The organism is Rhizobium sp. 01T437 (genome assembly GCF_056398505.1).
In genome coordinates this window covers 106,853-160,363 of sequence record NZ_JBFTPM010000011.1, presented here as the reverse complement: position 1 = coordinate 160,363, position 53,511 = coordinate 106,853, and the positions used below count along the sequence as shown (strand labels likewise).

Here is a 53,511-nt window from a genome sequence, read left to right as displayed (position 1 = left end):
GTTTTCAGGCGTGGCGGGTGAGCGCGCATTTGGGCTGCGGTATATCTGGGGGCCGCGCAAAATACGGGCCACCGTGCGATTGTGCATCAAATATTGAGTGCGGCAAACCGCCTACAGTTTTCTTTCCAAGTAGCGTGGCACGATTTCGCTCATTGGCGTTTTCCAGATCGTGGACGAACCGTCCGTTCCCGGCACTTCGTCGGCAAGCTCGAGCCGATCGCATAGAAGCGTTGCCGCCCTAGCTTTTTTTCATTGTGAACGGTCGAAAGACTTCAGGTTTAGCCGCAAGCTCCTCAACGACGGTATCCACAAATGCGCGGACCTTCGGCAGAAGCTGTCGGTTGGAGGGCCAGAGGAGGGAGAGGGAGCCGAATTGTGCCATGTATGAGGTGAGAACGGGAACCAGGCTGCCGTCTTCGATCCGAGGTCGTGCCACATAGACCGGCAAGTGAACCAATCCCATATCATCCAGAGCTGCCCGCAGTGCGGCATCCGAATTGTTGATTGTCAGGCCCCGCGGTAACATGAAACGGTCGTGAGCGGGCGCGAAGGCCCACGGTGCGATCCGGCCGCTGGATGGGTATTTGAAGTGGATGCATGCGTGTCGCGCGAGGTCGCTTGGCGTTTCGGGCTGTCCATGACGACCAAGATATCTGGGGCTTCCACAAATCACGAAATGCTGCTCGCCCAAAGGCCGTGCGATCAGCCCTGAATCAGCCAGGTCGCCGCTGCGGATAGCGATATCAATTCCTTCTGTGACCAGATCGACGACGTGGTCCTCAAAATCGATATCCAACTCGATTTCCGGAAATTTCGCCGCGAAAGCCGGCAGAATGGGCATTAGAAGATGATGGCCCACAATGTGGGGAACGCTGACCCGGAGGCGGCCTCTCGGGCGTTCCCGGCTTTGAATGATGGTCGCTTCGGCATCGTTCAAGTCGTTGATGATGTGCTTGCAGCGTTCGTAAAAAAGAGCGCCTTCCTCCGTCAGACTGACGCTGCGTGTCGTGCGATTGAACAGACGTACGCCCAGATGGCCCTCCAGGCGCACGATCGCCTTTGCAATCGCGGATGGCGAAATGCCGATAATGCGGGCCGCAGCCACGTAGTTTTGTTGTTCAGCAGCGTAAATGAAAGCTGCAATGCTCGTGAGGCTTTTCATCTGTACCTGCATTGAGGAAATTTTGTCCGTTGAGAAATGAAATGCTCCCCAATTGATCGATATTCAAGAAAAAATATCATGCACGTCAACGACGTACCAACCAAGTGATGGTCTTGCGGGAACGCAACAGCAATACGGAAACTCAAATGAGTGTGGCAACAGTTGAACTCGGAAAAGCCGGATCGTGGTCCTCCCTTGCAGTTCTTTTGACGGGATGTTTTCTGACTATTCTCGACCTTTTCATCGTCAATGTGGCATTGCCTGACATTCAGCGCGAGCTTCACGCTTCAAACGCGGAGCTACAGCTCATAATGGTGGCTTATGATGTTCCGTTTGGCGCAATGCTCCTGAATGGTGCGCGTTTGGGGGATCTCTTCGGACGTCGTCGCCTGTTTCTTTTTGGCATGGCGACCTTCGCACTCGGTTCCCTGTTGTGTGCCCTTGCACCATCTCCATTGCTGCTTATCGGTTCACGTGCGATCCAAGGCATCGGAGCGGCGCTTATGATGCCGCAGATCTATGCATCGGTGCGGCTCCTTTTCGAGGGCGATGCTCGCCGGCGAGCCTTCGCGATCATGGGAGCCGTGCAAGGCGTGGCAGGCGCGGCATCGCAGGTTATCGGAGGATATCTGATAGCAATCGACGTCGGCGATCTTGGCTGGCGCCTTGTCTTCCTGGTCAATCTGCCGGTGGCGCTCTATGCGCTGGTCGCGGGACGGTGGATGATCGTTGAAACGAAAGAAGCCTTGTCGAGCAGGTTGGATATCGGAGGTGCTGCTCTGGGAGCTTCGGCACTCAGTCTGTTCCTGTTCCCGTTGATGGTCGGGCGTGAACATCACTGGCCCTGGTGGGCGATTGTCGGACCTTTCATGTCGCTTCCTCTGTTCGTTTATTTCGCCTGGTATGAGATCCAGCTGGCCAGAAAAGGCGGCGTCCCGGTCATTGATATTTCGCTCTTCACAAGGAATGGATTTACATTAGGAATTATCACGACCTTCCTGTTTTTCTCCACGATCAGCTCCTTCTCGCTGTCCTTGACGATATTTTTGCAGGTCGGTCTCGGACGAAGCGCCCTTGAGGCTGGCGCAATTTTCGTTCCGTCAACGGTCGCCTTCTTTGCCGGTTCCCTTTTGTCGGAGCCTGTCGCGAAGAGATTGGGCCATTGGGCCGTGTTTCTTGGCATGCTCGTCTACGCGATTGGTTTGCTCTTCTCGGTCACTGTCGGTTTTGACGGCGGAAACGACACCTTCATGTTGAGCATTTCGCTGATCCTCAACGGGTTGGGCCAAGGCATCGTGATCCCGCTTTTCCTCAATTTGATCCTTTCGACCGTGCCGAACGGCGAGGCCGGCATGGCATCAGGGGCCTATAGCACCATGCAAACAGCCGGCGCGGCCTTTGGAATAGCTATCGTCGGAAACATCTTTTTCAGTGTTCTGGACAGCGTTGGCCCGAAGCCTGGTTCGGCCCTCACGTCTCCCGAGCAGTTCGGATACGCCTTTGCGGTCGCGACGATCTACAACCTGATCGCCGTGATCCTCAGTCTTGTTCTTTTCGCGTGGCTTCAAAGCACATTGTCTCGTCAGGCATCCCCTCTGCATCCGAGCAGGTAACCGGCCATTGGAACTCCTCGCACCACGCTGCCGTCGTGAGTGAAGCGGCGGCGACCGGTTGCCGCCGCCTGTAAGGTTTAGCGCGTTGCCTTCAGCTGGAGGCGGGAGACGCCTGCGGCCAGATTCACGCCGGTTCCGGTTTCGCCGCTGAGCGGCTGCAATGCGAAATTCTTCGAATTTCCCCCCACCAGGGCATTTGCCCCGAGGCCGACACCAACGGACGCGCTGGCAGATGCGCCGACATAGGTGCCGGCGAGAGCGCCATCGCCGACGCGCGTGGGCGCGGTGTTGACGACGATCCAGCTGAGATAGGATTTGCCGGTGACACCGACATCGAGACCGAGCTTGCCGATCGTGCCTGTATAGTGTTCGACCTTGCCGGTATTCTGCTTGAAGCTGCAGTCGATCGCCTTGCTCGAGCCGACGATCATGCCGACCCCGCCGGCGACTTCGCAGGAAAGGGTGCCGAGACGTTGCCGCGGTTCATTTGCGACCTGCTGGGCGGCATGTTTCGGTTGCTTGTGCTGGCTTGCGGCCTCGGCCACGGGCACGAAACCGAGGGAGGCGGCAGCTACTGTTATGATGAGATTCTTCACGAGCGTTTCCTTCCGTACTCTTCTGGGGGACCGTGATAAACGCGTTCAACCCAACTTCGTTCAAACGTCGAAAGGAAACGGAGCGGGCTGCAAGCCCGATCCTTCGGCAGATGTTTGCTCTACTGCTCCAGATCCACTCCGGCCGAGCACTTCAGCTGGGAAGCGTTAGCAGGCTGAGGTTGAGTGAGTGCCGCCTTGCGTTCCTTCTCGGAGCTGCACACCGGAATATTTCCCAGCATAGTGTAGCCTTTCGAAGCCATGCAGCGCGCCATATAGCGGTCCCTGAGGCCACGATTCTGATCATAAGAAATTGCGGTTGCCGGAAGGTCTACTTCACCCACGCGATTACAGGTTGTGTAGTTGCCCACGGTCGAGCAGCTCAGCGTTCCCGGGTTATAATAGCCAGGGCTTATACTTGTCGCCATGCTCTGAGGTATTTCTTGAAGCGAGGCGATCTTGCATTGGTCAGCGGCAAGCTGCCGATCACTCTGCACGGTTCCTGCTTTGTAGGCTACGTAACGCGGACCAACTTGGCAGCCGGCCAGGACAGCCAGCGTAATGCCGACAACGGCTCGTATTCTCATATGATTCCCCCAGCAATCCCACGGTCATCGCGTGTTCCATTTGAGTTTGCAATAAGGAAATTCTACAACTGCCTACCTAACGCACCGGCCTCATCAGTCTCAGGCGCTGACGGCTTCCGTCGAGCCGGAAAAATCGACCGCGGCAAAGGCTGCGGCGATCACTTCCGGGCCGGCATTCGGTTTTGCAGCGTCGGTCGACAGGATCTGGCGGTAGCGACGGGCGCCCGGCAGGCCGGTGAAGAGGCCGACCATGTGGCGGGCGATATGCTGCAGGCGACCGCCCGAGGCGATATGGCGCTCGGCATAGGCCATCATGCGGTCGCGCAACTCGTTCCAGTCGGGCTCACTTGCCGGTGCGCCGTAGAAGCGCTGGTCGATCTCGGAAAGGATCGCGGCATTCTGATAGGCGGCGCGGCCGAGCATGACGCCGTCGACATGGGCGAGATGGGCCTCAGCCTCATCCAGCGTGTGGATGCCGCCGTTGATGCCGATGAAGACATCGGGGAAGCGGGACTTCATGCGGTAGACGATCTCGTAATCGAGCGGCGGGATCTCGCGGTTTTCCTTGGGGCTCAGGCCCTTCAGCCAGGCCTTGCGGGCATGGATCCAGATCGCGTCGGCGCCGGCATCGAGCACGCGGGTCATCAGCGTGGGCAAGGCCTCTTCCGGCTCCTGCTCGTCGACGCCGATGCGGCATTTGACGGTGACCGGGACCTTCGCGACCTTCTTCATGGCGGCGACGCATTCGGCAACCGTCTCGGGCGTCAGCATCAGGCAGGCGCCGAAGGTGCCGGACTGCACGCGGTCGGACGGGCAGCCGACGTTGAGATTGATCTCGTCATAACCATAGGGCTCGGCAATGCGCACGGCCTCAGTGAGCTTGGCCGGATCGGAACCACCGAGCTGCAGGGCGACCGGATGTTCGGTGCCATCGAAGGAGAGCAGGCGCTCGCGCGGGCCATGGATGATGGCATCGGCGACGACCATTTCCGTATAGAGCAGGGCGTTGCGGCTGATCTGGCGGTGGAAATAGCGGCAGTGGCGGTCCGTCCAGTCGATCATGGGCGCAACCGCGAAGACCGGCGCCTTGAAATAGCGCTGGTTTGCTTCTGAAACAGCCGTCTTTGCCGTGGTCATGATCTCAAGTCTTCTTTCGTCCGGTCGTGTGTCCCGTGGCCTCATGTCGTGGCAGAGGCCCGATGCTGCAAGCCCTCGTTGGCGAAAGGCCGGGGCGGGGGCGGCAATGGGACGAGGGCTTATACATGAGGCATGGCGATAAAGCGAGATGGGGTGTTTGAGGGTGCCGGCTGTCATCTGCCTCGAGGCTGTTTCCCGCACTTGACCCAGATGCCGTTTTCCGGGAAGGCAACGGAGGACGATGCTGATTTTCTGATGTCAGGATCGGGCAAAGCCAGAAGGCCGCCAGGCGCATCCATCAGCCGACCTTGCAAAGCGGATCGATGGTCGCCACGCAGCCGCAGCGAAGGAGTGGATCAGCTTCATGGCCGATCATAGCGAAGGGATCAAGGCATTGCTTGCAATGCCCAGGCGAGACAACAGCGCCTATCTGGAAACGCTTCGCCTGGTGCGGGAGGCGTTCGCTGAGGCCGAGGCGGAATTTGGCGGCAAGGTTATTGCGATGACGGACAGCGCCCGAGACGAAGCCGGGAATATCGTCATCATGACCGTGATCAGGCCGGCATAGACAGGCATTGGCGGAATCAAGAGAGGCCCGAGCTGGAATGCTGCGGGCCTTTTTTATTGGAAAGTCTGAGAGAGAAAGGGAAGCGAAACGAGAACAGGGGCGAGAAGATCGCCTGAAATAGAGAGGCAATTGAACCAAAACCCTTCTGCCGCGTTTTGCCATATACAGGAGGATTTCGATGGACAACCTGCTTCTGATCGCCACCCTTTGCGGCCTCATGTCTTTCGCCATGGTCTGGCTCCAGACGAGAGAATAGTTTTCTGCGTCAAAGACTTGGCGCTTTCCCGTCTTCCCACCGGCACCGCTCTTCCCGCGCCGGAATCCGATCTTTTGTACTGCCCTGAAACGATAGTCTTGACTTCTCCGAAAATGAGAACAAAATAAGAACAAATAAACGTTCTCATCTATGTTCTGATGGAGAGTTCGATGGCAGCAAGCCCGAGTTATTCAGGAGCAGCAGACAAGGCCATGGCCTTTGCCGCGCAGTTGCGCGCGGACCGCGAGCGCCACGAAGCGCGCAGGCGGGAAGAACAACGCCGCATCGAGGCGATGCGGCCGATCAACAAACATGTGCTGAAGGTGTTTGGCGGGCAGCAGCTGGCGCTGAAGCTGAATAGCTGAATTGTGGGCCATCCTTGTGAGTGCCCGAACGGGCGGCTGGAATCTGCCGTTCGATATCATAGGTGGGTGACTGACGCGGTGGGATGTGCAAGGCGCCGCCGTCGAGGCATCGCGCGCATTCCCCTGATATTTTTACCATTTTCCGAGTGGGCCGTGGACGGTCTGGAATTTCAGACATAGAAGAATTGCAACTATTTGGGGTGAGTTTCGTGAAAAAGATTTTGTCGGCGCTGTTCGTAAGCTTTCTCGTCGTGATGTTCGGACGGGTGGTTGGAAAACTTGATATCAGCGCGCTCTTGCCGGGAGCGCAGACGCTTGGGGAGGAGATGTCAGATCTTGCCGACAGCAGTCCTTTCGTGCACGCCGTTCTTTCTGATCACATGGATGAAACCCGGCAGATCTACAGCAAGCTGGATACAGCTGGCGAGGATGGAACAAAAAACGCGATCGCAAGCGTGCTCATTAAATATGGTTTTTCGGCACTCGCGCGAACCAGCGATGCTCATGCGATCGACGTGATGAACAAGGGAGGCGTGGCCCTCGATGTCCTTGCCAAGCGCTATCCCAAGGGCTGTCGATATTTCCTTAGGGATGAGATGCCGCCCGGAACGCAGTCCATGCCGGACGTTACAGCGAGTTTCCGGAGTTATCAGGAAGCCCGGCGGGTCGCCTATGAGGATGGCAAATCCCATGAGCCGATCGCGGTGTTGTCGCCGGCGGACGTGTTCGGTGTGGCGATGAAGAAATTGGACGTAAGCTTGGCCGAAATAGGCCTGCTGCTGGATCCCGACAAGATTCCGGAAGTGCAACTCTGCTCGATCCTGAAGAGATTGGTGAATGTGCAGGCCTTGCCGGAGGCGGAGAGGGCTGCCTGGGCGAGGGGTTATATCTCAATGGGAGCAGAGGGATAAGCTCATCTGTCCGGCTGACGATGAAACGGCTTTTAGAAATATAACGATTGCAACTATTTGGGGTGGGGTTTCATGAAGAGATTATTGTCGCTGGTGGCTGCGATGGCGCTGCTTGGTTCGGGCGCAATCGCGCAAGATGCCAAGGAAGATCCTGTGGATATGGTGATCCGATTGACCGGACGGATAAATCCTTATCTACAGGCCATTTATCGGGATCACAGGGATATCGTACTGAAAGTCTACGCGGAGACGGGCCGTCAGAAATGGGTTGAACAGAAGAAAACCCTTGCGACGGTCATCGACAGGTATGGCACTCCGGCCCTCTCGCGCGCAGGCGACAGTGCCGTGATTGCAGTCATGGACAAGACGGCCGCGCTTGCCGATATCGTGGCCGCCAAATATCCCGAAGGCTGCGAGTATTTCTTCACCGGCAATATGCCTGACTGGTATTCCGTTGTGGAAGTCAGAAACGGTCGGATGGATGATCTGCGAGCGAAAACCTATGCTTATGAGGATGGGAAACTCCGCGCTCCGGTTGCCTTGATGTCCGGCAAGGAGCTGTACCGGATCATGACGCGGTACCTGGGAATGACCGGGAGCGAGATAGACAAGGTGCTGAAAGCTCCTGCCGGGGTGAGCGACCAAGACATGTGCTCGATCGCAAAGAAACTCTATAACGTACGCGCTTTGCCAAAAGAGCTGCAGGGCGATTGGGGCAGGGCATTGCTCTCGCTGGGTCCGTCCCCGGAGAAGCAAAAGCCTGCCGCAGATGCGAAGCCCGCATCGGACTCGGCTGCGCAGGAAACGAAGGCTGGCTCCTTCGAAAAGGAGATGCAGGTTCTCGCCGGTATCAATCCTTTCGTTCACGCGGTCTTCATGGATCACGAAGCTGAAACGCGGCAGCTGTTTGCCAAGGCCGAAGCCTCGGGGGGCAATATCGATCCGCGAGCGCAAGCAGCTGCCATGGTGGCCAAATACGGCAATCCTGCGCTGTCGCGGGCAAGCGATGCCATTGCGATCGATGTCTTGAAGAAGACAGCTGCGCTCAACGAGGCTCTTGCGCGATACTATCCGCAGGGCTGCAAGGACCTTATGAGTATGCGGGTGTCTCAGGCCGCACAGGCTGTTCCCCAGATCAAGGAGAGCTATTGGCAAGTTATGGAAGCCAAGCGCCTGGCCTATGAGGACGGCAAGACGCGCCCGCCCGCGGCGGTGAAGCTGACCGCGCAGGAAATCCTGCAAATGATCACACAGCATCTGGGTGTGACAGCAGAGGAAGCTGGCAAGCTGACGAAACTTGCCGAACTCAGCGACGAAGAGGCTTGCTCGATAACGATGAGGCTTAACGCAATAGATCCCGTGCCGGAGGCGCAGCGCGGCATCTGGGCGAGAACTGCAATGTCGTGGAGCGGCTGAGCGGTGCCGCTGGGAGCCGTTTCACCGCCCAATATCGGCGGAATTTGCGAGCGGGTACGCCAAATCACGCTCGCAGGCCCGGTTAAGCCAGCGAGCGTGAACGGCAGTTGCGACAGACGACCGGTCTTGCGCCTCAACGCCGCTGGAAGATCTTGACGAGCTTCGGGGTATAGCGACGATTGCTGAGGTCGAGCGTGTCCTGATAGGTGGCGCGACCGGAGACGAGGGCCTTCAGATACCGGCTGCAGGCAACGCGCGGGGCGTCCTTCTCCGCTACGTTCATGACGACAGCTGCGTTGCGATGCCAGGCGGCATCGGTTGCACTCATACGCTTGGTGCACATGTTCAGAACTTCGGTCCGTGCCCGCGGGCTGCCCTGCAGCATCGTCACCGTTGCATCGTATTCCTGCTCGGTCGGCGCGCAGCCGGCGAGAAGTCCTGTGGCAAGCAATATCATTGCAATGTAAGCGCGCATGATTATCCCTCAATATAATGCGGCAGCATTTGTGCTGTGATGGCGGGGCTTCTTTATTTTGATTCTCGCCTCGCGGGAATTATACGCGTGGGATTTTTTGATTTATTCTAAATATAGTTGAAAATTGCGGACGTGGATGACGCGCGCGTGGCAGCGGTGCTGTCAATCGACCCCGAGGTGCAGATGCCGGTTATTTGCGCGCAGCGCTTTCTCCCGCCGCATCAATGATGATGCTGGCTCCTGCCTCATCGATGATGATGCTGGACGGCGGCAGGCCCTGGATGGCGAAACGGCTTTCAAGTTCGGTATTCCCGGTTTTCCGCAGGATCTGCTGCCTGTCCTGCATGATCCTTATCGCCGTCAGCAATGCGTCTTCGCGGCGCATGCCGCGTCTGAAGAGGGCAAGTGCCTTGCTGGCGGCCTGTGCGAACAGTTCCGGCGCTGCGGCCTGGTCATATCCGGCGCTTTTGAGCACGCGTGAAAGCAGGTTGATATCGTCGCCGTCGAGAAAGGCCTGATGGATGGAGGAAGACATCGCGTCCTCCTTTCGGTCGGGGCCAGGGTGTGGATGCCCTTAACCAACAGCGCCCGTAAAGATGGCTGCCGGCCAGGCAACATGCGCCTGTTTTACCAGCGCGGCAACGGCGGATAACTAAATAAAAATAAATGTAACCTTGTTATGAACACAAACATAGCTTATCTTTCGAAAATCGAATTTGCTTCGTTAGCTTCGTTTTTGCGCAAAGGCGCATTGGCTAATCTTCCCTCTCAAGCTCGACCATTTACTGCACGCATCCAGCGGGCGCGGTAATTCTATGCGATTGAAAGGAAAATCGTTATGAATACAGGTATTGTAAAGTTTTTTAACACGGCAAAGGGCTTCGGCTTCATCTCGCCTAAGGATGGCTCGCCTGACGTGTTCGTTCATATTTCCGCTGTCGAACAGTCCGGCATGTCCTTCCTGCGTGAAGGCCAGTCTGTGAGCTTCGATCTGGTGCAGGACCCCCGCAGCGGCAAGAACGCCGCGCAGAACCTCGCCTCTGAATAAACAATCGGCTCGCACCCCCGCTTTGACCACGGATGTACTGGCACTGCGGACTTGCGAACCCTGGAAAGGTCGGGCCAGCCCCGGCCTTTTTATTTTTCAGCAATTTTTTCCGGGAGAAAACCATGAGCAAGACAGACGCGGCACAGCTCCTTCGACGTGCCGAGCGCCAGCTGGCCAATACCAGCGGCGGCGGGCATCTTGGAGGCACGAATTTCGGTCAGGCGCTGGACGCCAAAACATCGTCGGCCAAAGACAAGAACGATAAAAGCCGCAAGCCGCAGCGCGGAAGATAAGGCCCGGCGGGCCACCCCGTCAGGTAAAAAAAGCGCTCAGCCATACGAGGTGGCTGAGCGCTTTTTTATTGCCGCCGCACTGGGTCTACAGCTTCTCATAAGAAATCCGCGACCGCGCCTCAATATCCAAAAATTCGGACCATCAAAAATTAAGGGAGACCGGCTTTGCAGCCGGCCGACCGGCGCGGTAACCGTTGGCCACCCCGTCGACAGCAGCGGCTCAATGCTTGCTGTCGCTGATAGCCGGATGGGCCATCTGGAAATCGCCAAGGAGGGTGATCGCCTCCATGACGACAGCGTTGGTCGTCGGTGAAGGGTCCTGCGCCAGGATTTGCGCATCGGCGCGCAGGCGCTCGGCCAGACAATCCATGGCCTTATGTGCCTTATCGCCCTGCTGGCGGGCAATCACGGCTGAGAATTGCAGCGCGTCGCTCAGAAGCTTGAGGGTCTCCAGGCGCTCTTCGAGCGACATATCGTTTATCGGAGGCTGAGTGGTCATGGGCGTAAAAGCCGCGCTTGCGGGGTCAGGGGAGATGACACCGGCTTACTGGTACCGCGAGCGGCGGACGGCAGGCTTGGGTTTGGGTTTTGCTGCCACGGGCTCGCGCACCTCCTCGGGGCTGCTTGCCTCACGCTCCAGCCGCAAAGCGCGCAGCTTCGCCGTCTTTGCATCGCGCTGGCGCGCCTCGGCCGCCATGATCGCATAGGCCGCGTGAGGCGGCTCATCGGCCTTGCGGGCGGGCGGGCGGCCCGGTTGTTTGAAAAAGCGCTCTTTGGTGGCTGCCATGGTGTTTCCTAGCGCCGGGGGACAGGCCCGCAACGGGCTTGTCGAGAGAGGGGATTTGGCTCGGCGCCGACGCGCGCTAGGACAAACTTTATCCTATCCAAACTAGGCTTTTGGCGGGCTTTTACAAGGGCCGTCGCGCCCTTCCGGATGCAGCTCGGCGCATCCCTCGGGTCGACCTCCGGGGGATCGCAAGGGGCGACCCTGGGGGATCGCAAGCGACCTCGGGGATCGGCTCGACCCTGGAGGATCGCAAGCGACCTCGGGGTTAATGCAATGTCGACTTGTTGCTCGAATGGCTCAGCTCGAAGCGCCCGAGCAGGTTCATGGCCTCGGCAATGACATCAATGGCGACCTCGGAGCGATCGGTCGATATTGCAGCGCCATCGCGCAGCAGCCTGTCGGCCAGTTCCTCCAGCGGCTTGCAGAGCATGTCGCCTGCCTGCCTGGCGACGATCGCCGAAAAATGCAGCGTCTGGCTCAGCCGCCGCAGCGTATCGGCGCGCTCCTCTGTACTCATCTCTTCAATACGCTTCGGTTTTTTCATGCGCGCTCCTTCGAAAGGTGGCGCATCCAGATGGCGACGCGGTCGCCGAACAGGCCATTAGGGGTAATCTAGAGCATTTCCGTTTTTATTCGAATCATGAAGATGCTCTATCTCTTTGTTTCACGCAGTTCCTGACGCAAAATCGCTGCGCAGTTTTGCCGGAAATACTGCTGCCGGCGATCACGCCCGCTTTGTCGTCAGAATAGCGGGCGTGGCGGGGTAGGGGTGACAGACGGTCAGGCTATCGGCCCTGGAAAATCTTGATCAGCTTCGGGGTATAGCGGCGGTTCTGGATGTCGAGCATGTCCTGATAGGTTACGCTGCCGGAAACGATCGCTTTCGTGTATCGGCTGCAGGCAATTTTCGGAGCGTCCTTCTCTGCCACGTTCATCACGACAGCGGCGTTGTGGCGAGCCTTCTTGTCGGAAAAGCCGAGGCGCCTTATGCACTCATCCAAAAGCCCGTTTCTCTCACGCTCGCTGCCTCGCAACACTCTGACGGCTGCGTCATATTGCTTCTCGGTCGGCACGCAGCCGGTGAGCAATCCGGTGGCGATCAGTGTCATTGCAATATAGGCGCGCATTATTATCCCTCAATATAGTGCGATAAGCGTCGTATCCTTATTTTGATTCTCGCCAAGCGGGAAATATACTTTGCTTGCTTCCGTGTTTTTTCTATCACTGGTTTGAAGTTGGTCGGGCTGTCCGCGAGGCGGCCGGCAGTTTTTCAGCAGTTCATTGCGCCTCGGCCGTCTGCTGATAGGCCCTCGCACGCTCCTTCGCCCGCACCGCTTTCACCACAAGCACACCCGCCACGACCAGCCCTGCCAGCATCACCCCACCAAGCATCAGCAAATTCGGCTCCACCGGCAGCGACGCGCCCGTGCCCGCGCCACCCGACGCCGAGATTGCAATCGCAGCGCCCGCCTTCTGCAGCGTCACGGCAGCCTTCCCCGCCCTGCTTGCCTCGTCCGCCAGCGCCGCCTTCACATCCACGCCCGGCTGCCCACGGAGATACATCGCAACGGCCTTCGCCTCGATCTTCGCCACCCGCGCCGACCAGCCCTTGCCGTAGGTTTTCCAGATCGCCAGGCTTTGCATGAAGCTCAGGCGGCGGGCGCAGAGGGCTTTGATTTCCCTGGTGCCGGCGGTTGCGGCCTTGGCGCGGGTGAGGGGGCCGGGTTTGCCGTCGGCGGGGGCGCCGATGACGGTCTGGGCGTCGCGCAGGGCGCGGACGGGGCCGGAGTTGACGGCGTAGTCGAAAGTGGCGAGGTCGAAGCCTGGGGGCAGGGTGTCGCCGCCGATTTCATCCCAGTATTTCGCCCTGTAGATGAGTTTGATGTCGTCGAGCGTCAGGTTGCGGATGTCGAGATTGGGGAAGGCGGCGGCCGAGATGCCGTATTTGGTGCCTTTCAGCGTGCCCCTGCCGATCTTGCCGCCGGTCCAGTTGCCGGGGTCAGTGCGTTCCAGGGAGAGGCCGCCTTCGGATTGCAGGGTGATCGAGAGGCATTCGGGGAAATTCGCGCTGGTCATGCCGCGTTCCTTTTTTAGTGGATCGCGACAAGTTTCTGATGGCAACGGTTGTGCCTGTTGCATGACGATCTCTGGCGGGACACCTGGCAATCAGGCTCGCGCGCTCACCCTCTCTCCGGGGCGATTGAGGAGGGCTCCCATCGCTCTCTGAGAATGGGTGGCAGGCGGGTTTACCCGAAGCGTTGCCGGGATTTTCTGCAGGCGCGTTTCGGATCGAAACGTTCGGCGAGTGCTCTCATTTCGGGTGGGAAGAGTGACCGCCGCCTCCGTTACAGGAGAACAGAGTGGGGCGCGGCGGCCGGCTTTTGAGGGCCTGTATCAGAACCACGAGCCGGAGAGATCGTTCCGCAAAAAAGCCTAATCAAATAGGGCTATGGGATGGTTCGCAGGGGCCTTACGGCTCCTGCAATTCGCCTCTTTCACGAAGCTTCAGGATGCCGAGCTGGATGACCTTTATGAGATCGGCCTGCAGGGGGCCGCGACTCTCCTGATATTCTTCCAGGGTCGGTTTGGTGACGGTCACATAGGCGAGCGCCGATACGTGATCATCCTTCACCGCCTGGGCGCCGAGATCCCAGATGCGGTCAAACAATATGCGGTCGAGATCCTGGCGTGACATGCTACTTCTTTTCCATTCCATATCTTCTTATTGGCCATATCTTCTTGTCGGCCTTGACGCTGACGTCGCGGCAAGAGCGGACCGCAGGCGATCAGCCAAAAAACAGCGGCCGAGGCTCAGCAAGCGCGACATTGACGGCAAAAGCCCACCACATGATGTGGTTCTCGGTTGGGTACCGGGCGCTCGCAGTTCGGAACGAGCCTGCCGCAACGTTTGGGCCGGCTTCAAAAAGCACAGCTTCACGGGCTGGATAGAAGAGCCGACCAGCTATGCACATGGTCACATCTCCCAGCGGAAGGCGAGTCAATTTTTACGCGAGACTGTTATGGCCGTTGATCGAAAACCCGGCCGCTCCGCGTCTCAGAAGACGTCGGCGTAACTGGCTGATCCCATCAGCGTGCTTTCCTTCAGCAGCACCCCTTGCGCCACCGTGCCGGTCGCAAATCGCACCAGGCGCACATCGGGCATGGATTTCAGGCGCTGGGAGAAGGTGTTGACGGGCGGCAGGAAGCTTTCGCGGTAGCCCTGGTCGATCGCCCATTTACGGAAATCCTCGAAGAGTTTTGCGGTGCGCAGCCAGCCGCCGGCGGGTTCGCTCAATGCCGGCTCGACGCGGATATCGAACCATTCGTTGAGCGGGTCGAGCAGCAGCCAGGCGTTCAGTGCCTCCTTCGAGCTTTCGGGCATGGTGTAGCCCCCGTTGCGCTTCAGCCGCTGGGCGCCTGACACGGCAAAGCCAAGCAGCAGTTCCAGCTCTTCCCTTGCGATGCGCTCGGCAATATCGGGGATGACCTCATGCTCGGGAATGCTGCGGTTGAACTGGATGACGACGAGGCGGCGGCGGAGCCCCCGGTCGATACCGCCATTGAAGCGCGGCAGGGTGTTGGTGGTGAAGCAATGCAGCGCCCGGGGAATGAAGCTCTGGACATCCTTGTAGAGGCTGCGACCTTCGATAGGGTTGCCGGTCACGGCCGCCTTGAATTCCTCGCCTGATATGGCCGCGGCACTCAGCTCATCGGCGACGTTCGCCGCCTTGCCGGCGAGATTGATGATGCGTTTCTCATCATTGAAGAAGGCGGGCGAGATGGAGGAGACGGCGCCTTCAGGCAGCAGCGCGCGGAAGAGCGCGGCGATGGTGGATTTGCCGTTGCTGGCGGTTTCGCCGAGCAGGATGAAGGCCTTCGGCTGGCGGATGCGGGTGGCAAGGCCGAAGGCAGCAGCACCCAGCATTTCGGCCACGAGATTGATCTTGTCGGCAGCATCAGGGTCACCCTGAAAGGCGCCGTGGAGCAGCTTGTGCAGCAGCGATCCCTCGGGCGGATGGCTTTCCGTGTGGCTGAGATAATCGGCCGATATGGTGAAGCGGAAGCGATCGTCAGGGTCATGAGGGCGGCGGATCAACTTGCCGGTCTCATCCAGCGTGATGGTGCAGTTCAGCGCGTTGACGCCGATGGCGGGATTGCCGAAGAAGCCGGCTTCGGCAGTGCGCGTACCGAACTCGTTGACGATGCCGTCGATCATGTGCCTGCCGAGCTTCAGCGGCTTTTCCTTCGGGCCGACGCCAATAGCATCGAAGGCATGCATGGCCAGGCGGATCTTCTGTTCGGGAATGGGGCGCCAGGCGGAGGGGCCATAGGCCCAGAATTTGCCATCGGCGCGGACGATCCGCCCGCCGCAGGCTTTCGCCAGATGCTCGTTGAAGATGCGCGCCAGCCAGACTTCGGAGCCGAAAGGCTGGCTCGGAAACCATTCCGGCATGCTGTCTATGCCATCGGCGCCCGGTGGCAGCGCCTCCGGTGCGTGCTGGTCCTGCTCTTCTGCTGATGGCGGCGCCTCGACCGGGGCGGGCGCATGGCGGCGGATGGTGGCGCGCATGAAAGCATCGAGCTCAAAGCGCGTCCAGCCGGCATCGACGGCATCGGCACTATCCCAACTGCGGCAGGGAAGGCGGCCCGCCTGCCAGTCGGAATAGGTGAAATACTTGAGATCAGAGGCGGCTCCAGTATCGGTAAAACCTGTCAGCCGGACGCGTGCCCCGAGGGCGGAGAGAATGGCGGCGATCTCGTCTGCCGTCGAAAGGCCGGGCGCATCGAAATCCGGCCAGATCACCACATCGCGGCCTGATAGCGGCGACCAGTCTGTGTGTTTGACGCCCTGCGTGCCGCCGGCCCAGGAGAGCACGGTGCGGCCGGATTTCTGCGCCAGCCTATCGCGGCATTTCTCGCCCTCGACGACGATCACCTGCTTCGCCTTGCCGAGAGCTTCGAGGCCATAGAGCGGGCGCGGCTTGGGAAAGGGGTAGCGGCACCAGGTCTCCTTGCCGTCGGGCAGACGGGCGAACATGACCATCGGCGTTTCCTTGCCGCCATCGGAGAGATCATGGCGCAGCACATAGCCGATCAGCGCGCCATCGGCCTGCCGATAGGGAAAAACCATGGAGGGAGCAAAGGAGCCCCATTCGGAGCGGTCGCCCTTGCGCTTGGGATTAAAGAGGCGGATGCGGGCGCCTGATCTGACCGGCTCGGATGGAGGGGGCAGCGGCGCGATGCCCTCGTAGGGGTCGCGCAGCTGCGGCGCGCGCGGCGTGCTGTTCGGCCTGATATGGCTGCCATCGAGATGGCTGACGCCATCGAGAATGCGGATGGCTTCCGCGAGATCGACGCCCTTGATCTGTCGCACGAAATCCAGCACATCGCCGCCGGCGCCGCAGCCGAAACAATGGAAGCGCTCGATGCCATCCTGCCCCCTGAAGATGGTGAAGGAGGGCGTCTCCTCGGCATGGAAGGGGCAGCAGGCGACATGCTCATGCCCGTTTCTCTGCAGCCTGCAGCCATAGTGCGCCGCTGTCTCGGACAGCGACACATCGCGGCGAAGCCGTTCGAGATCTGCAGGCATGTTGCGGCTCTTGCAATGGATGTTGTCAATATCGCAACATGGCCGGCGCAAAACGGGCGGCGGCCATGGTCATTTCGTGCGTTTTCGGGGATTAACGGGAGGCAGTGCTCGGAAACTTGCCTTCCAGCACCAGCCGGTAGCCGCGGCGATAGCCGACATTGGCAATACCGATGCCGGAGCCTTCGAGCTTCTGGCGCAGGTGGCAAAGGGCGACCTTGAAGGCGAGATACATCCTGTCCGGCGAGGGGCCGCCATCGGGATCGTCGATATACATGGCGGTGAAGATGCGCTCGGTGATGACGGGCAGGCCCTTGCCCTTCCAGACCGCCTCGAAAATACGGCCTTGCATCGGTGTCAGGCCATAGTGATCGATGACGATCTCCGGCTGGGGCGTGGTAACCGGCTGCTTGCAGCAGGGGCAGAGCAGGGGCTTGGTGATGGCGAGCGGGGCGGGCGCGGGCGCGGTGGTCGAGCGTGTCGTGATCGTCTGCATGTAGGTCCTCACTGGATCTGGAACTCTTGTGACAATGCGAATTGGTTCGCCGGTGCGGCCGGTGCCTATGACGGGGCCATCACCATCGCGCGGATGCGGTCTTCGAAGAGGGCGAGGCGGCGCAGCCGGTTGGCGAGATGCACGAGGTCGTCGACATCATCGCCATCGATGAGCAGCAGAGCCTCGCCGGCGGCCGCTCCACCATGCATGACGCAGCGCCCGACCAGCGCATCGATCAGCTCCGATTGCGCCAGCATGGACAGCGGCTCCTTACGCATCCTCCTCCTCCTCCGGCATCAGGTCGGAGAGGGTCAGCGAAACGCCAAGGCGTCTTGCCGCCAGCAGAAGCATCAGCTGGTCGCGGCCGTTGATGAGGCCACGCTTATCGCGCAATGCCCGCGAAATCTTGGAGCGATGGCGCTTGAGCTCGGCTGCGAGCTCGCTTGGCGTCAGCGCCAGTTTGGCGGCGACTTTCTGCCAGGGCGTCGGGGCCTTTGCCATGCTGATCTTCCCTCCTGCCATGTGGCTCTTGTTGTTGGAGTTGAGATTATGTTGTCGAAATCGCAACGTCAATCGTAAATAGGAAAAAATACCTATCTTTTGCGTTTCAGTACAGGAGGGCACATTTTCGGCGGAAAGGCGGGTCGTGTTGCAACTTGAACAGATCAACCATGTCAAAGGTTGACGGCAAAAAGCCCGGTGCGGTTGCTTGCGCCTCGTTGCGTTTTTTGCAACAAATAAGCAACGCTGCATATGTGCATGGGGACACTGATGGGGAAACTCGATGGCTGAGATCGACGGCAACTGGTTTCACAACCAGCTTGATGAAAGGGGGCAATCGCTGCGCGCGCTCGCCCGCCATCTCGGCAAGGATGCCTCCGCCGTCTCCCGCACCTTCTCCGGCAAGCGCCGCATGACGATGGAGGAGGCGGCCGAGATCGCGTCCTTCCTCGGCGTATCCGTGACCGAGGTCATGCATCATGCGGGGATCACGCGTGAAGGCGAGGGGCTGGGGCCGAAGATCCTGCTCTCGGCCGTGATCGGCGAGGATGGCGAAGTCCGCTCGCTTCCCGAGCCGCAGCCCTTGCCGCAGGCCGTGCTCGACAAGGCGCAGCTCTCGATCGGCGCCGGCCGCAACCGGCGGATCATCGCCGCCCAGGTGCGGGCCTCCTCCGGCGCGCTGTCGATCTGGGACGATGCCGTGCTGCTCTTTGCGCCCACCGATGGCATCGAGCCCGGCGCAATCGGCGCGCTTTCGATCTGCGGCCTTTCCGGCGGCAAGCAGATCCTCGCCAAGCTCGACCGCGCCCGCAAGACCGGCGAGGCGAGGGTGGTAACGCCTGCGGGGAAGATCGAGGAGGCGGTGCTCACGACGGCGACGCCGGTGCTGGTGTTGATACCTTAGGGGCGGACAGCGGCGCGTTGCAGCTGGGACAATGACGCCGCCGTCTCGACTGGCGGCGTTGAAAGAAGACCCCGCCCCAAACCCCTCCCCACAAGGGGGAGGGGCTTAATCCGCTGCACCCGCTTTCCAAAATCCTCGATGTTTCGGGAGAGGTAAGGCGGTGCCGCGAGGAGTCCCTCCCCCTTGTGGGGAGGGGTTGGGGAGTGGTTTTCAATGTTGAATAACCGGGCTGAAGGTCGTTTTGCGCCGCGGCCTGGGCGGCGCGAAGCGTCGGAAGACGACGCCGCGATCGATCAGGCCGACATCGAGGCTGCAGAAGTGCACGACATAGTCGCCGTGTCCCAGTTCGGCTGACCCGATAAGTTCGCCGCTCAGGTCTTCCCTTCTGCTCGGTCTCGCCACTGTCTCGCTGACGGCAATGTCGTTCCAGGCAAGCTTCCCCTGAGCTGCCGCCAACGCAATCCACCCCCAACCTCCCTTGGAAATAATCCGCCCAGCGCTAATTCATGGTGCAGGAATGGCCGTTCATCAGGCCCGGGCGATCAGCTGTCGATGCACTGCGTTCAGTCATGCGCTTGCGGCTGAAGGGGATAGGAACGGCCTCGAAGGCGGGTTGGATGGACATTGAGTCAAATGGCTCCGTTCGGGCGGGAACGGCAGAGAGCGATAGCGAACATCCCTACCGGGTTCTCTTCGACTCTATCGATGACGGCTTCTGCACCATAAAGGTGCTGTTCGATGACGAGGGTGGGGTGCGGGACTATCGTTTCCTGCTCACCAACCCGGCCTTCGAGCGGCAGACGGGGCTGAAGGAGGCCACCGGGCGGACGATGCGGGAGCTTGCGCCCGATCACGAGGAATACTGGTTCGACATTTACGGCCAGGTTGCGCTGACGGGCGAGCCAGTTCGTTTTGCGCATCAGGCCGATGCGCTCGGCGGGCGCTGGTACGAGGTCCATGCTTTCCGCATCGGCGTGGTCGAAGAGCGGCAGGTCGCCATCATCTTCCGCGATATCAGGGACAAGAAGCAGGCGGAAGCGGCGCTGCGCGAAAGCGAGGTGCAATACCGGGCGCTGTTCGATTCCATCGATGAGGGTGCCTGCATCATCGAGCGGCTGCCTGTCGGCGCCGATGGGCTGCGCGACTATCGCTATATCGCCATGAACAAGGCGATGCAGGGGATGTTCGGCATTGCCGATCTCAGCGGCCGCACGATCCGCGAATTCTTCCCCGACGAGGTGGAGGACTGGTACGACGATTACGACCGGGTGCTGACGACGGGCGAGCCGATCCGCTTCGAGCGGGAGTCCGAGCCGCAGGAGATGGTGCTGGAGATGTTCGTCTCGCGCATCAGCGAGAAACCGCCGCGTCTGCTTGCCGTGATGCAGGACATCACCAAGCGCAAGCGGGCGGAGGAGGCGCTGCGGCGCAGCGAGGAGCGTTCGCGCGCGCTCGTCAATGCCAGCTCCGATGCCGTCTACCGCATGAGCCCGGACTGGCAGGAGATGCGCCAGCTCGATGGCCGCGGCTCCCTCTCCGATGTCGAGGGGCCGACGGTGCGCTGGATGGACGATTATCTTTTTCCCGAGGATCTGCCGCAGATCCGCATGGCGATCGCCCACGCCATTCGCGAGCGTCGGCCCTTCGAGCTGGAGCACCGCGTGCGCCGGGCCGATGGCGAAGTGGGCTGGACCTTCTCGCGCGCCATTCCGGTCTTCGATGCCAGGGGCGAGATTGCCGAATGGTTCGGCATGGCCGCCGACGTGACCGAGCGGGTGAACGCCCGCCAGCGCCAGCAGATGCTGAACCACGAACTCGGCCACCGGCTGAAGAATGTGCTGAGCCTCGTGCAATCGATCGCCAACCAGACCTTTCGCCAGGCCGATAATCTCGTGGAAGCTGCCGAGACCTACAGCTCGCGCCTCGTCTCGCTCGGGCGCGCGACCGATATCCTGACGGAGACCGCCTGGGCGGATGCGAGCCTGCACAGCCTCGCCCAGGCCGGACTGATCTCTGTCGGCGATTTCAGCGAGCGCATCCGCATCTCCGGCCCCAATCTCGACCTTGCGCCGCAACAGGCGCTGATGCTGACGCTGACGCTACACGAGCTTGCGACGAACAGCTTGAAATACGGGGCGCTGAGCAAAGAGACGGGGGTGGTGGATCTCACGTGGGGTGTGAAGAAGGATGCCGGCGGCGAAGGGCAGTTCACGCTGGAATGGCGGGAGAGCGGTGGGCCGGAGATCAGTGCGCCGGCGCGGGAGGGGTTCGGGACGCGGATGATCGGGCGGTTGCTGCCGGCTTCGTTTCAGGGGAAGGCGGAGCTGAGTTATGAGGAGGCGGGGTTTGAGTTTCTGCTGGAGGCGCCGTTGGGGGAGGTGATTAAGGTGCGGCGGTGACAAGGTTCCAATTGGAGACGTATTCCCAACCAGCAATGACCCTCGGCTCTTAGAAACTACGTCCTTGGAGCGATATTCGAAGAAACGACCTTTCTAGCTGCATCTTTCGTTCGGCGGGAGGAGACGCAGACCGGTACGGTCATCTACGGCTGCACGACTAGGATGAGTGAGCAGCGGCCAACGCCTCGCTGCATTAATAGACATTGCGGTCTTAAAATGGATGTGCCGGGCGCGGTGTTCACGCCCGGCGCTTTCTTTTTGTGATGACAGTTCAGGCCGCAGGCGTCGCGACCACCGGCTCTGCCGCAAGCGCTTTGCGCAGCTGCTCTTCCTGCTCCGGCGAGAGCGAGGAGCGCAGGATGGTGGCGTGTTCGCCCTTGAATTCGGCCAGTACCTTTTCCGGCTGCACCTTGCGCAGCAGCAGGAAGAGGGCGGAGCTGTTGATGGGGATGGTGTCGGCGAGTTTCTTGATGAGGTCGTCGTCGATGCCGTAATCGGTCATCGAGCCCGCGAGCGCACCGGAGCCTGCGCCGAAGGCGCCGCCGAGGACCATGCCGGCGAGCGGATTGAGGAAGAGCAGGCCGACGAGCGTGCCCCAGAGTGCGCCGGAGAGGCCGCCGCTTGCAGCACCTGCGGCCGTGAGATTGACGCTCTGCTTGAGGCGCACCTTGCCGGCGGGGTCGCGCACGGCGATGACGGCATCTTCGAGATCGACGAGATATTCCTTCTCAAGCTGGACGAGCCGGTTGAGCACGGCATCCGCCTTGTCGGCGGTATCGAAACCAAGCACCACGAATTCTGACATGGCTTTCCCTCCTGTTGGATTACAGATGCGGCAGATAGGCGCCGGCGGCGCTCTGTCCATAAGGCGGCCGCCATTTGCTAGGGCTAGCACTCACATGTGAGAGGGCGATGAAGGGTGGGGCCGGTGCCGTCAATTGAAGCCGCGCACCTCGACCGGTGCCCGGCAGGCGATGGCGGCCTTGCGGCCCCAGGCGAGCGCCTCGTCCATATCGGCCGCTTCCAGCACCCAGAAGCCGCCGATGTGTTCCTTGGTTTCGAGGTATGGTCCGTCGGTGACGAGCAGCTTGCCGTCGGGCTGTGCCCGCACCGACATTGCCTTGCTGACCGGGTTGAGGCCGCCGACGAAGAGCCTGACGCCGGCGGCCACCATCTCTTCGTTCAACACGTCGATATCGCGCATCGTCGCATCGTCTTCCTTGCAGGGGGCGTAATCGTCGGGGAGGTGGATGGCGACGAGATATTGGGGCATCTGTTTCTCCTGTGATGTCAGGCTGGCCGGCTGGCCTGGCTTCATTCTACAGACGAATGGGCGGAACGGAATTCGACAGGTTGTTCGAGAGATTTTGGATCCTGCGGGCGGATCGGCTATAGGAATTCTGCTTCCGGATTCCGCCCGGCGGCGGCGCTCGCTGCCGCAAAAACCTGCGCAAAGGTCTTCTCATGCCGCTTCTCGATGCGAATTTAGCCTTTCCCATCACCCATCCCGATGGCAGGGTTTCGAAGACGACGATATACCTGAAGAATGTCATCGATCATCCGCGCATGGAGATCGGCGATTACAGCTACTTCACGCATTACGGAAAGCTCGAGGAGACGGCCGAGATCCTCGCGCCCTATCTGGGGCGGGGTTGCCGGGAGCGGCTGGTGATCGGCAAGTTCGTGCAGATTGCCCGCGGCAGCTATTTCATCACCAGTTCGGCCAATCATCCGATGGGCGGCATCACCACCTATCCGTTCCGCATCTTCAAGCCGGAAACCTTCGGCTACAAGGATCTGCCGGTGAAGGATACGGTGGTCGAGCACGATGTCTGGATCGGCCACGACGCTGTCATCATGCCGGGTGTCACGATCGGTGCGGGCGCGATTGTCGCTGCCGCTTCGGTCGTCACCCGCGATGTACCGCCCTATGCTGTGGTCGGCGGCAATCCGGCACATATCATCCGCATGCGCTATCCTGTCGAGGTCATCAGCGAGATCCTCGACCTTGCCTGGTGGGACTGGCCGATCGACAAGATCGAAGCCAATCTGCCGGCGCTGGAAAGCGGCGATCTCGCGGCGCTGAAGCGGGCCTGAACGGACAGGCGATGCCTGCGATCGCCGGCGCCCTTCCAATTGTTCTCGGTGGCGCTATCCTCGACAAAGACAGGGTGTTGCAATCGCATATGATGGGATCAGGTCGAACCATGCTTTCATGCGGCCGGACGCCAATGGCCGATAGCGGCCACGTCGCCAATCGTTTTCAGCCCGCGCCCGATGGCGGGATGCGCGCATGCTGATGCCGGATGCTTCCCGCCGGCGCCTGGCGCTTGCCGTCGTCGCTTGCCTCGTCGGCATGGTCGTGTCCTGGCTGACGATGACGCCGCTCGGGCTGCTCGGTCCCGTTGCCGCTGCTTTTCTTTATGCGCGCGGCGGTGCTGCGAGGCTCATTTATGCCGTCCTCGCGGTGGCCTTGCTCGGCGCGCTGCTGGCGGCGCTGCTCGATGCCGGAATGCGCGAACCTGCTCTGTCATGGGCGGCTTTGTTTGCGCTTTCGCTGTCTCTCGGCTCGATCGTTTCGGTCAAGGTGGCGGACAGGCCGGATGCCGACGCCGTGCGGGCGGCGAAATCGGTCGAGCGGCTCACCGGCGTTGCCTGGGCGACCGATGCCGCTGGCGCTTTCCTCTACGTGACCCCCAGTGTGCTCGCCTTTCTCGGGCTCGGCCTGGAAGACTTCAATGCACGTGACGACGACAAGGAATTCGGCTGGAAACGGGTCATCCACCCTGATGATTATGAGGTTGCCGCGGCCCTGTGGCGGCGCTGCCTGCAGACGGGCGAGCATTACAGCGTGGACAGCCGCATGCCGCGCCCCGCGGGCGGCTACGGCTGGACGCGCAGCACGGGGCAGCCGCTGCGCGACGGCAACGGCACCATCACCGGATGGTACGGTACCGTCATCGATGCCGAGAGTGCGCCTCTTGCCGGCGGAATTGCGGCTGATGATCCCGGTGGTTCTCCGGCCGATATGGCGGCATCCGACGGGCTGCCGCCGATGGCTGACGTTCATCCGCATGACAGGGCGACGGTGGAACAGGCGCGTGCGCGGGCTTTCTTCCATGGCATTCCCCAGGTCAGCAGCTACCGGAAGCTTCAGGCCGACGGCAGCTACCGGTGGGTGGAGTTTCGGGTGGAGCCGAAATACGGCACCAGCGTCGATATCGATCCGGCCGTCGCGCGGCAGGACGAGCGATGGACGACGGCGAGTTCTCTTGGTGAAACCGGCGAAGCGGTGCGCGCCGCACTTGCCATCGAGAACCTCTATGGCGGCGCCTGGGCGATGGATGCATCAGGGCAGTTCACCTATGCGACACCGACGGCGCAGACTTCGATCGCCATGGTGCTCGAAGACCTGAATCTTCTTCTCGACGGCAAGCCCTTCGTCGAGGGCGGGCGGCAGGGCTGGCAGCGCGGCGTGCACCCTGATGACAGTGAAGAGGCAGGCGAGACGCTGCGCCATGCGCTGCGGACCGGCGAGCACTGGAATTTCGAATACCGGGTTCTGCGCGCCAATGGCGCCTATGTCTGGCACCGGGCGGCTGCGCGACCGACGCGCGACGGGCAGGGGCGCATCACCGGATGGTATGGCGTGACTGTCGATATCGACGCCTACAAGCGCACGGAGGCGGCACTTCGCGAACGCGAACGGCAGCTGCAACAGCTCATCGACACCGTGCCAGCGCTGATCTGGAGCGCGACGGCGGAGGGACGGCCGATCTATGTCAACAAGCCCTTTACCGAGGTGACGGGCGCCAGTCTCGAAGAGATGATCGGACCTGACGGATTACCCTCGCTCAGCGTCATCCATGCAGATGACCGTGAGGCGGCGCGCCGGGCGATACTGCATTCCTTCGCGACCGGGGAATCCTATTTTGTGCGATACCGTCAGGCCCGCGCCGATGGCGGCTATCGCTGGACCGAGACGCGGGCGGAACCGCTGAGGGACGAGGCCGGGGTCATCCTGCGATGGTACGGCGTCAGCTCCGACATCCACGACCTCGTCACCACTCAGGATGCGTTGCGCGAGCAGGAGCGCTTCCTGCGGCAGCTGGTGGAAACCCTGCCGGCGATGATCGATTGCGCCACGCCCGATGGCGAGCCGATCTTCCGCAGCCAGAGGCTGCGTGACTTCCTCGGCTACGATCTCGATGAGCTCGACGGGACGGGCAAATCCCGGCTGGCCGGCACGCTTGACGCCGGTGTGCATCCCGACGATCTGGCCGGGGTGAAGGAGAAATATGCCCACGCGCTGGCAACGGGCGAACCCTATGCCCGCAGGCATCGCCTCAGACGTTTCGATGGCGAATATCGCTGGGTGGAGACGCGCGCAGCACCGATGCGCGATGCCGAAGGCACCATCGTGCAGTGGAACGTCGTCTGCCTCGACATCGACGGCGAGGTGCGAGCACAAGAAAAGCTGCTCTCGGCGCAGGAGAGCCTGGCGCGAGCCAGCCAGGCGGCCAGCCTTGCGGAGCTCTCGGCCTCCATCGCGCATGAGGTCAATCAGCCGCTCTCGGCGGTGATGAGTTCTTCAGACGCCTGCCGGCGCTGGCTGATGGCGGAACCGCCGAATATCGAGCGGGCGCAGAAAACGCTGGAGCGCATCATCATGAGCGCGCATTCGGCAAGCGATGTCGTCACCCGCGTGCGCGCCCTGTTCAAGCGCGCCGAGGACAAGCGGGATTGCCTCACACTCGGCCGTGTCATCACCGAGGCGGGCGATCTGCTCGCCGAAGAGGCCGCCCGCCGCGGCGTCCGCGTCGATATCGATGCCGAGGACGCTGTGCTCGGCACGGCGTTCGACCGGGTGCAGATCCAGCAGGTCGTCATCAACCTCATGCGCAACGGCATGGATGCGATGGCCGATGTTGGCGATGACAGGGTGCTTGAGCTGCGCGTGCGCAGGGCGGACGGCATGATGCGCATCGAAGTCAGCGACCGAGGCGCGGGTATCGAATTTCCCGACAAGATATTCGAGCCGTTCTTTTCGACGAAAGAGCAGGGGATGGGCATGGGGCTCGCGATCTGCCGCTCGATCGTCGAGGCGCATGGCGGGCAGCTGTGGGCGGAACAGAATGAGCCGCGCGGGACGAGGTTCATCTTCACGCTGCCGGATGAGGGGGCAGTGGCGTGAGACGCGCCTGTCGCCCCTTGCCATACCTTCGGTGGGCAAACCTTCGTTGGATAGCGGGGCGGCGCGCTCGGGCCTATTCCTCTGACTGCTTCCAGCATCAGAAGAAGGCTTTGGCATCATGAACAGGACAGAGACACGGATGCTTGCGGGCGTCTCGGTTCCGAGCACCGCCATCATCGATCGGGCGATGGATTATGCGCGCACGGACTGCGAACCCTATCTCTTCAATCACGTCATGCGGTCCTGGCTGTTTGCGGTCCGGATCGGGCAGTTGCAGCGGATCGAGCACGATGGCGAAGTCGTGGCACTCGGCACGCTGCTGCACGACATCACCCTCAACGAGCGCTTTGCGGGGCCGCGCCGGTTCGAAGTGGAAGCGGCGGATCTGGCACGCGGCTTTGCCGTCGATGCCGGGCTCGACCGGCGCCGCGCCCAGATGATCTGGGATGCCGTCGCGCTGAACTCGACGCCTTCGATCGGTCTCTACAAGGAGGCCGAGATTGCGCTTTGTACGACCGGCATCTGCCTCGATGTTGTCGGCTTCCAGTACAGCCTCATTCCGGCGGCCGAGATGAAGGCGATCGTCGCGGAATTTCCCCGGCTCGGCATGAAGAAGATGATGACCAACTGTTTCTGCCATATCGCCAGGACGCGGCCCGAAACGACCTATGACAATTTCGTGCGGGATTTCGGCGAACGTCTCGTGCCAGGTTATGCGGTTGCGACGTCGTCGGTCGATCTCGTTGCGCAGGCGCCGTTTGACGAGTGAGGGGAGCAAGCCGCATCAAACCGGCATCTCATCCGTAACCACCTCGAAGCGCTTCAGGACCGCGGGGCCGAAGGCCGTCGACATGGCGACGTCGGTGGCGTCGCGGCCCGTTGCCATCAGGATGCGGCCGATACGCGGCGTGTTGTGGCGGGCGTCGACCGTGTACCAGCGGCCGCTCAGATAGACCTCGAACCAGGCGCTGAAATCCATCGGGTTCGGGTCCTTGGGCACGCCGATATCACCGAGATAGCCGGTGCAGTAGCGCGCCGGGATGTTCATGCAGCGGCAGAGCGTGATGGCAAGATGGGCGAAGTCGCGGCACACGCCCGTGCGATCCGTGAAGCCGCCGAAGGCGGTGCGCAGCGGATCTGCCTTCTGGTAATCGAAGGCGATGCGCTTGTGGGTGAAATCGAGGATCGCCTGGACGCGCGGCCAGCCGAGCGGTGTTTTGAAAAAGGTCTTCCAGGCGAAATCGGCGAGACGGTCGGTATCGCAATAGCGGCTGCCGAGCAGGTAGACGAGCACATCGTCGGGCAGATCGTTGATGTTGTGCTGGAGCGCACCTTCGGGAACGGGATCCGGCAGGCCGCTGTCGTAGATTTCGAATTCGGTGGAAATGGTCGTCAGGCCCGGGGGTGCTACGATACGGCTGCAGGCATTGCCGAAGGCGTCGGTATAGGCCCAGGCTTCGATCTGCCGGTCGAAGCTCAGCACCTGTTCCGTCAGCAGATCCACCCGGCGGGACGGGTGGATGTTGAGGACCAGCAGCATGGGCGTTTCATGCTCGCATTCATAGCCGATGTGGAAGCCTGCACGTATCTTCATGGGGCGTGGTCCTTTGAAACGGGGTTCGTCCTGCAGGCGAATGCATAAGCGGGCTAGCCGTTCCGTCACCTGGCCGTTGCGGCATCGAATTCCTGTTCCGTCGTGACGTTGACCTGCACCTTCATGTTGTCGAAATCGCGCGATCCGCCGTCATAGCTGCCTGACAGCGGCACGGCCTGGCGCGGGTCGCGGGCGACACCGACGCGGATCAGGTCGCGGTTTCCGACAATGCCGTTGGTGGGATCGAACTCCACCCAGCCCGCACCCGGCAGATAGACCTGGCACCAGGCATGCGTCGAGCCGCCGCCAAGTGTGATCGAGCCATCGCGATCAGCAACATAGACATAGCCGGTGACGAAGCGGGCGGCGAAGCCGAGGGAGCGGGTGGCCTCCATCATCAGCAGCGCAAAATCGCGGCAGGTGCCGCTGCGCAGCCGCAATGTGTCGCGCGGCGCCTGCGTGCCGTGTTCGAAGCGCCTATTGTAGTTGAAGCTCTCATGGATGGCGTAGCAGAGCGTCATCAGGATATGGCCGGTACGCGCCCGATGGCTCAGGGGCACAAATTGGCGCGCCCATTTGCCGACTTCGTCATCGGGATCGGGATAGTGCCTGACGATGGTGCGTTCGAGATCGATCGCCTCGTCCTCATCATAGGCGAAGGGAAAGCTCAGCGCCTTGCTGTCGATCTCCAGATCGAGCCGAACCTGCGCCGTATGTTCGAGACGGATGACGGTCTCGAAGCGCAGTTCGGCGGAGGCGGCTGTGATATCGACGAGTGCGATGCAATTGCCGAAGACATCGTGGATCCAGCGCACGGATGCCGGCCCGGGAGAGACATCGAGGCTGCAGCTCAGAAGCGTCTGGTCGAAGCTGTCGCGGGGGCGGAACATCAGCCGGTGCTGGCCGAAATGAACCGGCCTTTTGTAATGGTAGGACGTGATGTGGCGGACGGAGAAAATCGTCATCCTGCCTCCCTATTTTCATGACGCGGCACTGACCATAGGAGACATGACCGCGGTGAAAATATCCGCGGGCGCCCGTTACTTCTCTCTGCGCGAAAGCGGATAGGCGGCCGCATCGTAAAGCATGCGGATCTGCTTTTCGTCGAAGCGGGCTTCATTCACTTCCATCACACAGCCGCGCAATTGCGAGCCGGGCAGGTCTTCCATGGCAAAACGCACCGCTTCCGCGGCTGTTTCGAAGCGCTTATAGCGGGGGCCGCGCGAACTGCGCAATGTCTTGCCGGTGTAAAGCCCGGCTTCGATCATATAGTCGAATTCTGCCACTTCATGGTCCTTGCTCGTTCCTGATATGGCCGAGCCATCCGGGTATCAATGTCTTCCTGGGTCGACGGTTTCAGGATGAAACTGCGGGTAGGGTCGACCGCGTTATCGCGCGCTGGCGGCGTTCGTCCTGCCGTTGTTCGCGTTGTCTCTGCTGCAGTCGCTTGCGTACATCCTGGAGCTTTTCGGCATCGGAGGCTTTTTCAGGTTGCGGAGGGCGGAAGAGATTTTCCGCTGCGCGTTTGTTGGTGGTCATATTGCTATCCTTGACGATGGGCGAGACAGCCGAAAGGCCGTCGCGCCGGAGCGGGCGTTATTTCTTCTTATCGCTGCCCGTGCTGGTGCCTGCCATCTTGACCTGCGTGCCGGGTGCGGCAGCAGGTGTAGCTGAGGCAGAGCGGTCTTTCTTCGGCTTGCGGACTTCGCGGTTGCTGCGGACTTGGCCTTTCGCCATGGTTTCCTCCTTGTGTGGGATGCGAGACAGATCAGGTATTGCGGCCTGCCGCCGGCTGGCGGCGCGGTCGCTGCAGCATCAAAGGGGCAGAGGCCCGATGCCGGGACGCTCGTCCTGAGAGGCTGCCGATGTGGAAAGACGCGATTGCCCCTGGGATTGCCTTGGGGAATGCCGAGGTGAATGAATGCGCAGCGCATTCGTTCCCCGGCCGGTGTGCGGCCCACGGCTGAAATCGGGAAAAGCCACGAAACTGCTGGCGGATTCGAAACGATCGCTCTGCTGCCCGCCGGCGGCATCTTCGGCACGATTAAGAATGCCGAGCGCCACATTCTCACGATAGGCGAATGCGCCGGTTCGGATGAGATTGCGCGACAGACTTGACGGATAAAAATCGGAAGACATCTCGTCCTCCTTTCGTTGGGGCCAGGGCTAACGCCCGAACCGGCAGCGCCCTTGAAGTGGCTGCCAGCAATTGGAATCCTGCGCTTATTCGCTGCGCGGCGCAAGGCGTTTCTCGCGCAAAGCAGGGACCCGGCAGCTGTCGCGGCGTAAACTTTTCGAATATTGCGCCGACGGCAGAAGGCGTTAATTTGAAGGCGGATATTTCAAGCAACGGAAATCGAAGATGAGTATCACCGTTTTGACGACTTATGTTCTTGTCGTGCTCGGGCTGATGGTGATTCCCGGGCCGGCGACACTGCTGGTTCTCGCCCGATCGGTCAGCGGCGGCAGGCGGGCCGGCATCGCAACGGGGCTAGGCATTGGGGCGGGCGATCTCATCCATTCCACCATGGCGACCTTCGGCCTTTCGGCCTTGCTCGCGACTTCGGCACTCGCCTTTGAAGTGGTCAAATATATCGGCGTGGCCTATCTCATCTACCTCGGATACCGGGCCTTCATCGAAAAGTCAGGCAATCTCGATATGACGGCGGCCCCGGAGATCAGCCCCGGCAAGGCGTTCCGGCAGGGGATATTCACGGAAATCCTGAACCCGAAGACGGCGCTGTTCTTCCTCGCCTTCCTGCCGCAATTCATCCATCCCGAAAGCGGATCGGTGATCGGGCAATTCGCGCTGCTCGGCATCATCTTCGTGGCGCTCAGCATCTGCGTGACCTCGGCACTTGCGATCGGCGCCGGCTCGGTGCGCGGCTGGCTCAACAGGAACCGGACGATCGGCCGCTGGCAGGGAAAGGTGATCGGCTCGATCTATATGGCGCTTGGCGTGCGGCTGGCGTTTCAGCAGCAGTAAGCGGCGCCCCGGCCACTGATATGCCCGGGGTTTGAGTTGCTACCGTTTATCGCGGCCAGCTGGCGCTCGAAGCAGTCGGCTTTGCTGGCATCTCGGCGCACGGCTCTTGGCAAAGGCGGCGCCGATATTGCTGGCGCCGCACTAGAGGCGGTCGAGGGGCCGCTACTGGCCGATTGCCGCCAGCTGCCGCTCGAAACTACCAAGATCGAAATAGTCGCGCCAGAGCGTGATTTTGCCATTCTCCACCGTGAGCGTGCCCATGACCGGCAGGGTGATTTGACCGCCGCTTTCGTGGGTGAAGATATCAATGCGCTCGTTCAGCACGACATTGCCGGAGACGGCGATTTCCGTGACCTCCCAGTCCACCTTGAAGACGGTGCCGATGCCGAAATCGGCGTGGAATTTGCGGACGTTTTCGCGGCCGATGACATCGGGCAGGGGTACGTTGTCGTAGAGCACGTCGTCGGCGAGCATGGCGAGTGCATCCTCGATGCGGTTGGCACTCCAGTGAGCGAAGAAGGTTTTTGCGGTTTCTATCGGGGTCGGGGACATCTCCGTTCTCCTTCAGCCGAACTTGACGAAGTTGATTGCCGGCAGCGGGCCGCCGGGGAACTGCGTCAGGCTGCCTCCAACCTTGAGCGTGCCGAGGTCGATGCCGGCAAAGCCGAGGCGGGTGATCAGGGCGCCGACTTCCGCCTTCGCCTGCGCATCGTCTCCCGAATAGAAGAGCACGCGGTTGCCACCTTCGGCTTTGGGATCGGCCGAGACGAGATTGGCAAGGAGGTGGTTGAAGGCCTTCACGAGGCGGGCGCCGGGCACGAGGCCAGCGACGATTTCGCTCGACAGGCGGCCGCCGAGCTCGGCCGGCTTGAAGAGGGGTGCCTCGATCGGGTTGTTGGCATCGATGACGATACGGCCGGCCCAATCCGGCAGGCCGGATAGTGCGGCCGGCAGCTTCGACCAGGGCACGGCGATGAGGACGATATCGGCCTTTGCCGCCTCTTCGATGGTGCCGGCGGTGATGTGAGGGGCGAGTTCGGCGGTGAGTTCGCCGAGGGTTTCAGGACCGCGGCTATTGGCGATGGTGGCGGCGATACCGTTGCGGGCGAGAGCGCGGGCGAAGGCGGAGCCGATATTGCCGGCGCCGATGATACCGATGGACATGGCAAGCTTCCTTTCTGGATGTCGTGTTGGTTCGATGGAGCCAATATCGCGATGCCATTCCCCTTTGATTAGACAGAAGTGGATGGTATCAGTTTCAAGTCTTTTTTGAAGGTGATCAACGATGGAAAGCCTGGCCAACCTGGAATCCTTCGTGCGCAGCGCCGAGCTCGGCGGCTTTTCGGCGGCGGCGCGGCGTCTCGGGCTGACACCGGCAGCGGTCAGCCGCAATGTGGCGGCGCTTGAAGCCAATCTGAAGCTTCGGCTCTTTCATCGCAGCACGCGCAGCCTGACGCTGACGGAAGCGGGCGAGCGCTTTCTCATCGCCATGCGCGACCATCTCGAGGGGCTGCAGGGGGCGATTGCCGAAATCTCCAACGAGCAGGCGGAGCCGGCCGGTCTCCTGAAGGTCAGCCTCAGCCCGGCCTTCGGCATCGAATACGTGCTGCCCATGCTGCCTGAATTCATGAAGCGCTATCCGCTGGTGCGGCCGGAATGGATGTTCGAGAACCGGCAGGTGGATCTGATCGGGGAGGGTTACGATGCGGCAATCGGCGGCGGCTTCGAGCTTGCCTCGGGCGTGGTGGCGCGGCCGCTTGCGCCGGCCCATCTCGTGGCGGTGGCATCACCCGCCTATATGCAGGGCCGCGTGCCGCCGGTCGATCCGGCCGGGCTTGCCGGGCTCGACGGCATCGTCATGAAATCGATCAATACCGGGCGCATCCCGCAACGGCAGATGCGTAACGCTGCGGGAGAGGAACAGCCTGTCGATCTCACGCCAAAGATCGTCGTCAACGACCCCGCCGCTATGCGCGCTGCAGCCCTTCTCGGGCTCGGCGTGACACTGCTTTCCAAGCCAGATGCGCTTGCCCATCTCGACAGCGGCGAACTGATCCGGCTCGTGCCCTCCTGGTATGTCGATATCGGGCCGATCTCGATCTATTACGCCAACAGGACGCTGTTGCCGCTCAAGACGCGGGTGTTCATCGATTTCGTCATCGAGGGTTTTCAGCGTCAGCGGCTTGCCGAGCGTTTTGCCGGCAGCTTGGGTTGATCCTGCTTGTCGGGCCGGTAGCCGAGCACGAAGGCGATGACCTTCGCGGACGACATTTCGCAGGGCTTCAGCGTGCTGCCGCTTGCCTCCAGCAGATAGAAGTTGAAGCTGACGATATCGGTGCCGGCGAGATCCTCGGCGTAGAGCCAGATGCGCTTGCCGTCCGGCGAGCGCTTGACGGTAGCGCCCCAGCGGCCGGCCTCGAAGCTGCCTTCGCTGTAGCCCTCGGGGATGCGGGCAAGCGTCTGGGAGAAATCGTCGTCTGCGGGGTGCATGGGAAGCCTTTGAAGGTTCTGTCGCATAAGTGGCGGGGCGGGTGGCACTTCGCAAGGCCGGGGCATCTTCGCGCGGGCCATGAGCCGTCGCAGCTTGCTCTATCGTATTCCGTTTGTGAGGAGATGACTGCCATACAGGAATAAACTACATTCCGTTTTGGGAATAGATAAATGCGTGAAGGACCATGGATCGGCTTGACGCCATCAAGATCTTTGTGCGGGTTGTAGAGAGCGGAAGCTTCTCAGCTGTTGCGCGTGAACTCGGCGTGGGGCAACCGGCCGTCAGCAAACAAGTGGCGAGCCTGGAGACCTACTTGGGCGCACAACTGCTTATGCGCACTTCACGCAATCTCAGCCTGACCGAGGCAGGCCGGGACTTTTATGAATCGGCTTCACGCCTTATCGGCGATCTGGAGGCTGCCGAGTCGCGGGTAGGCCGTGGCCAGGCGTCTCCCGCCGGAGTGGTGCGGGTCACCGCGGCTCACGCTTTCTCCAGGCAATACGTGGTTCCTCGATTACCAGAATTCCTGGCCAGGTATCCCGACATAAGCGTCGAGATGCTGGTATCGGAGCGCACAAGCAATCTTGTGGAAGAGGGTATCGACCTCGCGATCCGCAATGGCGCTCTTGCCGACTCGGGCCTAGTTGCCAGGAAGATCGGAAGCTCACCCGTGGTTCTCGTCGCGTCGACTGGCTATCTTGCGCAGCACGGCGAACCCTCAAAGCCGAGCGACTGCGATCATCACCACGCCGTTCTTTTTGTATCGCAGGAAGGCCCGCGTCCCTGGACATTAGGTGGGCGGCTCGGACCCGTATCCTATCAGCCTAGGAGCAGATTTCGCGCCAATGAAGGTGAGCAAATGCGCGAGGCAGTCCTTGCCGGGCTCGGCATTGCCCAGGCGCCGCTTTGGCTTTTTCAGCGAGACCTGGCGGCCGGATCGGTGAGGCGCGTTCTGGCAGATTATGAGCCGGAGCCGATCCCGATCAGCGTCGTGCGGCCTGCAGGGCGGCGAATGGCCGGCAAGGTTTCGGTCTTTATCGAATTTCTGGCAGAGCTACTTTCCGATCTTCCCGAGAATTAGCGTCCATTCCTGGCCGGAATGCTTGCTATCCCAACGGGCTACCTAATCACTGCACCAGGAATTGATAGTTTGAACTCACGCGGACCTGAAACGCCGCTGGAAACAGATCAACGAGCGCATCGTGACCGCGGCATTGTCGGTGGGGACGCCTTCCGACGCGAACATACGCGGCGGAGCTAACGGCGAACGCTGCAGGCGCCCGGATTCCGAAGGTAATGGCGCCGCAACTCAATCATCAAGAAAAGGACAGACGCATGGGTGGCGAATTAGCGGGTAAAGTCGTCTTAGTGACGGGCGCATCGAAAGGGATTGGAGCGGGCATTGCGACGGCGTTGGGCGCTGCCGGCGCGAGTGTCGCCGTCGGCTATGCCCGTGACAGCGAAGGCGCCGAGCGCGTCGTCAGGGAAATCGAAGCGGCAGGCGGGCAGGCGATTGCCGTTCAGGCTGATTTATCGAAAGCTGCCGATGTCGAGGCCATGGTCGGCGAGGTCGTGGCGGCGTTCGGTCCGCTTGATGTCTTGATCAACAACGGTGCGGTGTTCGATTTCAAGGCGTTGCCGGATATCGATGGGGAGCATTTTCGCCACATCTTTGACACCAATGTGCTTGGTCTATTAACGGCGACCAGGATTGCCGTCGCGAATTTCAATGTATCCGGCGGAAGCATTGTGAATATCAGCTCCCTGTCGGCTCTTGGCAATTCTCCCTTCAGCGCCGTGTATTCGGCATCGAAGGCAGCGGTAAATGCAATCACCAAAGTGCTGGCGCTCGAGCTTGCCGAAAGGAAGATACGGGTGAACGCCATCATGCCCGGTTACTTCGACACGGAAGGCGCGCGCGCGATAGGTGTGAAAGGCAGTGAGCAGGAGGCGCGCCTTATCGCAAACACCCCCTTGGAAAAGCGGCCTGGTCATCCGTCCGACCTGAGCCCAGTCGCACTTTTCCTCGCATCTCGCGCATCAGGTTGGATGACGGGCGAGATTCTCACCGTTTCGGGCGGCCTGCGCTGAGCATCGGTAAATCTGCTAAACCAGCATGAGGTCGTGACCATACTCTTCGGTGAGCTGGAATTGCTTTAAGATAGCTCGGTAGCGCTTTGTTATCAATTTGCGGCAAGCGCTACCGTCTCCCTCAATGCCCCGTCAGCACCAGCGTCTGCACCGGCAGCAGCAAGGCCTGTATGCGCAGGATCATCGCGTGGACCACGCCGACCGTATCGATGACATGCAGGCCTATCCATTTCAGCGTGCCGATATTGGGGTCGGCCAGCGCATCGTGGTTGCTGGTATAGGCGTTGGCGATGCAGCTGCTGCCGGGCGGCAGGTCATCCAGGCCGCCGGCGAAGAGGGGCTGCAGGAAGACGGTCAGGGTGCCGGGTTTTGCCAGTTGTGTAACATCGATGAGCTGGTCGGTGGGGCGCAGCTGGCCGGCGGCGATCACATCCTGCACCTCGGTGACGACGAGCGGGATGATGGTGAAGGGTTTGCCGACGCAGGTGGCTTCTGCCACCATGCCTGGCCTCATGACCTGCGCCTCGATCTGGCCGAAGCCGGCAATCAGCGTGCCGCGGCCGGCTTCTTCAGGTACGAGGATGCCGGCCGGGCGTAACATGGTGTTCAGCACATCGCCCTTGCGCAGCGTGAACTGCTGGACGGTGCCGGCGACGCCAGCCTTGACGAGTGTCTTGTCGAGCTCCACCTGCGCCTGCGCGAGTGCTGCCTCGGCGCTTGCCTTCTGCGCCGGCAGAAGAATGTTGAGCTTGGTTTGCAGCGTCTCCTTGTTGGCATAGGCGGCGCTGACCATGCCGCGCTGGCTTTCCACGGTATTGGTGAGCCGGTCCACCTCGCGGCGGGCAACCGCATCGTTCTTCAAAAGCTGGGTCTTCATTTGCAGTTCGTCGATCGAGACCTGCAGGGCGCCTTCGGCCTGCCGGATCATGCCATCGGCGCTGGCAAGCTCGCTCTCGGCCACCTTGGTTTCGGCCTCGACTTCGGCGATCTGCTTGTGCGCCACGTCGACGGCTGCCTTCTGGGTGGAATCGTCGAGGCGGAAGAGTGGCGCGCCGGCCGCGACCTTCTGGTTGACGCCGACATAGACCTCGTCGACCCGGCCCATGGATTCCGGCAATATGGTGACGGTGCGGAAGACGGCGGTGACGCTCTGCGTCGAGGGGTGGAAATAGAAGATCATGGTGATCAGCGAGATGGTGAGCAGCAGGCAGGCTGATATGCCCCAGCGCAGCTCGTACCACATGCTGTAAAGGGTGATCTCGCGGCCGATGCGCTTGCCCTGGACATAGCGCCGGAAGAGATAATCGGGGAGGATGGTCAGCATCGAGCAGAGCGTCAGTTCGAGCATGGTCAGATACTCCCTTCGCGCGGGCCGGTCTTTGTCGCCCCGTGGGCGGGCTGTGCACTCGTCTGGCCGGGCGGCTGCGGATGGGCGGCGGCAGGCATGGGGGCAATCGGGGCGCTTGCGGGTGGGGCTGTGGTGACCGGAGCTATGGTGACTGGGGCAGCGGTGACTGCGCCGGCTGGCACATTGGCGACTGGGACAGTGGCGCCCGGAACACCGGAGGCCGGCACACTGGCGACCGGCACCTCATCGTCGACCTTTGCGGGATCGCGGCCGGAGAGCCTGAGCAGTGACCGGGCCATCGAATAGAGCGGGGTCGAAAAGTCGGGAATGCGGATGAAGGCGAGCAGCAGGCCGAGGATCCAGTAGATGTGGTTGTGGGTAAAGAGCGAGATCAGCGCCAGAACCGCGACGATTTCCATCTGCACTTTATTCGTCTGATGCGCGATGCGCTCGGGCACGGCATGGAGCTGGAAGTAGAGATTGCCGATGACGAGAACCATCACCAGGATCATCACGATGACGATGACGAAGAGATAGTCGGTCTGCCCCGGTGCGGTGATGAAGCCGGGCACATGGTCGGTGAGGGCGGCGTGGTAGGGTTGGGTCGCGGCCTCATCGGCTGCTGATGCGGATTGCGCGGCCAGAGATGCTGCCACAACGGCCGCGGGCAGGCGGCGCCCATACTGCCTCGTCCTGTTTAATCGGTCTCTCATGCCTGACTTCCCCCCGCATGGCATTTTAGTGTGGGCTGAAGTTTAGGCGCTTTGCGTGCAACACGAAAGTACGCAACAGTAATATCGGCGTAAATACGCGGCCCGCGAGCGGAATGCGACAGAGGTAAGGAAGCGGAGACAACCGCTATCGGTATTCGGCAGACGAGAACCGGTTTTCCCACCACGCTGAATCGAGACCATGGCGCCGCTGGATAAACAGTTTCAGTGAAGGTCTCTCCACTCTGCCGGGGTAAGCCCTTCCCATGCACGGAAGGCCCGATAGAACGAACTGGTATCCTGAAAGCCCAGCAGAAATGCGATCTCGTCGATGCCGTTCTGCCCGTCGGACAGCAGATGGCGGCCGAGTTCCCGCCGCGCCTCGTCCAGCAGGCCGCGATAGCTCGCGCCCTGTTCGGTGATGCGGCGCTGCAGGGTCCGTTCGCTCATGCCCATTTCGCGGGCCACATCGGCAATATCGGGCTTGCCGCTGGCGATGCGGCGCTTGATCAGGATTTTCACCTGATCGGGCAGCGAGGATTGCGCTTCGATTTCGCCAAGCGATGCGGCTAGAGAGGGATCGAGGATCGCAAGCAGTTCGGGGTTATATCCGGCGAAGGGCAGGTCCAGATCGGCACGATCCAGTACCAGCACGTTCTGCGCGCAGCCGGTACGAACAGGTGCATCGAAGTAGGAGCGATGTGCGTCGGTCACCGGCCCGCTTCGGGTCATCTCGACCCGGATGGGAGTGAGGCGCCGCCCCGTTCCCCGCCGCCCGAGCTCGATGATCGCCGCAAAGGTGACGTCGGCTGCCGCATCCGGCTCGGCTTCATCGGTATGAAGCCAGCGCACCGCGACCCGGCATTCGCTCCCGGTTTCGGCTGCGGTCAGTTCCTCCGGGGTGCACAGCCGTTTGAACCGTGCCAGCCGGTGCAGCCCGTCGCGGTAATCCCGGGCGAAGAAGGCCGACATCGTGGCGGGCGGATGCACGGAAGTATCGGTCTCGGCGGTCATGCGCAGGCCGATGGCGGGGTCTTGCGAGAGCATTTCGACCGCACGCCACAGCGCGAAATACTGCGCCGTCGTCAGCCATGTCTCCGGCGTGATGTGCAGTGTCGCCGGCAACCTTGCCTGACGCAGCAGAGCCGGGGCGGGCAGGCCTGTGCGCTCCGCCGCGCGCCAGAAGGCCTGCGGCAGCCTGCATCTGTCGCCCGCGTCCCTGGTCATCGTTGCATTCTCCGCCGCAGCCTCACATCTGGCTCTTGATCAGCCGGTCGAAGGCACGGTCGCCCAGCCACTTTCGCACCCAGATCATCATCTTTGCGTATTTGCCCGCTGCATAGCGGGTTTTAGGCCGGGCCGACAGGAGGGCGTCACCGACGACATCGGCGATGACCTTGGGATCGGTACCCTGGCCCCGGCCATAGCTTCTGTCGATGGAGGCGGCCACACTTTGCGCGAGCTTCCGATAAGGGCCGGTGCCGGACCGTTCCAGGATACCGCGGGAAGCAGCATCGCCAAAGCCTGTCTCGATAAGCCCCGGCTCGATCACGACGACGCGGATGCCGAAGGGTTCGACCTCGAGCCGCAGGCTGTCCGACCAGCCTTCCAGCGCATGCTTGGTGGCGTGATACCAGGCGCCCAGCACCGTATAGATCTTGCCGCCCATCGAGGTGATGTTGACGATGGTGCCCGCGCCACGCGCCCGCATCGCCGGGAGCAGAAGCTGGGTCAGGCGAGCGGGGCCGAAGACGTTGACCTCGAACTGGTAGCGCGCCTCATCGAGCGGGATCTCCTCGACAGGGCCGTAAAGACCGAAGCCGGCATTGTTGACCAGTACATCGACGCCACCAGATTTTTCGGTGATAGCCCGGACCGCGGCAACGATATCCTCGTCCTTCGAAATATCCATCCGCAGAGGGATTGCGCCAAGCTCTGCCAGATCGGCCATCTTCTCGACGCTGCGGGCTGCGACATAGACCAGATAGCCGTCAGCGATCAGGCGTCCGGCGATGGTCTTTCCCATGCCGGATGATGCGCCGGTGACTAGAGCCGTGAGTTGGGATTTGCTGTTCATGATGCACCTTTCTGCTCTTGCATAGAACGTAAGGTAGCCGGCGCATCATGCCAGATCAGTTGCAGGCGACGCCAGGGATATTGCAAAAGACGCCAATCCGCGGGCAGCCGCAACGGCTTAAATATGCCATCTCACTTATTCGCTTGATTTCAGGCTCTTGCATCCAAGTATGTTTTCAAGTGCGACGTTAAATTCGCGGTTGTGCCTGATATGTGCTGCGGGCAAATGTCGAGCACGGGACTGAGACGGGCACCTAGCTGTAACGTTCGGAGACATGCCTGACAGTCAGGCCTCCCAAACCATCAGCAGCCGGCATCCTCCAGCGAGTGGCGCATCCAGATATTCGGCTCCTCGTACAGCCCGATCCCGCTCTCGCAATCGGCCATCAGCGGCGTCAGGCCGCCGTCCACATGGAACGGCCCTGACACAGGGAAGCGCAGGCCGGTCCATTCCGTCCATTGCTCCAGCGGCGCTTCAACCCGCATCGAGCGCGGCGCGATTTTCACGAGACGGGCTCCAAGCTGCCAATGCTTGCGCACCCACGGGTCGAAGGGGGCGCCGTCAGCCGTCGTCCAGCTTATGTAATCCGCAAAGGACGCCAGCGGATAAGCCGGTTTCTTCGTGGGCCGCACAGGGGCGACGAGTGCATCGAGGCCGTTTTGCCGGGCACTGGCCTTCATGTTGGCGATCAGGCGTTCGGCGAGATCCGAGCCGCGCATGTCGGGCGCCACGACGATCGCAAGCGCGGAGAGGGCATTGGGCCTTTGCCCCGATCTGACGGCTTCGACGCCACTGGTGAGAACCGCATCCCATCCTTCGTCGGGCAGGGACGCGTCGTCATCAGGCTCGGGCCATAGGAAGGGAATGCTGTTCGAGGTCGCCAGAACCCGCTCGTTTCCGTGCGCGTCCCGGCCGAGGATGAGAAACTGGTGGCGGCGCAGGCGCTCGGAAAACAGGCTGTCCCAGTCTCTAGCGATGACAGCGTCGCCACCGATGAATTTCGGCCAGACGGCCGCACCGAGTTCGGCAAAAGCCGGGATGAGATCTGGCCGCTCCTCGGCGGAGACAAGGCCGAGCGTGCTGTCGGTTTCATGCAGGTTGGCGGGCATGGTGGACGTCTTTTCTCCCTGATACCGAAACGAGCCTAGAATAAGCATAGGTGAACGAAGGCTTTGCGAAATTCGCCGGGAGATACTGGCAAGGCGCGAGGGCAGCTTGGTGCCACAAGCGGACGTTGCGAGCAGGGCATTTGATCCGTAGTTTCAAGTGATTTCAGCATAGTTCTTAACGACGGATCGATGGTTATGTTAGACGCATTTTCTGCGAGCGATCGCTTTGGCTCTTTTGTCTTCAAAGACCAGGCGGCAGGGAAGCGGCAGTCTCTGCGCGTTTTCTATTTCCTACCGGACAAAATCACCGCCGACACCCGTATCGCTATTGGAATGCACGGACTTGACCGCAAAGCATCCGATTTTCGAGATGTACTCGCGCAACCCGCAGATCTCCACCAAATGATCGTTCTCGTTCCTGAATTCGATGTGGAGGCGTTTCCAGATGTATATGCCTACAATTATGGAAATGTGAGGCCTGATGGCCCTGACGCTGCGGTCCTTCCGCGGGAACATTGGACCTTCGGCATTATCGACAGGCTGTTCAAACAGGTCAGAGACAGCTTGGGATCGCGCCGAGAAACCTTTGGGTTATTCGGCAACTCAGCAGGCTCCCAGTTTGTTCTCCGTTATCTGGCACTCAACGGAGCCGTCCTTGTCGACCAGGCGGTCGCATCGAACAGTGGAATCTATATGCTGCCCGATCTGGAAGTCGCGTATCCGAGCGGAATGGGTGGTCTTGATCTGGATGAGGTCGCACTCAACCGATATTTCGGCACACGCTTGACCATCTTGCTTGGTGAGTGCGACTGCGATGGAACAGCTTCTGATCTTCCACGCAACGACGAAGCCATGGCGCAAGGCCCACATCGCCTTGCACGTGGCCTGTGGCATTTTAAGCTTTGCCAAGGACTTGCGACCTCATCCGGGGGACAATTTGCGTGGAAAATGGAAATCATTCCTGGCGCAGGACATGTCGATCAGAAGATATTCGACCGCGCTATCCGTATCCTTTCAGGCTCATCGTGAAATTTCGTCCGCTTCGGGCCGAAGGCGGCGATAGGCGGCATTTGCCACGTGATCACGGGTTTCCCGAAAGGGGTATCAAGAGAGCGCCTGGCGCCGGCCGAAGGCGTTTCGCAAGGTCACCGGAGGAATTCGGCCCCCAACCCAGCGCTCTCTTGATGCGGTGATGATCACAGGGAATGGTTGAGGTGGTGTCCTGGCTATCTCTTGAGCCGCCGCGCGAGCAGCGCGCCGGCATCGCCGATGACGATCGCCGGGATCAGCACCAGCGCCATGTCATTGATGCGCGGCGGCACCTCGATGACGACGAGATCAAGGCCGAACCAGGGATTGAGGATCTGCACCATGTAGATCGCTGCCCACCAGAGCCCGAAGGGGATGACGATGAGAAGACGGCCGATGCGGGTGGCGCTCCAGCGGTCGGCGGCTTCGGCCACGGCGATGTCGCGGGCGGCCTCGATGCCCTTGATCGCCTCATCGGCGGCAAGCTTCTGCTGGTCGGTCTCGGCCGCGAGCTTGGCCTGATAGGCCGAGAGCAGCGGGCCGGTGAATTTCTCGATGATGCCGCCGAGAAGAAGGTCCGTCAGCCACTTCATTTCGCCCATCCGCAGCGGTGCGCCAGATAATACCAGCCTTCGGCTATTGCCGCGATGAGTGCGCCGGAGGCCACCTGAAGGGCCATGGCGACATCGGGATCGCGGGAGATCATCTCGCCGAGATCGGGCGCGATCAGCCCGCGGGTGACTAGGACGGCGGCGAGGTAACGCAGGAGAATGCGGATGAAGACGAGGGTCATGTCTGCTGCCCTGAGTGGTGATGAATGGCGGCAGGATGGCCTGGGAAGGGTTGTCAGGCTGAACTCGGAGAATTTGAATCAGGGAAATTCTCTATCGATTTGTTCTCACGTAATTATATGTGCAAAGCCACTAGGCGCTTTTGCTGGAATTTCTCTCTTTGTTTCCCGCAATTCCTGATACAAAACCGCCGCGCGCTTTTGCTGGAATTGCTCTAGAGAAAGCGGGCGAGCGCGCCGGAGGCGATCGCCTTGATCAACAGCCCGGCGAGCGGCGTCAGCACGATGGCGACGACCGCCCAGAGCGCTTTGCCGATGCGGTTTGCGAGCTTTTCGACGCTGCCCTCGATGCGCAGCAGAGCGGCATTGATATGCGGCTGCTGCGCTTCCAGCGAGACGACACGCTCCTTCAAATCGTTGATCCTGCCATGCAACTTTTCAAGCTCGTTGCGGGTTGTTTCGTCCATGATGCCATTCCTTGTTTGGCATCATGGATAGGGTGCGGAAGGTTGAGAGCGAAAATCACCGCCCCGCGATCCTTGCCAGGCCGGCATTCGCCGTGCTGAGCATTGCGTCGGCGGGCGACTGCGCCGCGAGGCCGGTGGCGTCGAGGATTTCGGTGATATGCTCGTTGCCGATGCCAAGATCGCCGCGCGGCGGGCGGATGGCCTTTGCGAGCGCCCTTGCATCGCTCGCCGTGCCCGCGGGCGGGTTTTGCGCATCGCGGATTTCGGGCAGGGCGGCCATGACTGAATAGCCGGTATGCTCTGCGAGATATGCCGGCCATGTCACGTCATGATCGTGTCCGCCGAGGGCGGCGGTAAACACCTTGTCCGTCATGGCGAGTGCGATCAGATCCATGGCGAGCGCAATGCTCTGCCGGGTGGCCGCGTCCTGATCGGTGGCTTCAGCGCTCTGATTGATGGCTGTGGCGCTCTGTTTTATGCCTGCGGTGCTGGCCTTGAACTTCTCCGCGAGATGCGCGCCGAGGGCCTTGAAGATGCGTAGGGTTTCGCCCCCGCCGGCATGGGCCGGGAACGGGTTGAATATTGCCTGCTGCATGGCGGTATCGGCATAGGCAATGGCCTCTGTTTCATTTCCGCCTGATTGCTTGAGGCCCTTGTGATAATGCGCGAGCCAGGCCGGTATTTCGACAAAACAATATCGCAGCGTCCCCTCAAGCCAGCCGGCCAGCGTCTCCCACGCCGTTCGGGCATCCGAAAAAGCCTGACGACCAAGCATGAGGGACGAGCGGATGGTGACCTGGTCGATGATGCCGGGGCGGAAGGCATCTTGAAGCGCGGTGGCGAAATCGCCCCTGCCTGTTGCGGCGATGATGTCGTCCAGTCGGTAGCGGTGCGAAAGCGCTGTCGCGAGATCATTGGCGAGGCTTGTCGCGGTGGGGTTCTTTTTCATGAGGCGCGCCATCCGGCCAATAGTGTCGGCAGCGCGTAGTTCGCCGGCGCTCACCTCGTCCAGCCAGGTTTCCAGGCGGAGCGACGCGGCGAAATTTTTGGTCTGTAAGAAGACGTCCCCCAGCCTGGGATCATCCAGCAGCCGCCGTGCATTGGCGAGCGGCTCGCATAATTCCAGGTCGTAGAGCAGATGATTGACGTGCCGGTGCAGCACGGCGATATCGAGATCGAGCGGCTGGGCCTTGAGATCGGTGCGGGACCGGCCGTGGCCGGCCTCGGTCTGCGACCTCGCGAAACGGCCCGATGCCAGCGCCTGCGCCCGGTCCGGCGGCGCATCCGCGCTGTCATAGGCCAGCGGATAATAGCCGCCCTTCAGTGCCTTGCCGGCGATGGTGACGAGAGTGGGCTCTACCCATTGCGGTGCGATGCCGGTCAGGCGCTTTTCGCGCGCGGCGATATCGGGCTGGAAGGCGGCGAGATAATCCCAGACGGATTGCACGAAATCCGCATCGCGCGCATCCAGCGAGGCGAGCACGGCGCCAAGCCCGGCCTCATCCAGCGCGCCAGCACTGCGGGCATCCGTCAGGCGCCGGCGGTTTGCCTCATTGCCGGCATTGAACGCAATGGCGATCGCCTCCCATTTCGACAGGGACTGGCCAAGGGCCGGCAGATAACGGGGCTTGCCCATCTCGCTGATCTCTTCAGGCGAATAGACATCATAGAGCGCCCGCAGGTCGGCGGCGGCCTTCTGCCTGCGTTGCGCAAGCCTCTTTGCAGCTGCATCGAGCGGCGCCTTGATGGCCTGATAGGCGATGCCGCCGATCTGCCGCAACTGGGCGCCTGCTTCCAGCGCGTGATCGAGATGCGGGAGGTTCAGGAATCCGTCGTCGGCGGGTGGCGAGGTCTTGACGATGGCGTCGGCGAGCGCGGTGACGGTCTCGTCATAATCCGCCTCGCCATCGGCATCGGTCAGCCGGCTGGCGCGCTCTGCTGCATGTTCGAGGTTTTTCACCGCAGCCATGACGGCGCGGAAACGCTCCAGCGTGATCTCCTTGTAGGACTGGCGCCCGGCGGTGATCAAAACGCTATCGGGAATGGCAAGCTCGTTTTCCCGGCCGGCTTCCTTCATGGCCAGGATGTAGTTTCTAAGCGCCATGCGTGGATCATCCTGCCCGGCCTGCCGGCCAGTTGGCTGGCCGCCAAGCCCGTTGCGCCCAAGCAGCGCATCGATCGCGCCGAGATAATCGATATGGCTATTGTCGCGGCGGCTGGCCTCGGCCAGCTTTTCGCGCGCCGGGCCGCTTGCCAGTCGCGTGGCGTCAGCCTCTGACGCCTCGACTTCGCGGGCAACCTTGAGGCTTTCGGCATAGATCGTATGGTTGAGAAGCTGCCGGCGCCTGGCGGTGATCAGCTTGCCGATCCGCTCGTCCTGATCGGGGTGAGGGGGCGTCTCTACCTCACCTTCGCCGGCGACACCCCGGCTTGCCCTCGCGCGCCAGCCGTCATCCTGCGCCAGCTCATGGCCCAGCCGGACAGCCTCCATGCCGGTGCGCCGGCCGGCCGCGAGGAAGCGCGCACCGTCCATCGCATCGCCGACCTCCATGCCCGCAGTGGCCGAAAGCGCATAGGCTTCGGCCTCATCGACCGTCAGCCCCTCGCCACCGCCTGCGACCTCGACGATCGCCTTCAGCTCGGCCGCCAGCCATTGCGCCCGCCTGTTATTATGGACAGCGGCAATCGCCCGCTCCTTGGCCGAACCATCGATCAGCATATCGCCGTGGCGCTGCAGCATGACACGCTCGACCTCGAAGGCGATCGCCTCCGCCCGAGCCGGCGCCAGCGTCATGGCCGCCACCAGCTCATCGCCGGAGCCGATACCGAAGAGATCGGCGACGATATCCGGATCGAGCCCGCCCTCATCGGCATAGAGGGGGTGCTCGCCCTGTGGCAGGGCGTTGAGAACGGCCGCACCATAGCGTGCTACGAGGGCAGTCTTGTCGAAATGGATGTCACCTGCCGGTGCTGGCGTTTCAGCATCCAGCCAGTGCCGGTTCGCCATCCATTCGATGGCGCGGTAGAGGCCGGTGGCATCGATCTGCTTTTCCACCTCGCGCTGCACGGCAACCTTTTCTTTCCTGTAGGCCTGTTGCGCCTCGCGCCGCACGGGCTCCATCATCTGGCGCAACAGGCGGGATTTCGCCTCCTGCGCGGCGAGCGCGCGGAGTTTCAGCAAGCGGTCGTAGCGCGGCTGGCTGAGGCCGGCGGCTTGCGCATTGGCAAAGACGGGCTCGTCGCCGCCGACATCCTGCTGGGCCATCTCGATGGCGGTGTCGCAGGCGAGCAGGCGGAAGAAGATGGCGGCGATATCGGGGGCGAGGGAGATATCGAGGTCGACGAGGCGGCGATAGATGGAGAGCAGCCAGTCGCGGAATTGTTCCAGCACACCGCGCATCTCGGGTGAGGGCGCCGTGCCTTCGATAAGGTAGGTTTCAGCGGCGTGCGCGAAGACGGATTGCATGCCGGCATCGATGGCCGCGTCCTTGTTGGGGCTGCCGGTGGTGCCACGATCTAGCGCGGCGAGCACGTCTTTTGCGGTGATCGTGACGCCGGGTTTTGCCCGGGCGCCATCGGCTGCCACGGCGCGGACGTTTTCGCGCCACCAGCTTTCGAGATGGGTGAAATCCTCGATCACAGGGTGGATGCCGTGTGTTGCCATGTCCTGCATGGTTTCAAGGAAATAGCTGCTTGCTCCAAACAGTACGGCGGAGAGATCGGGCTTGCGGAATATATCGAGGAGCGCCACGCCGTCGGCGCTGTTCGGAGCGCGGGGAGCTGCATCGGGATTGCGATCCGGACGGGTAAAGAGACGGCTGGTTGCGGCGGAGATGTGTGCTTCCGCTGCCTGGCCATCTGGTAAAGGCTGAGCGGGCCGAACTTCGCTGGTGGGTGAAACTTTGGTCAGATTGTTCAACGGGAATCCTCTCGGCAAATCGACTAGCGATTACGGGTCTGGTGGGGGCTCTTAAAACTCAGCCCGCTGGGGTTGCGCTGCGTGTTTCCAGAGTTCGTGAGGCGCGCCGTCGTCTTCTGGACATACGAGCCTGGTGCCGCGTCGCCGACCCTTAGATCGCCCAGGAATATAGGCTTGTCGTTGGAATTGCTGCGTTTTTCCGTTGGGACTGGGCGGTGCGTGGGGGCGCCCAAATGCGAGGCAGTCGCTTCAGAATAATTGAACGCACCGGGGCTGAAGCGCATGCTGTCCCTGAAGTCCGCATCCGCTTTGGAATTGGTGGATTTGGCTAGGTAGTCGCTCGCAGGGGTTTTGATATCGCTGCCGGTGTCTTTTGCGACCTGCATGGCATGAGATCCATTCAGCCCGAAAGGATCCCCACCCGTCGCTTCAGCATATTTCGTGTGGGCATCCGGAGACGCGTAAATATATTCGGCGTCAGTGTCCTTCAGCACTTGAGCGCTGTAGTCGCGATGCTTTTCGGGGGCACGCTCGCGAAATTTGGACGACTCTACCGTCGTTGCCATTTCCTCAAATTGCTGGCGGCTCTGAATGGCTGCTTCGGGTTTTGACGCGGAAATGTGTAGGGAGCCGCGTCCGCGTGTGAGGAGGCGGACTCCCGCCGAAGCTAGATCCTGGATAACCTCCTTGCCGATGCCGGCAACGCCTCCGGCGACAAAGGTGGCACCGACCTTCTCCAGGATCTCTTGTTTCGGGTCGATGAAATATTGCTTGGCCGCATTCTGTGCGAGGAGTTGCGACGCCTGTGCTCCGCCTTCCTTGAAACCTACCGCGATCCATTTCTGCATGAACGAGTTCAAATACAGACGCTTGAGGACGGGCGAAGAGACCCTGTCGAAAGGGATCTTGTCGACAAGTGCGGTTGGGGCGTAAGCCCACGCCGCGAGGCTCTGCTGACCTTCGCTGAGATTGGCTTTTCTCGCGGCAGCAGCACCGTCTCCGGCGGCGCGCAGGAATTCCACTCCGGTACCGGCGAAGCGTCCAACCGTTACGGTTGCCACAATGTTGGGAAGATTGGCACCCAATATTTCGCCTGTCATGCGCCCCCAGCTGTTCTCGTACCCAGCTGCCGGGCGAAAAATGGTTTCGCCATAGTCTCCGACGTAAGCGCCCTGGGTCTGAAGGTATTGGGAAAGATTGTCCCATGTGGAGTCGAACCGCGCCTTTGCCTGGTCGGCCGTCAGGCGTCCCGCTCGAACGTCCCTCAAGACTCTTTTTGCCGTTGCCGCTTGGAACCACGACAGCTTGTCAAGTTCCATGTCCAGCAGGGCATAATCCTTGTCTGAAAGGCTTGCTGCTTTGGAAATCCTGTCAATGCGGGCCAGCTCTTCCTCCGATTTGGGGATTCGCATAAGCTGGCCGGTGCCTTCGACAATACGGCCCGTTGCCGTCACGGCGGCGCTGGCAGCGCCCTTCGGAACCTCTACAAGGTTCTGCCCGAATTCTTCGGTTCTTTTGACGACGTCGCTGGAAGAGGATGCCAGCAACTTGCGGACTTCCTCTGGCGTGGTGCCGTGCGAGCGAAGCGCGTCCAGATAGTATACGCCGTCGGCGGCATTGAGCGCGTCCTGTGCGTAGAGCTCCTGTTTCAGCGCGTCGGACTGTTCGTCGGTTGCGTCTCTCGCGTTGATGATTTTTTCAATCAGCGCATCTTTTTTTCTGGTTTTCTCCTGGGGATCGTCTTCGCCAACCTGCTCGCTCGACCCGGCGGCGGGGGCGGAGGGCGAAACGGCAGATTGCGCATCTGGACCTATATTTTCCGAAGGTGCAGCGTCGGGCTGCGGGGCGGGCTGAACTGAAACTTCACGCTGATCGGGAGATTGAGCGTCCGCGCTCGCTGGCCCTACCGATGGAGACGCAGGCTGCAGATTGCTGACTTCTTCGGGTGGCGGATTGTCGGGTTGGGCGGTAGGAGCAACCTTCTCCAGCGATGGAGCAGGTTGCTGCGGGGCGGAGCCGGAAGAGCCAGCGGACGGCATACCGGGAATCGTAGACGGGCCGGTTGGCTCCTTCTTCGGAAGCGTGACGTCACCGAAAGCTTTCGGCACCTGGCCGAACCGTTGTGCCATCTCTTCGAAGGAACACAGGTTGTAGACATCATCCTTCGCCAGAAGGACGGCCATGGGATTTTCGCCATACCAGGTCGCCGTCTTCCTTGCGGTGGAGAGCAGCGCCTTGTTGCGCGTCTCGTCCATAATGCGTTGAAATGTTGGGCGATGTTCCTTCACCATTGGGAAGGTCGGGAGAGGATTCCCCGTTCTTTCCGAATACTCCCGCGCGAAATTAAGGCTATTCGCAACCTCGTCTGGATTCTCATCCGAGGATTGAATATAGCTGGCGACGGCAGCGTCCTGCTGCCGTCGTTTCCAGACGTCATAAGGTTGCATGTTATCCATGTCTGTCTCCCGTTCAGCCGAGAGACAGGGGTAAGTGCGGAAGAGTTGTTTTATAAATTTGAGGAGGAATGCCGATGGCAAACGGGACTGATGTGCGTGGGGCGTCCGCGGGTGCCAGGGGTGGCGTGTGGAAGAGCATCGCGCTATTGGCGGCCGTGGCTGAGGCCAGCTACGTTGCCATCATGATCGCCATCGACAAGAGCGTGCCGGAAGGTACGGCTGCGATGCTAAGGTTTTTCGGTGAGGCTGTCGGCGGTGCCATACCCTCATTCGTTCTGGGTCTAGTCGTACTCCTCATTGTCCGTTTCCTCAGACGCAGAAGCGGAGCGCCTTTCGCCGGCCTACTCAGTGGAGCGATCGTTACGCTTGCGGCGTCCTACTCGCAGTATATCGGCGAGCTCCATCACCTGGGCAGACTTCAATAGAGACATGCAGCGCCGGAAGCTTGCCTGGGTGGCGAAGACAGGGCGGGGTGCGAGCATAACGGGGCAGGATGTTTTCGAAGAATTTCGGCCATCGGCTGGCCGCGGCCGGGATTGCGATCTCTTTGTCTCTCGTTTCGTTCGCTTCGGGTGCGGCCGGCCAGGACACCCGTTTCCCGCCGGAATTTCTCTTCGGCATCAGGGCGGGAGACAGCTACGAGAGCATCCTGTCGCAGCAGGGCTGGTATGCCTGTGGCGATGCCAAAAGGCAGGCCGCATGCTTTGACGAGGCAAGGGTTCTCGGCCAGGTCGGCCAGTATGAGATCGGAATGGTGGAGGGCAGGGCATATCTCGCCCTCTTCACTCCGTCTGGCCCGGACGCTTTCTGGCCGACGGTCAGAGCAACGAAGACTTTCAATGGTGGTGTCAGCAACCTCGTCGAATTCCACACCAAGAACGCCGATGTCGATGTGATCAAGGCCGTTCACGATCTCGGTTTCAAGGAGGCGTTGAACAGGTTTTCGCGTTATCTGGCGGACGGCAATCTGAATCTACAGCGGGTGACGATCGTTCCAATGGATCCGCCGCTGGAAACAGCGTTCCCCGATGCCAAGGCCTATCTGAGGAGCCTGCCGCCGGGAGCGGTCGAGATTTCCGTATCGCTCTATTTCGATGAGCTCACGATTGTGAGTTTTCTACCGTCGGCCTCGCAGCGACGGATGCTGTTTCCGGGGCATTCCATCGAAAATTGCGAAGCTGCGGCGCCGGATGGCAAGAATTGAAACATTGGGGAGAGGGCAATCATGGGATTTATGGAAATTATCGTCGGGCTGCTGCTTCTTTACGTCTGCAATCGCCTGTCGGAGGCATTGCCCACGGGCTTTCTGTTTTCGCTTGTCATATGGCTGTTGACGGTGCTTGCCGCCTTCGTTGGCTTTACAGCAGTCTTCTTCATCAAGGGTATGCTTCCGCACCCCTATGTCACGAACGGTGAGATCATCATCAAGGAGATGCAGGGCTTTTTCCTGGCTCTGATTGCCTCACCCTTTGTCGTCTGGTTCTATCGAAACAGACGCCGGGCGAGGGCCGCCGCGCCGCCTGCAGATGGCGGATCGGCATCGTCAGGCGGAACCCGCTCATAATGGTCGAACCGCATGCTGTGGCTTGCCCGTCCATCGGACCGGGCATGGAGCTGATTGCCGTAGCCGAGCAGGTTTGCGAGCGGCGCAAGGGCATTTATGATGACGGTATTGCCATCCGGATCCTGTCTATCGATCCGGCCGCGCCGTGCCCGCAGATCGGCGGTGATCAGCTCGGCGTAGTCTGCCGGGGTGACGACGTCCAGCCACATGACCGGCTCGAGAATGATAAGCTCGCCCATGTCAAGCACCTGGCGCATTGCCATGCGTGCGGCGGTTTCGAAGGTGAGGGGTGAAGAGTCGATATCGTGGAAGGCGCCGTCGAACAGAATGACGCTGATATCGACGACGGGATCACCGGCGATCATGCCTGGGGCGATGACCGATCGCAGCCCCTTTTCGACAGCGGGAATATAGGCTTCCGGCACCGCGCCGCCGACGATCTCTGACCGGAATTGGAAGCCTCGGCCGGTGTCGTTTGCTGTGGCGGTCAGTTTGATGCGGGCGAATTCGCCGGTTCCGCCGATCTGTCGTTTGTGGGTGTAGTCGATCTCGGTGACCCGCGCGATGGTCGCCCGGCAGACGACCTTTGGCGGGCTGATGTCTGCATCGACTGCGTAGGCGCGCTTGATCTTATCGAGAGCGATGGCGAGATCGGCTTCGTTTGCGGCTCTCAGGAGCGCGTGGCCGGTTTCAGCCTCGATCCAGGTGATGGACGGCCAGGTGATGAATGGATCATTTTCGGCAAGTGCGCTGAGGGCGAGCCGTAGTCGCTGCCGGTCTTTTGGGGATCGGAGTGCAATTGACGCCTGAACAAGGTCTTTCCCGGTTTCATCCATAGTGGGGCTCGATGAGAGAGGACATGGCAGACGGGCTGGGCTTACCACGCAGCCCGCTCAAGTCTCCACATCAGATCTCCCGCAGTCGGCTTTCGGGCTCGACGATAGGGATTTTGCGGATGGTTGCAATTGCTGCGAAAGGCGTAGGCGGACGCGATCGGACGCCGACGGGCAATTTGCCCGCCGGCTATGGACTTCAGAACGCCTCGCGGCTGTCGCTTCTGGGGTCGCCTTCGATCTGGTGCAGCCGGTAGAGATCGCCGCGGGCGGTGCGCCGCCAGGGCCGCGCGGGGTTCTCCGGATTGGTGGTGATGTCGGCAAAGGCGATACGGGGTTTGCCGTCCGCTGGGCAGAGGGCTGCCCATTGGCCATTGGGAGCAGCGATGCCGCAGGGGGCAATCACGCTCTGCGGGGCGTGGGAGGCGTAGCTTACCCAATAGGTATTGCTGGCGGCGAGACCCAGCACCTCGGCGGCAAAGGGCGGGGCTGCGGAGGGTGTTTCTCCCGATGTCGAGAAGAGCACGCAGTCCACATCGAGCCTCTCATATTCGATGAAGATTTCGGGATAATGCGACTCCATGCCGGCAGCGCAGCCGAAGCGCAGGCCGTCCACTTCGAAAGTGACGGGGATCTTGCCCGGCGAATACATGAAGGAGATCTTCGTGTGGGAGAGCAGGCGCTCGTCATAGCGCGTCACGAGATCGCCCCTGTCTGAGATGACATAGAGGCTGTTATGCGGCCGGTGCGGCGGGGTCAGCCGGTGGGGTGCGCCGAAGACCGTCCAAAGTTTCAGCTTCTTTGCGAGCTCTCTCGTCTCCTCCAGCTCCTCGCGTAGAACCTCCCATTGGTAACGGCTCCAGTCGGCAGCGCCGATCTCGGCGGGGCCGATTTCGGAGAGGATGCGCTTGTTGGGAAAACAGATCGTTCCCTCCGGGAAGTGGAGGAGGCGGGCGCCGGCATCGTGGGCCTGGCGCATGAGGTGGCGCATTTCGATGCCGTTGGCGCGGAAGGCGTCAGCATCGCGCGGGTCAAGGCGGACCATGGTCTGGGCGACGGCCAGCCGCAGGGATTTGCCGGTGGGCTCATCCGTTTGCGGTTCTGTTCGGGATGTTGTTTGCGGCGCGCGGATGTGGCTCAGGGCTGAAGTATAGGATTCGCCGGTCTTTGCCGCGCGGGTGCGCACCTTGCGTTTGAAGTTTCCGTTTCGGGTCATTGTCAGGCCTTTCCGTCACGGGCGCATGTTCCCCAGCAACCACGCCCGAGCGATCGGACCAAGGTTTTCGAACCCGAGACGGAAGTCCCTTTGCCTCCGTTTGAAAGACCCTGCCGGGGAGGATCGCTGGAGGTTGGGCGCAGGCCACGCCTGACCCAGAAGATGTCGCTGCCGGCCCGATTCGTCAATCTGGGAGGTGTCCGTGAGGAGGCTGTGACGCGACTTCCTGGATGGCGGCGGATGATCCGCCGCCATATGTTTGCCTTGCGTTGAGTCAGGCGCCTTACGCTGCGGCAATGCCGTTGAGTTCAGCCATCACATCATCGGGCAGCTCGATATCGGCAATCGCGAGGTTTTCCCTGAGGTGACCACGCGAGGATGTGCCGGGGATGAGCATGATGTTCGGCGCGCGCTTGAGGAGCCAGGCGAGTGCCACCTGCAGCGGCGTGGCGCTGAGGCGGGTGGCGACATCCGAGAGCGTCGAGGACTGCAGGGGCGAGAAACCGCCGAGCGGGAAGAAGGGCACGTAAGCCGTACCT

At 61.2% G+C, this 53,511-nt stretch carries 60 protein-coding genes (1 of these 60 running past the window's edge); 21 read left to right on the top strand and 39 right to left on the bottom strand.

Annotation, left to right across the window (positions count from 1 at the left end; all coding sequences use genetic code 11):
* Positions 1 to 238: 238 nt before the first annotated feature.
* Positions 239 to 1,162: a LysR family transcriptional regulator gene (locus AC1DM5_RS23330; RefSeq protein ID WP_477823757.1), complete on the bottom strand. Its 924-nt coding sequence runs from the start codon at positions 1,160 to 1,162 to the stop codon at positions 239 to 241.
* A gap of 146 nt (positions 1,163 to 1,308) precedes the next feature.
* Between AC1DM5_RS23330 and AC1DM5_RS23325 the strand changes: the two genes are divergently transcribed.
* Positions 1,309 to 2,775, top strand: coding sequence for an MFS transporter (locus AC1DM5_RS23325; RefSeq protein WP_477975697.1), 1,467 nt, complete (start codon positions 1,309 to 1,311; stop codon positions 2,773 to 2,775).
* A 77-nt stretch (positions 2,776 to 2,852) separates the two neighbouring features.
* On the opposite strand, the gene AC1DM5_RS23320 is transcribed toward AC1DM5_RS23325, so the two are convergent.
* The 3 genes from AC1DM5_RS23320 to dusA form a co-directional block, all read right to left on the bottom strand.
* Positions 2,853 to 3,371 carry a DUF992 domain-containing protein gene (locus AC1DM5_RS23320; protein WP_477823755.1) on the bottom strand — a complete coding sequence of 173 codons (519 nt, stop codon included), beginning with the start codon at positions 3,369 to 3,371 and terminating at the stop codon, positions 2,853 to 2,855.
* A 119-nt stretch (positions 3,372 to 3,490) separates the two neighbouring features.
* Positions 3,491 to 3,955, bottom strand: a complete 465-nt coding sequence (locus AC1DM5_RS23315) for a hypothetical protein (protein WP_477823754.1) — start codon at positions 3,953 to 3,955, stop codon at positions 3,491 to 3,493.
* Between the two features lie 99 nt (positions 3,956 to 4,054).
* On the bottom strand, positions 4,055 to 5,092 hold the full coding sequence (dusA, locus tag AC1DM5_RS23310) for a tRNA dihydrouridine(20/20a) synthase DusA (RefSeq protein ID WP_477823753.1): 1,038 nt from the start codon (positions 5,090 to 5,092) through the stop codon (positions 4,055 to 4,057).
* Between the two features lie 364 nt (positions 5,093 to 5,456).
* Between dusA and AC1DM5_RS23305 the strand changes: the two genes are divergently transcribed.
* The 4 genes from AC1DM5_RS23305 to AC1DM5_RS23290 all read left to right on the top strand — a co-directional run bounded on the left by AC1DM5_RS23305 (position 5,457) and on the right by AC1DM5_RS23290 (position 8,608).
* Entirely contained in the window at positions 5,457 to 5,660 is a 204-nt protein-coding gene (locus AC1DM5_RS23305; RefSeq protein WP_477823752.1) for a hypothetical protein, read from the top strand.
* A gap of 426 nt (positions 5,661 to 6,086) precedes the next feature.
* Entirely contained in the window at positions 6,087 to 6,281 is a 195-nt protein-coding gene (locus AC1DM5_RS23300; RefSeq protein WP_007818517.1) for a hypothetical protein, read from the top strand.
* Between the two features lie 209 nt (positions 6,282 to 6,490).
* A complete protein-coding gene (locus AC1DM5_RS23295; RefSeq protein WP_477823751.1) occupies positions 6,491 to 7,192 on the top strand; it encodes a hypothetical protein in 702 nt (233 codons plus the stop codon).
* A 72-nt stretch (positions 7,193 to 7,264) separates the two neighbouring features.
* Positions 7,265 to 8,608, top strand: coding sequence for a hypothetical protein (locus AC1DM5_RS23290; protein ID WP_477823750.1), 1,344 nt, complete (start codon positions 7,265 to 7,267; stop codon positions 8,606 to 8,608).
* A gap of 133 nt (positions 8,609 to 8,741) precedes the next feature.
* Here the strand turns inward: AC1DM5_RS23290 and AC1DM5_RS23285 are convergent, their stop codons facing one another.
* The gene (locus AC1DM5_RS23285; RefSeq protein WP_477823749.1) at positions 8,742 to 9,083 is read right to left on the bottom strand and encodes a hypothetical protein; all 342 of its coding nucleotides are present in this window, start codon (positions 9,081 to 9,083) and stop codon (positions 8,742 to 8,744) included.
* 190 nt (positions 9,084 to 9,273) lie between these two features.
* Entirely contained in the window at positions 9,274 to 9,618 is a 345-nt protein-coding gene (locus AC1DM5_RS23280) for a hypothetical protein (RefSeq protein ID WP_477823748.1), read from the bottom strand.
* A gap of 303 nt (positions 9,619 to 9,921) precedes the next feature.
* On the opposite strand from AC1DM5_RS23280, the gene AC1DM5_RS23275 reads away from it, so the two are divergent.
* Both AC1DM5_RS23275 and AC1DM5_RS23270 read left to right on the top strand, forming a co-directional pair.
* Positions 9,922 to 10,131 carry a cold-shock protein gene (locus AC1DM5_RS23275; protein ID WP_007826441.1) on the top strand — a complete coding sequence of 70 codons (210 nt, stop codon included), beginning with the start codon at positions 9,922 to 9,924 and terminating at the stop codon, positions 10,129 to 10,131.
* A gap of 122 nt (positions 10,132 to 10,253) precedes the next feature.
* Positions 10,254 to 10,424, top strand: coding sequence for a hypothetical protein (locus tag AC1DM5_RS23270; protein WP_310386614.1), 171 nt, complete (start codon positions 10,254 to 10,256; stop codon positions 10,422 to 10,424).
* Between the two features lie 220 nt (positions 10,425 to 10,644).
* Here AC1DM5_RS23270 and AC1DM5_RS23265 read toward each other — a convergent pair whose 3' ends face one another.
* The 10 genes from AC1DM5_RS23265 to AC1DM5_RS23220 all read right to left on the bottom strand — a co-directional run bounded on the left by AC1DM5_RS23265 (position 10,645) and on the right by AC1DM5_RS23220 (position 17,795).
* Positions 10,645 to 10,923 (bottom strand): hypothetical protein, encoded by a 279-nt coding sequence (locus AC1DM5_RS23265; RefSeq protein WP_477823747.1) that lies wholly within the window; start codon positions 10,921 to 10,923, stop codon positions 10,645 to 10,647.
* 45 nt (positions 10,924 to 10,968) lie between these two features.
* Positions 10,969 to 11,211 (bottom strand): hypothetical protein, encoded by a 243-nt coding sequence (locus tag AC1DM5_RS23260; RefSeq protein ID WP_477823746.1) that lies wholly within the window; start codon positions 11,209 to 11,211, stop codon positions 10,969 to 10,971.
* 265 nt (positions 11,212 to 11,476) lie between these two features.
* Positions 11,477 to 11,755, bottom strand: a complete 279-nt coding sequence (locus AC1DM5_RS23255; RefSeq protein ID WP_477823745.1) for a hypothetical protein — start codon at positions 11,753 to 11,755, stop codon at positions 11,477 to 11,479.
* Between the two features lie 241 nt (positions 11,756 to 11,996).
* Positions 11,997 to 12,338 carry a hypothetical protein gene (locus AC1DM5_RS23250; protein ID WP_025669005.1) on the bottom strand — a complete coding sequence of 114 codons (342 nt, stop codon included), beginning with the start codon at positions 12,336 to 12,338 and terminating at the stop codon, positions 11,997 to 11,999.
* Positions 12,339 to 12,489: 151 nt separating this feature from the next.
* Positions 12,490 to 13,287, bottom strand: coding sequence for a glycosyl hydrolase 108 family protein (locus AC1DM5_RS23245; protein WP_477823744.1), 798 nt, complete (start codon positions 13,285 to 13,287; stop codon positions 12,490 to 12,492).
* Between the two features lie 394 nt (positions 13,288 to 13,681).
* Positions 13,682 to 13,906: a hypothetical protein gene (locus AC1DM5_RS23240; protein ID WP_477823743.1), complete on the bottom strand. Its 225-nt coding sequence runs from the start codon at positions 13,904 to 13,906 to the stop codon at positions 13,682 to 13,684.
* A 360-nt stretch (positions 13,907 to 14,266) separates the two neighbouring features.
* The gene (locus AC1DM5_RS23235; RefSeq protein WP_477823742.1) at positions 14,267 to 16,801 is read right to left on the bottom strand and encodes a CHC2 zinc finger domain-containing protein; all 2,535 of its coding nucleotides are present in this window, start codon (positions 16,799 to 16,801) and stop codon (positions 14,267 to 14,269) included.
* Positions 16,802 to 16,892: 91 nt separating this feature from the next.
* On the bottom strand, positions 16,893 to 17,294 hold the full coding sequence (locus AC1DM5_RS23230) for a hypothetical protein (RefSeq protein WP_477823741.1): 402 nt from the start codon (positions 17,292 to 17,294) through the stop codon (positions 16,893 to 16,895).
* A gap of 65 nt (positions 17,295 to 17,359) precedes the next feature.
* The gene (locus tag AC1DM5_RS23225) at positions 17,360 to 17,572 is read right to left on the bottom strand and encodes a hypothetical protein (RefSeq protein WP_477823740.1); all 213 of its coding nucleotides are present in this window, start codon (positions 17,570 to 17,572) and stop codon (positions 17,360 to 17,362) included.
* The gene (locus AC1DM5_RS23220) at positions 17,565 to 17,795 is read right to left on the bottom strand and encodes a hypothetical protein (RefSeq protein ID WP_477823739.1); all 231 of its coding nucleotides are present in this window, start codon (positions 17,793 to 17,795) and stop codon (positions 17,565 to 17,567) included. Before AC1DM5_RS23220 ends, AC1DM5_RS23225 begins: the two co-directional genes overlap by 8 nt.
* Positions 17,796 to 18,078: 283 nt before the next feature.
* Between AC1DM5_RS23220 and AC1DM5_RS23215 the strand changes: the two genes are divergently transcribed.
* The 3 genes from AC1DM5_RS23215 to AC1DM5_RS23205 all read left to right on the top strand — a co-directional run bounded on the left by AC1DM5_RS23215 (position 18,079) and on the right by AC1DM5_RS23205 (position 21,098).
* The gene (locus AC1DM5_RS23215; RefSeq protein WP_477823738.1) at positions 18,079 to 18,699 is read left to right on the top strand and encodes a helix-turn-helix domain-containing protein; all 621 of its coding nucleotides are present in this window, start codon (positions 18,079 to 18,081) and stop codon (positions 18,697 to 18,699) included.
* A 213-nt stretch (positions 18,700 to 18,912) separates the two neighbouring features.
* Entirely contained in the window at positions 18,913 to 19,053 is a 141-nt protein-coding gene (locus AC1DM5_RS23210; protein WP_477975695.1) for a hypothetical protein, read from the top strand.
* A 263-nt stretch (positions 19,054 to 19,316) separates the two neighbouring features.
* Positions 19,317 to 21,098 carry a PAS domain S-box protein gene (locus AC1DM5_RS23205; protein ID WP_477823222.1) on the top strand — a complete coding sequence of 594 codons (1,782 nt, stop codon included), beginning with the start codon at positions 19,317 to 19,319 and terminating at the stop codon, positions 21,096 to 21,098.
* Between the two features lie 271 nt (positions 21,099 to 21,369).
* On the opposite strand, the gene AC1DM5_RS23200 is transcribed toward AC1DM5_RS23205, so the two are convergent.
* The gene (locus tag AC1DM5_RS23200; RefSeq protein ID WP_477823223.1) at positions 21,370 to 21,903 is read right to left on the bottom strand and encodes a DUF1269 domain-containing protein; all 534 of its coding nucleotides are present in this window, start codon (positions 21,901 to 21,903) and stop codon (positions 21,370 to 21,372) included.
* Positions 21,904 to 22,032: 129 nt separating this feature from the next.
* Positions 22,033 to 22,371: a YciI family protein gene (locus AC1DM5_RS23195; protein ID WP_113325353.1), complete on the bottom strand. Its 339-nt coding sequence runs from the start codon at positions 22,369 to 22,371 to the stop codon at positions 22,033 to 22,035.
* Between the two features lie 191 nt (positions 22,372 to 22,562).
* On the opposite strand from AC1DM5_RS23195, the gene AC1DM5_RS23190 reads away from it, so the two are divergent.
* From AC1DM5_RS23190 to AC1DM5_RS23180, 3 genes are all read left to right on the top strand, one after another.
* Positions 22,563 to 23,195 (top strand): CatB-related O-acetyltransferase, encoded by a 633-nt coding sequence (locus tag AC1DM5_RS23190; RefSeq protein WP_477823224.1) that lies wholly within the window; start codon positions 22,563 to 22,565, stop codon positions 23,193 to 23,195.
* 196 nt (positions 23,196 to 23,391) lie between these two features.
* Positions 23,392 to 26,292: a PAS domain-containing protein gene (locus AC1DM5_RS23185; RefSeq protein WP_477975693.1), complete on the top strand. Its 2,901-nt coding sequence runs from the start codon at positions 23,392 to 23,394 to the stop codon at positions 26,290 to 26,292.
* Between the two features lie 118 nt (positions 26,293 to 26,410).
* On the top strand, positions 26,411 to 27,061 hold the full coding sequence (locus AC1DM5_RS23180) for an HD domain-containing protein (RefSeq protein ID WP_477823226.1): 651 nt from the start codon (positions 26,411 to 26,413) through the stop codon (positions 27,059 to 27,061).
* 15 nt (positions 27,062 to 27,076) lie between these two features.
* Here AC1DM5_RS23180 and AC1DM5_RS23175 read toward each other — a convergent pair whose 3' ends face one another.
* The 5 genes from AC1DM5_RS23175 to AC1DM5_RS23155 form a co-directional block, all read right to left on the bottom strand.
* Positions 27,077 to 27,886 carry a transglutaminase-like domain-containing protein gene (locus AC1DM5_RS23175; protein WP_477823227.1) on the bottom strand — a complete coding sequence of 270 codons (810 nt, stop codon included), beginning with the start codon at positions 27,884 to 27,886 and terminating at the stop codon, positions 27,077 to 27,079.
* Positions 27,887 to 27,951: 65 nt separating this feature from the next.
* Positions 27,952 to 28,851: a transglutaminase family protein gene (locus AC1DM5_RS23170; protein WP_477823228.1), complete on the bottom strand. Its 900-nt coding sequence runs from the start codon at positions 28,849 to 28,851 to the stop codon at positions 27,952 to 27,954.
* Between the two features lie 75 nt (positions 28,852 to 28,926).
* Positions 28,927 to 29,172, bottom strand: a complete 246-nt coding sequence (locus AC1DM5_RS23165) for a hypothetical protein (protein WP_477823229.1) — start codon at positions 29,170 to 29,172, stop codon at positions 28,927 to 28,929.
* A gap of 310 nt (positions 29,173 to 29,482) precedes the next feature.
* Positions 29,483 to 29,623, bottom strand: coding sequence for a hypothetical protein (locus tag AC1DM5_RS23160; RefSeq protein WP_477823230.1), 141 nt, complete (start codon positions 29,621 to 29,623; stop codon positions 29,483 to 29,485).
* A 78-nt stretch (positions 29,624 to 29,701) separates the two neighbouring features.
* A complete protein-coding gene (locus AC1DM5_RS23155; protein ID WP_477975691.1) occupies positions 29,702 to 30,025 on the bottom strand; it encodes a hypothetical protein in 324 nt (107 codons plus the stop codon).
* Positions 30,026 to 30,248: 223 nt separating this feature from the next.
* Here AC1DM5_RS23155 and AC1DM5_RS23150 point away from each other — a divergent pair, with 223 nt between their 5' ends.
* Positions 30,249 to 30,872, top strand: a complete 624-nt coding sequence (locus tag AC1DM5_RS23150) for a LysE family translocator (protein ID WP_477823232.1) — start codon at positions 30,249 to 30,251, stop codon at positions 30,870 to 30,872.
* A gap of 162 nt (positions 30,873 to 31,034) precedes the next feature.
* Here AC1DM5_RS23150 and AC1DM5_RS23145 read toward each other — a convergent pair whose 3' ends face one another.
* Together AC1DM5_RS23145 and AC1DM5_RS23140 are read right to left on the bottom strand one after the other, a co-directional pair.
* Positions 31,035 to 31,424 carry a limonene-1,2-epoxide hydrolase family protein gene (locus AC1DM5_RS23145; RefSeq protein ID WP_477823233.1) on the bottom strand — a complete coding sequence of 130 codons (390 nt, stop codon included), beginning with the start codon at positions 31,422 to 31,424 and terminating at the stop codon, positions 31,035 to 31,037.
* A gap of 12 nt (positions 31,425 to 31,436) precedes the next feature.
* On the bottom strand, positions 31,437 to 32,036 hold the full coding sequence (locus AC1DM5_RS23140; protein ID WP_477823234.1) for an NADPH-dependent F420 reductase: 600 nt from the start codon (positions 32,034 to 32,036) through the stop codon (positions 31,437 to 31,439).
* Positions 32,037 to 32,157: 121 nt separating this feature from the next.
* On the opposite strand from AC1DM5_RS23140, the gene AC1DM5_RS23135 reads away from it, so the two are divergent.
* Positions 32,158 to 33,087, top strand: a complete 930-nt coding sequence (locus AC1DM5_RS23135) for a LysR substrate-binding domain-containing protein (RefSeq protein WP_477823235.1) — start codon at positions 32,158 to 32,160, stop codon at positions 33,085 to 33,087.
* Here AC1DM5_RS23135 and AC1DM5_RS23130 read toward each other — a convergent pair.
* Positions 33,048 to 33,362 carry a hypothetical protein gene (locus AC1DM5_RS23130; RefSeq protein WP_477823236.1) on the bottom strand — a complete coding sequence of 105 codons (315 nt, stop codon included), beginning with the start codon at positions 33,360 to 33,362 and terminating at the stop codon, positions 33,048 to 33,050. The two genes, AC1DM5_RS23135 and AC1DM5_RS23130, sit on opposite strands and share 40 nt — an antisense overlap.
* Before the next feature lie 185 nt (positions 33,363 to 33,547).
* On the opposite strand from AC1DM5_RS23130, the gene AC1DM5_RS23125 reads away from it, so the two are divergent.
* Together AC1DM5_RS23125 and AC1DM5_RS23120 are read left to right on the top strand one after the other, a co-directional pair.
* Positions 33,548 to 34,444 carry a LysR family transcriptional regulator gene (locus AC1DM5_RS23125; protein ID WP_477823237.1) on the top strand — a complete coding sequence of 299 codons (897 nt, stop codon included), beginning with the start codon at positions 33,548 to 33,550 and terminating at the stop codon, positions 34,442 to 34,444.
* Positions 34,445 to 34,659: 215 nt separating this feature from the next.
* Positions 34,660 to 35,454 carry an SDR family NAD(P)-dependent oxidoreductase gene (locus tag AC1DM5_RS23120; RefSeq protein WP_477975689.1) on the top strand — a complete coding sequence of 265 codons (795 nt, stop codon included), beginning with the start codon at positions 34,660 to 34,662 and terminating at the stop codon, positions 35,452 to 35,454.
* Positions 35,455 to 35,575: 121 nt separating this feature from the next.
* Here the strand turns inward: AC1DM5_RS23120 and AC1DM5_RS23115 are convergent, their stop codons facing one another.
* The 5 genes from AC1DM5_RS23115 to AC1DM5_RS23095 form a co-directional block, all read right to left on the bottom strand.
* A complete protein-coding gene (locus AC1DM5_RS23115; RefSeq protein ID WP_477823239.1) occupies positions 35,576 to 36,802 on the bottom strand; it encodes an HlyD family secretion protein in 1,227 nt (408 codons plus the stop codon).
* A 2-nt stretch (positions 36,803 to 36,804) separates the two neighbouring features.
* Positions 36,805 to 37,515 carry a hypothetical protein gene (locus AC1DM5_RS23110; RefSeq protein ID WP_477823240.1) on the bottom strand — a complete coding sequence of 237 codons (711 nt, stop codon included), beginning with the start codon at positions 37,513 to 37,515 and terminating at the stop codon, positions 36,805 to 36,807.
* A 222-nt stretch (positions 37,516 to 37,737) separates the two neighbouring features.
* Complete coding sequence (locus AC1DM5_RS23105; protein ID WP_477823241.1) at positions 37,738 to 38,739, bottom strand: AraC family transcriptional regulator; 1,002 nt, start codon at positions 38,737 to 38,739, stop codon at positions 37,738 to 37,740.
* 22 nt (positions 38,740 to 38,761) lie between these two features.
* Complete coding sequence (locus tag AC1DM5_RS23100) at positions 38,762 to 39,589, bottom strand: oxidoreductase (protein ID WP_477823242.1); 828 nt, start codon at positions 39,587 to 39,589, stop codon at positions 38,762 to 38,764.
* Between the two features lie 302 nt (positions 39,590 to 39,891).
* Positions 39,892 to 40,698, bottom strand: a complete 807-nt coding sequence (locus tag AC1DM5_RS23095) for a hypothetical protein (RefSeq protein ID WP_477823243.1) — start codon at positions 40,696 to 40,698, stop codon at positions 39,892 to 39,894.
* Positions 40,699 to 40,893: 195 nt separating this feature from the next.
* Between AC1DM5_RS23095 and AC1DM5_RS23090 the strand changes: the two genes are divergently transcribed.
* Positions 40,894 to 41,727 (top strand): hypothetical protein, encoded by an 834-nt coding sequence (locus tag AC1DM5_RS23090; protein WP_477823244.1) that lies wholly within the window; start codon positions 40,894 to 40,896, stop codon positions 41,725 to 41,727.
* A gap of 197 nt (positions 41,728 to 41,924) precedes the next feature.
* On the opposite strand, the gene AC1DM5_RS23085 is transcribed toward AC1DM5_RS23090, so the two are convergent.
* The 5 genes from AC1DM5_RS23085 to AC1DM5_RS23065 form a co-directional block, all read right to left on the bottom strand.
* On the bottom strand, positions 41,925 to 42,320 hold the full coding sequence (locus AC1DM5_RS23085) for a hypothetical protein (RefSeq protein ID WP_477975687.1): 396 nt from the start codon (positions 42,318 to 42,320) through the stop codon (positions 41,925 to 41,927).
* A complete protein-coding gene (locus AC1DM5_RS23080; RefSeq protein ID WP_477823246.1) occupies positions 42,317 to 42,520 on the bottom strand; it encodes a Pam3-gp28 family putative phage holin in 204 nt (67 codons plus the stop codon). The genes AC1DM5_RS23085 and AC1DM5_RS23080 overlap by 4 nt, the downstream gene beginning before the upstream one ends.
* A gap of 212 nt (positions 42,521 to 42,732) precedes the next feature.
* The gene (locus tag AC1DM5_RS23075) at positions 42,733 to 42,984 is read right to left on the bottom strand and encodes a hypothetical protein (protein ID WP_477823247.1); all 252 of its coding nucleotides are present in this window, start codon (positions 42,982 to 42,984) and stop codon (positions 42,733 to 42,735) included.
* Between the two features lie 55 nt (positions 42,985 to 43,039).
* A complete protein-coding gene (locus AC1DM5_RS23070; RefSeq protein WP_477823248.1) occupies positions 43,040 to 46,903 on the bottom strand; it encodes a hypothetical protein in 3,864 nt (1,287 codons plus the stop codon).
* 23 nt (positions 46,904 to 46,926) lie between these two features.
* Positions 46,927 to 49,359 carry a hypothetical protein gene (locus tag AC1DM5_RS23065; RefSeq protein ID WP_477975685.1) on the bottom strand — a complete coding sequence of 811 codons (2,433 nt, stop codon included), beginning with the start codon at positions 49,357 to 49,359 and terminating at the stop codon, positions 46,927 to 46,929.
* Positions 49,360 to 49,451: 92 nt separating this feature from the next.
* Here AC1DM5_RS23065 and AC1DM5_RS23060 point away from each other — a divergent pair, with 92 nt between their 5' ends.
* The 3 genes from AC1DM5_RS23060 (at position 49,452) to AC1DM5_RS23050 (ending at position 50,923) form a co-directional block, all read left to right on the top strand.
* Positions 49,452 to 49,784 (top strand): hypothetical protein, encoded by a 333-nt coding sequence (locus AC1DM5_RS23060; protein ID WP_477975683.1) that lies wholly within the window; start codon positions 49,452 to 49,454, stop codon positions 49,782 to 49,784.
* Between the two features lie 68 nt (positions 49,785 to 49,852).
* Positions 49,853 to 50,563: a hypothetical protein gene (locus tag AC1DM5_RS23055; protein ID WP_477823251.1), complete on the top strand. Its 711-nt coding sequence runs from the start codon at positions 49,853 to 49,855 to the stop codon at positions 50,561 to 50,563.
* A 21-nt stretch (positions 50,564 to 50,584) separates the two neighbouring features.
* Positions 50,585 to 50,923: a hypothetical protein gene (locus tag AC1DM5_RS23050; protein ID WP_477823252.1), complete on the top strand. Its 339-nt coding sequence runs from the start codon at positions 50,585 to 50,587 to the stop codon at positions 50,921 to 50,923.
* Here AC1DM5_RS23050 and AC1DM5_RS23045 read toward each other — a convergent pair.
* The 3 genes from AC1DM5_RS23045 to AC1DM5_RS23035 form a co-directional block, all read right to left on the bottom strand.
* Complete coding sequence (locus tag AC1DM5_RS23045; protein WP_477823253.1) at positions 50,842 to 51,759, bottom strand: translation factor GTPase family protein; 918 nt, start codon at positions 51,757 to 51,759, stop codon at positions 50,842 to 50,844. The two genes, AC1DM5_RS23050 and AC1DM5_RS23045, sit on opposite strands and share 82 nt — an antisense overlap.
* Before the next feature lie 196 nt (positions 51,760 to 51,955).
* Complete coding sequence (locus tag AC1DM5_RS23040) at positions 51,956 to 52,972, bottom strand: carbon-nitrogen hydrolase family protein (RefSeq protein ID WP_477823254.1); 1,017 nt, start codon at positions 52,970 to 52,972, stop codon at positions 51,956 to 51,958.
* Positions 52,973 to 53,255: 283 nt separating this feature from the next.
* Positions 53,256 to 53,511: the 3' end of an aldo/keto reductase family oxidoreductase gene (locus AC1DM5_RS23035; RefSeq protein ID WP_477823255.1), read on the bottom strand. It continues 614 nt past the right edge of the window; 256 of the gene's 870 nt are visible here — the last part of the coding sequence; its start codon lies beyond the right edge, outside the window; it ends in the stop codon at positions 53,256 to 53,258.

Bases quoted from the DNA above. Each gene is read 5' to 3' on its own strand.
- AC1DM5_RS23265 (WP_477823747.1), bottom strand. From the start codon at position 10,923: ATGACCACTCAGCCTCCGATAAACGATATGTCGCTCGAAGAGCGCCTG.
- AC1DM5_RS23305 (WP_477823752.1), top strand. From the start codon at position 5,457: ATGGCCGATCATAGCGAAGGGATCAAGGCATTGCTTGCAATGCCCAGG.
- AC1DM5_RS23260 (WP_477823746.1), bottom strand. From the start codon at position 11,211: ATGGCAGCCACCAAAGAGCGCTTTTTCAAACAACCGGGCCGCCCGCCC.
- AC1DM5_RS23130 (WP_477823236.1), bottom strand. From the start codon at position 33,362: ATGCACCCCGCAGACGACGATTTCTCCCAGACGCTTGCCCGCATCCCC.
- AC1DM5_RS23255 (WP_477823745.1), bottom strand. From the start codon at position 11,755: ATGAAAAAACCGAAGCGTATTGAAGAGATGAGTACAGAGGAGCGCGCC.
- AC1DM5_RS23270 (WP_310386614.1), top strand. From the start codon at position 10,254: ATGAGCAAGACAGACGCGGCACAGCTCCTTCGACGTGCCGAGCGCCAG.
- AC1DM5_RS23225 (WP_477823740.1), bottom strand. From the start codon at position 17,572: ATGCGTAAGGAGCCGCTGTCCATGCTGGCGCAATCGGAGCTGATCGAT.
- AC1DM5_RS23200 (WP_477823223.1), bottom strand. From the start codon at position 21,903: ATGTCAGAATTCGTGGTGCTTGGTTTCGATACCGCCGACAAGGCGGAT.
- AC1DM5_RS23145 (WP_477823233.1), bottom strand. From the start codon at position 31,424: ATGTCCCCGACCCCGATAGAAACCGCAAAAACCTTCTTCGCTCACTGG.
- AC1DM5_RS23045 (WP_477823253.1), bottom strand. From the start codon at position 51,759: ATGGATGAAACCGGGAAAGACCTTGTTCAGGCGTCAATTGCACTCCGA.
- AC1DM5_RS23240 (WP_477823743.1), bottom strand. From the start codon at position 13,906: ATGTCACGCCAGGATCTCGACCGCATATTGTTTGACCGCATCTGGGAT.
- AC1DM5_RS23080 (WP_477823246.1), bottom strand. From the start codon at position 42,520: ATGACCCTCGTCTTCATCCGCATTCTCCTGCGTTACCTCGCCGCCGTC.
- AC1DM5_RS23110 (WP_477823240.1), bottom strand. From the start codon at position 37,515: ATGAGAGACCGATTAAACAGGACGAGGCAGTATGGGCGCCGCCTGCCC.
- AC1DM5_RS23125 (WP_477823237.1), top strand. From the start codon at position 33,548: ATGGATCGGCTTGACGCCATCAAGATCTTTGTGCGGGTTGTAGAGAGC.
- AC1DM5_RS23160 (WP_477823230.1), bottom strand. From the start codon at position 29,623: ATGGCGAAAGGCCAAGTCCGCAGCAACCGCGAAGTCCGCAAGCCGAAG.
- AC1DM5_RS23280 (WP_477823748.1), bottom strand. From the start codon at position 9,618: ATGTCTTCCTCCATCCATCAGGCCTTTCTCGACGGCGACGATATCAAC.
- AC1DM5_RS23210 (WP_477975695.1), top strand. From the start codon at position 18,913: ATGTTGAATAACCGGGCTGAAGGTCGTTTTGCGCCGCGGCCTGGGCGG.
- AC1DM5_RS23175 (WP_477823227.1), bottom strand. From the start codon at position 27,886: ATGAAGATACGTGCAGGCTTCCACATCGGCTATGAATGCGAGCATGAA.
- AC1DM5_RS23190 (WP_477823224.1), top strand. From the start codon at position 22,563: ATGCCGCTTCTCGATGCGAATTTAGCCTTTCCCATCACCCATCCCGAT.
- AC1DM5_RS23155 (WP_477975691.1), bottom strand. From the start codon at position 30,025: ATGTCTTCCGATTTTTATCCGTCAAGTCTGTCGCGCAATCTCATCCGA.
- AC1DM5_RS23180 (WP_477823226.1), top strand. From the start codon at position 26,411: ATGAACAGGACAGAGACACGGATGCTTGCGGGCGTCTCGGTTCCGAGC.
- AC1DM5_RS23195 (WP_113325353.1), bottom strand. From the start codon at position 22,371: ATGCCCCAATATCTCGTCGCCATCCACCTCCCCGACGATTACGCCCCC.
- AC1DM5_RS23135 (WP_477823235.1), top strand. From the start codon at position 32,158: ATGGAAAGCCTGGCCAACCTGGAATCCTTCGTGCGCAGCGCCGAGCTC.
- AC1DM5_RS23095 (WP_477823243.1), bottom strand. From the start codon at position 40,698: ATGCCCGCCAACCTGCATGAAACCGACAGCACGCTCGGCCTTGTCTCC.
- AC1DM5_RS23300 (WP_007818517.1), top strand. From the start codon at position 6,087: ATGGCAGCAAGCCCGAGTTATTCAGGAGCAGCAGACAAGGCCATGGCC.
- AC1DM5_RS23230 (WP_477823741.1), bottom strand. From the start codon at position 17,294: ATGCAGACGATCACGACACGCTCGACCACCGCGCCCGCGCCCGCCCCG.
- AC1DM5_RS23330 (WP_477823757.1), bottom strand. From the start codon at position 1,162: ATGAAAAGCCTCACGAGCATTGCAGCTTTCATTTACGCTGCTGAACAA.
- AC1DM5_RS23105 (WP_477823241.1), bottom strand. From the start codon at position 38,739: ATGACCAGGGACGCGGGCGACAGATGCAGGCTGCCGCAGGCCTTCTGG.
- AC1DM5_RS23250 (WP_025669005.1), bottom strand. From the start codon at position 12,338: ATGCGCGCCTATATTGCAATGACACTGATCGCCACCGGATTGCTCACC.
- AC1DM5_RS23100 (WP_477823242.1), bottom strand. From the start codon at position 39,589: ATGAACAGCAAATCCCAACTCACGGCTCTAGTCACCGGCGCATCATCC.
- AC1DM5_RS23185 (WP_477975693.1), top strand. From the start codon at position 23,392: ATGCTGATGCCGGATGCTTCCCGCCGGCGCCTGGCGCTTGCCGTCGTC.
- AC1DM5_RS23055 (WP_477823251.1), top strand. From the start codon at position 49,853: ATGTTTTCGAAGAATTTCGGCCATCGGCTGGCCGCGGCCGGGATTGCG.
- dusA (WP_477823753.1), bottom strand. From the start codon at position 5,092: ATGACCACGGCAAAGACGGCTGTTTCAGAAGCAAACCAGCGCTATTTC.
- AC1DM5_RS23290 (WP_477823750.1), top strand. From the start codon at position 7,265: ATGAAGAGATTATTGTCGCTGGTGGCTGCGATGGCGCTGCTTGGTTCG.
- AC1DM5_RS23050 (WP_477823252.1), top strand. From the start codon at position 50,585: ATGGGATTTATGGAAATTATCGTCGGGCTGCTGCTTCTTTACGTCTGC.
- AC1DM5_RS23205 (WP_477823222.1), top strand. From the start codon at position 19,317: ATGGACATTGAGTCAAATGGCTCCGTTCGGGCGGGAACGGCAGAGAGC.
- AC1DM5_RS23120 (WP_477975689.1), top strand. From the start codon at position 34,660: ATGGCGCCGCAACTCAATCATCAAGAAAAGGACAGACGCATGGGTGGC.
- AC1DM5_RS23065 (WP_477975685.1), bottom strand. From the start codon at position 49,359: ATGGATAACATGCAACCTTATGACGTCTGGAAACGACGGCAGCAGGAC.
- AC1DM5_RS23085 (WP_477975687.1), bottom strand. From the start codon at position 42,320: ATGAAGTGGCTGACGGACCTTCTTCTCGGCGGCATCATCGAGAAATTC.
- AC1DM5_RS23245 (WP_477823744.1), bottom strand. From the start codon at position 13,287: ATGACCAGCGCGAATTTCCCCGAATGCCTCTCGATCACCCTGCAATCC.
- AC1DM5_RS23275 (WP_007826441.1), top strand. From the start codon at position 9,922: ATGAATACAGGTATTGTAAAGTTTTTTAACACGGCAAAGGGCTTCGGC.
- AC1DM5_RS23215 (WP_477823738.1), top strand. From the start codon at position 18,079: ATGGCTGAGATCGACGGCAACTGGTTTCACAACCAGCTTGATGAAAGG.
- AC1DM5_RS23220 (WP_477823739.1), bottom strand. From the start codon at position 17,795: ATGGCAAAGGCCCCGACGCCCTGGCAGAAAGTCGCCGCCAAACTGGCG.
- AC1DM5_RS23235 (WP_477823742.1), bottom strand. From the start codon at position 16,801: ATGCCTGCAGATCTCGAACGGCTTCGCCGCGATGTGTCGCTGTCCGAG.
- AC1DM5_RS23285 (WP_477823749.1), bottom strand. From the start codon at position 9,083: ATGCGCGCTTACATTGCAATGATATTGCTTGCCACAGGACTTCTCGCC.
- AC1DM5_RS23140 (WP_477823234.1), bottom strand. From the start codon at position 32,036: ATGTCCATCGGTATCATCGGCGCCGGCAATATCGGCTCCGCCTTCGCC.
- AC1DM5_RS23325 (WP_477975697.1), top strand. From the start codon at position 1,309: ATGAGTGTGGCAACAGTTGAACTCGGAAAAGCCGGATCGTGGTCCTCC.
- AC1DM5_RS23170 (WP_477823228.1), bottom strand. From the start codon at position 28,851: ATGACGATTTTCTCCGTCCGCCACATCACGTCCTACCATTACAAAAGG.
- AC1DM5_RS23150 (WP_477823232.1), top strand. From the start codon at position 30,249: ATGAGTATCACCGTTTTGACGACTTATGTTCTTGTCGTGCTCGGGCTG.
- AC1DM5_RS23315 (WP_477823754.1), bottom strand. From the start codon at position 3,955: ATGAGAATACGAGCCGTTGTCGGCATTACGCTGGCTGTCCTGGCCGGC.
- AC1DM5_RS23075 (WP_477823247.1), bottom strand. From the start codon at position 42,984: ATGGACGAAACAACCCGCAACGAGCTTGAAAAGTTGCATGGCAGGATC.
- AC1DM5_RS23115 (WP_477823239.1), bottom strand. From the start codon at position 36,802: ATGCTCGAACTGACGCTCTGCTCGATGCTGACCATCCTCCCCGATTAT.
- AC1DM5_RS23090 (WP_477823244.1), top strand. From the start codon at position 40,894: ATGTTAGACGCATTTTCTGCGAGCGATCGCTTTGGCTCTTTTGTCTTC.
- AC1DM5_RS23040 (WP_477823254.1), bottom strand. From the start codon at position 52,972: ATGACCCGAAACGGAAACTTCAAACGCAAGGTGCGCACCCGCGCGGCA.